General features: G+C 48.6%; 58 protein-coding genes, 3 tRNA genes and 2 riboswitches (2 of these 63 only partly in view). Of the genes, 28 read left to right on the forward strand and 33 right to left on the reverse strand.

What is annotated here, in order from left to right; genetic code table 11:
• From BC792_RS04785 to BC792_RS04805, 5 genes are all read left to right on the forward strand, one after another.
• Positions 1-632: the 3' portion of an RluA family pseudouridine synthase gene (locus BC792_RS04785; RefSeq protein WP_148907849.1), read on the forward strand. 112 nt of this gene lie to the left of the window's left edge; 632 of the gene's 744 nt are visible here — the last part of the coding sequence; its start codon lies off the left edge, out of view; the stop codon is at positions 630-632.
• Positions 622-1,248, forward strand: coding sequence for a TlpA disulfide reductase family protein (locus BC792_RS04790; RefSeq protein ID WP_246154848.1), 627 nt, complete (start codon positions 622-624; stop codon positions 1,246-1,248). The genes BC792_RS04785 and BC792_RS04790 overlap by 11 nt, the downstream gene beginning before the upstream one ends.
• 5 nt (positions 1,249-1,253) lie before the next feature.
• Positions 1,254-2,087, forward strand: a complete 834-nt coding sequence (pyrF, locus tag BC792_RS04795; RefSeq protein ID WP_148907850.1) for an orotidine-5'-phosphate decarboxylase — start codon at positions 1,254-1,256, stop codon at positions 2,085-2,087.
• Between the two features lie 117 nt (positions 2,088-2,204).
• Positions 2,205-2,954 (forward strand): hypothetical protein, encoded by a 750-nt coding sequence (locus tag BC792_RS04800; RefSeq protein ID WP_148907851.1) that lies wholly within the window; start codon positions 2,205-2,207, stop codon positions 2,952-2,954.
• Positions 2,955-3,054: 100 nt separating this feature from the next.
• Positions 3,055-3,657 (forward strand): hypothetical protein, encoded by a 603-nt coding sequence (locus BC792_RS04805; RefSeq protein ID WP_148907852.1) that lies wholly within the window; start codon positions 3,055-3,057, stop codon positions 3,655-3,657.
• A gap of 110 nt (positions 3,658-3,767) precedes the next feature.
• On the opposite strand, the gene BC792_RS04810 is transcribed toward BC792_RS04805, so the two are convergent.
• Entirely contained in the window at positions 3,768-4,904 is a 1,137-nt protein-coding gene (locus tag BC792_RS04810) for an acyloxyacyl hydrolase (protein WP_246154849.1), read from the reverse strand.
• An 81-nt stretch (positions 4,905-4,985) separates the two neighbouring features.
• On the opposite strand from BC792_RS04810, the gene BC792_RS04815 reads away from it, so the two are divergent.
• From BC792_RS04815 to BC792_RS04855, 9 genes are all read left to right on the forward strand, one after another.
• Positions 4,986-5,897, forward strand: a complete 912-nt coding sequence (locus tag BC792_RS04815; protein ID WP_148907853.1) for an AEC family transporter — start codon at positions 4,986-4,988, stop codon at positions 5,895-5,897.
• Between the two features lie 82 nt (positions 5,898-5,979).
• Entirely contained in the window at positions 5,980-6,963 is a 984-nt protein-coding gene (locus BC792_RS04820; protein ID WP_148907854.1) for a formylglycine-generating enzyme family protein, read from the forward strand.
• A gap of 26 nt (positions 6,964-6,989) precedes the next feature.
• Positions 6,990-8,303, forward strand: coding sequence for a Gfo/Idh/MocA family protein (locus BC792_RS04825; protein WP_148907855.1), 1,314 nt, complete (start codon positions 6,990-6,992; stop codon positions 8,301-8,303).
• A 33-nt stretch (positions 8,304-8,336) separates the two neighbouring features.
• The gene (locus BC792_RS04830; protein ID WP_170249958.1) at positions 8,337-9,296 is read left to right on the forward strand and encodes an FAD:protein FMN transferase; all 960 of its coding nucleotides are present in this window, start codon (positions 8,337-8,339) and stop codon (positions 9,294-9,296) included.
• Positions 9,297-9,309: 13 nt separating this feature from the next.
• Positions 9,310-10,221 (forward strand): hydroxypyruvate isomerase family protein, encoded by a 912-nt coding sequence (locus tag BC792_RS04835; RefSeq protein WP_148907857.1) that lies wholly within the window; start codon positions 9,310-9,312, stop codon positions 10,219-10,221.
• 78 nt (positions 10,222-10,299) lie between these two features.
• On the forward strand, positions 10,300-11,541 hold the full coding sequence (locus BC792_RS04840; RefSeq protein ID WP_148907858.1) for an MFS transporter: 1,242 nt from the start codon (positions 10,300-10,302) through the stop codon (positions 11,539-11,541).
• A gap of 27 nt (positions 11,542-11,568) precedes the next feature.
• Positions 11,569-13,251 carry a GMC oxidoreductase gene (locus BC792_RS04845; RefSeq protein WP_148907859.1) on the forward strand — a complete coding sequence of 561 codons (1,683 nt, stop codon included), beginning with the start codon at positions 11,569-11,571 and terminating at the stop codon, positions 13,249-13,251.
• 32 nt (positions 13,252-13,283) lie between these two features.
• Positions 13,284-14,711 carry a Gfo/Idh/MocA family protein gene (locus BC792_RS04850; RefSeq protein ID WP_148907860.1) on the forward strand — a complete coding sequence of 476 codons (1,428 nt, stop codon included), beginning with the start codon at positions 13,284-13,286 and terminating at the stop codon, positions 14,709-14,711.
• A 16-nt stretch (positions 14,712-14,727) separates the two neighbouring features.
• A complete protein-coding gene (locus BC792_RS04855; RefSeq protein WP_148907861.1) occupies positions 14,728-15,357 on the forward strand; it encodes a gluconate 2-dehydrogenase subunit 3 family protein in 630 nt (209 codons plus the stop codon).
• A gap of 215 nt (positions 15,358-15,572) precedes the next feature.
• Here the strand turns inward: BC792_RS04855 and BC792_RS04860 are convergent, their stop codons facing one another.
• Entirely contained in the window at positions 15,573-16,295 is a 723-nt protein-coding gene (locus tag BC792_RS04860) for an acyl-[acyl-carrier-protein] thioesterase (protein ID WP_148907862.1), read from the reverse strand.
• Positions 16,296-16,425: 130 nt separating this feature from the next.
• Between BC792_RS04860 and BC792_RS04865 the strand changes: the two genes are divergently transcribed.
• Positions 16,426-16,692, forward strand: coding sequence for a hypothetical protein (locus BC792_RS04865; RefSeq protein ID WP_148907863.1), 267 nt, complete (start codon positions 16,426-16,428; stop codon positions 16,690-16,692).
• A 253-nt stretch (positions 16,693-16,945) separates the two neighbouring features.
• On the opposite strand, the gene BC792_RS04870 is transcribed toward BC792_RS04865, so the two are convergent.
• The 3 genes from BC792_RS04870 to BC792_RS04880 form a co-directional block, all read right to left on the reverse strand.
• Positions 16,946-17,019, reverse strand: a tRNA-Pro gene (locus BC792_RS04870).
• A 92-nt stretch (positions 17,020-17,111) separates the two neighbouring features.
• A tRNA-Leu gene (locus BC792_RS04875) sits at positions 17,112-17,199 on the reverse strand.
• Between the two features lie 5 nt (positions 17,200-17,204).
• A tRNA-Gly gene (locus tag BC792_RS04880) sits at positions 17,205-17,277 on the reverse strand.
• Between the two features lie 236 nt (positions 17,278-17,513).
• Here BC792_RS04880 and BC792_RS04885 point away from each other — a divergent pair.
• Positions 17,514-19,706, forward strand: a complete 2,193-nt coding sequence (locus BC792_RS04885; RefSeq protein ID WP_148907864.1) for a glucoamylase family protein — start codon at positions 17,514-17,516, stop codon at positions 19,704-19,706.
• Between the two features lie 68 nt (positions 19,707-19,774).
• Positions 19,775-20,290, forward strand: coding sequence for an OmpA family protein (locus tag BC792_RS04890; protein WP_148907865.1), 516 nt, complete (start codon positions 19,775-19,777; stop codon positions 20,288-20,290).
• A 110-nt stretch (positions 20,291-20,400) separates the two neighbouring features.
• On the opposite strand, the gene BC792_RS04895 is transcribed toward BC792_RS04890, so the two are convergent.
• Both BC792_RS04895 and BC792_RS04900 read right to left on the reverse strand, forming a co-directional pair.
• A complete protein-coding gene (locus BC792_RS04895) occupies positions 20,401-20,841 on the reverse strand; it encodes a carboxymuconolactone decarboxylase family protein (RefSeq protein WP_148907866.1) in 441 nt (146 codons plus the stop codon).
• 122 nt (positions 20,842-20,963) lie between these two features.
• Positions 20,964-21,551, reverse strand: a complete 588-nt coding sequence (locus tag BC792_RS04900; RefSeq protein ID WP_148907867.1) for a Crp/Fnr family transcriptional regulator — start codon at positions 21,549-21,551, stop codon at positions 20,964-20,966.
• A 185-nt stretch (positions 21,552-21,736) separates the two neighbouring features.
• Between BC792_RS04900 and BC792_RS04905 the strand changes: the two genes are divergently transcribed.
• Positions 21,737-22,849 (forward strand): lipase family protein, encoded by a 1,113-nt coding sequence (locus BC792_RS04905; RefSeq protein ID WP_148907868.1) that lies wholly within the window; start codon positions 21,737-21,739, stop codon positions 22,847-22,849.
• Between the two features lie 126 nt (positions 22,850-22,975).
• Here BC792_RS04905 and BC792_RS04910 read toward each other — a convergent pair whose 3' ends face one another.
• The 13 genes from BC792_RS04910 to thiS form a co-directional block, all read right to left on the reverse strand.
• Positions 22,976-23,614 carry an HD domain-containing protein gene (locus BC792_RS04910; protein WP_148907869.1) on the reverse strand — a complete coding sequence of 213 codons (639 nt, stop codon included), beginning with the start codon at positions 23,612-23,614 and terminating at the stop codon, positions 22,976-22,978.
• Between the two features lie 18 nt (positions 23,615-23,632).
• Positions 23,633-24,286, reverse strand: a complete 654-nt coding sequence (tenA, locus tag BC792_RS04915) for a thiaminase II (protein ID WP_148907870.1) — start codon at positions 24,284-24,286, stop codon at positions 23,633-23,635.
• The gene (gene thiD, locus BC792_RS04920) at positions 24,270-25,115 is read right to left on the reverse strand and encodes a bifunctional hydroxymethylpyrimidine kinase/phosphomethylpyrimidine kinase (protein ID WP_148907871.1); all 846 of its coding nucleotides are present in this window, start codon (positions 25,113-25,115) and stop codon (positions 24,270-24,272) included. The genes tenA and thiD overlap by 17 nt, the downstream gene beginning before the upstream one ends.
• A complete protein-coding gene (thiE, locus tag BC792_RS04925) occupies positions 25,096-25,743 on the reverse strand; it encodes a thiamine phosphate synthase (RefSeq protein WP_148907872.1) in 648 nt (215 codons plus the stop codon). The genes thiD and thiE overlap by 20 nt, the downstream gene beginning before the upstream one ends.
• Entirely contained in the window at positions 25,733-26,536 is an 804-nt protein-coding gene (thiM, locus tag BC792_RS04930; protein WP_148907873.1) for a hydroxyethylthiazole kinase, read from the reverse strand. The genes thiE and thiM overlap by 11 nt, the downstream gene beginning before the upstream one ends.
• A gap of 63 nt (positions 26,537-26,599) precedes the next feature.
• Positions 26,600-26,692: riboswitch (TPP riboswitch) on the reverse strand.
• A gap of 68 nt (positions 26,693-26,760) precedes the next feature.
• Positions 26,761-27,165 carry a hypothetical protein gene (locus BC792_RS04935; protein ID WP_148907874.1) on the reverse strand — a complete coding sequence of 135 codons (405 nt, stop codon included), beginning with the start codon at positions 27,163-27,165 and terminating at the stop codon, positions 26,761-26,763.
• 112 nt (positions 27,166-27,277) lie between these two features.
• Positions 27,278-27,991 (reverse strand): HesA/MoeB/ThiF family protein, encoded by a 714-nt coding sequence (locus BC792_RS04940; RefSeq protein ID WP_148907875.1) that lies wholly within the window; start codon positions 27,989-27,991, stop codon positions 27,278-27,280.
• 13 nt (positions 27,992-28,004) lie between these two features.
• Positions 28,005-29,126, reverse strand: coding sequence for a 2-iminoacetate synthase ThiH (gene thiH, locus BC792_RS04945; protein WP_148907876.1), 1,122 nt, complete (start codon positions 29,124-29,126; stop codon positions 28,005-28,007).
• The gene (locus BC792_RS04950; protein ID WP_148907877.1) at positions 29,119-29,907 is read right to left on the reverse strand and encodes a thiazole synthase; all 789 of its coding nucleotides are present in this window, start codon (positions 29,905-29,907) and stop codon (positions 29,119-29,121) included. Before BC792_RS04950 ends, thiH begins: the two co-directional genes overlap by 8 nt.
• Positions 29,900-30,526, reverse strand: a complete 627-nt coding sequence (locus BC792_RS04955; protein ID WP_246154852.1) for a thiamine phosphate synthase — start codon at positions 30,524-30,526, stop codon at positions 29,900-29,902. Before BC792_RS04955 ends, BC792_RS04950 begins: the two co-directional genes overlap by 8 nt.
• Positions 30,513-31,115, reverse strand: coding sequence for a thiamine phosphate synthase (locus BC792_RS04960; protein ID WP_148907878.1), 603 nt, complete (start codon positions 31,113-31,115; stop codon positions 30,513-30,515). Before BC792_RS04960 ends, BC792_RS04955 begins: the two co-directional genes overlap by 14 nt.
• Position 31,116: 1 nt before the next feature.
• Positions 31,117-32,934, reverse strand: a complete 1,818-nt coding sequence (gene thiC, locus BC792_RS04965) for a phosphomethylpyrimidine synthase ThiC (protein WP_148907879.1) — start codon at positions 32,932-32,934, stop codon at positions 31,117-31,119.
• Positions 32,935-32,955: 21 nt separating this feature from the next.
• On the reverse strand, positions 32,956-33,168 hold the full coding sequence (thiS, locus tag BC792_RS04970) for a sulfur carrier protein ThiS (RefSeq protein WP_148907880.1): 213 nt from the start codon (positions 33,166-33,168) through the stop codon (positions 32,956-32,958).
• Between the two features lie 65 nt (positions 33,169-33,233).
• Positions 33,234-33,329: riboswitch (TPP riboswitch) on the reverse strand.
• A gap of 208 nt (positions 33,330-33,537) precedes the next feature.
• Between thiS and BC792_RS04975 the strand changes: the two genes are divergently transcribed.
• From BC792_RS04975 to BC792_RS04990, 4 genes are all read left to right on the forward strand, one after another.
• On the forward strand, positions 33,538-33,996 hold the full coding sequence (locus BC792_RS04975) for a hypothetical protein (RefSeq protein ID WP_148907881.1): 459 nt from the start codon (positions 33,538-33,540) through the stop codon (positions 33,994-33,996).
• 130 nt (positions 33,997-34,126) lie between these two features.
• A complete protein-coding gene (locus BC792_RS04980; protein ID WP_148907882.1) occupies positions 34,127-35,116 on the forward strand; it encodes an NAD(P)H-dependent glycerol-3-phosphate dehydrogenase in 990 nt (329 codons plus the stop codon).
• Complete coding sequence (gene ggpS, locus BC792_RS04985) at positions 35,113-37,368, forward strand: glucosylglycerol-phosphate synthase (RefSeq protein WP_246154855.1); 2,256 nt, start codon at positions 35,113-35,115, stop codon at positions 37,366-37,368. Before BC792_RS04980 ends, ggpS begins: the two co-directional genes overlap by 4 nt.
• A 122-nt stretch (positions 37,369-37,490) precedes the next feature.
• Positions 37,491-37,910: a GNAT family N-acetyltransferase gene (locus tag BC792_RS04990; protein ID WP_148907883.1), complete on the forward strand. Its 420-nt coding sequence runs from the start codon at positions 37,491-37,493 to the stop codon at positions 37,908-37,910.
• 278 nt (positions 37,911-38,188) lie between these two features.
• Here BC792_RS04990 and BC792_RS04995 read toward each other — a convergent pair whose 3' ends face one another.
• The 4 genes from BC792_RS04995 to BC792_RS05010 form a co-directional block, all read right to left on the reverse strand.
• On the reverse strand, positions 38,189-38,566 hold the full coding sequence (locus BC792_RS04995) for a MauE/DoxX family redox-associated membrane protein (protein WP_148907884.1): 378 nt from the start codon (positions 38,564-38,566) through the stop codon (positions 38,189-38,191).
• Positions 38,567-38,741: 175 nt separating this feature from the next.
• Entirely contained in the window at positions 38,742-41,222 is a 2,481-nt protein-coding gene (locus BC792_RS05000) for a S9 family peptidase (RefSeq protein ID WP_148907885.1), read from the reverse strand.
• Between the two features lie 128 nt (positions 41,223-41,350).
• The gene (locus BC792_RS05005) at positions 41,351-41,812 is read right to left on the reverse strand and encodes a hypothetical protein (RefSeq protein WP_148907886.1); all 462 of its coding nucleotides are present in this window, start codon (positions 41,810-41,812) and stop codon (positions 41,351-41,353) included.
• Between the two features lie 3 nt (positions 41,813-41,815).
• Positions 41,816-42,862, reverse strand: a complete 1,047-nt coding sequence (locus BC792_RS05010; protein ID WP_148907887.1) for a threonine aldolase family protein — start codon at positions 42,860-42,862, stop codon at positions 41,816-41,818.
• Positions 42,863-43,130: 268 nt separating this feature from the next.
• Between BC792_RS05010 and BC792_RS05015 the strand changes: the two genes are divergently transcribed.
• Positions 43,131-44,120 carry a YihY/virulence factor BrkB family protein gene (locus tag BC792_RS05015; RefSeq protein ID WP_148907888.1) on the forward strand — a complete coding sequence of 330 codons (990 nt, stop codon included), beginning with the start codon at positions 43,131-43,133 and terminating at the stop codon, positions 44,118-44,120.
• Between the two features lie 5 nt (positions 44,121-44,125).
• Here BC792_RS05015 and BC792_RS05020 read toward each other — a convergent pair whose 3' ends face one another.
• The 8 genes from BC792_RS05020 to BC792_RS05055 all read right to left on the reverse strand — a co-directional run bounded on the left by BC792_RS05020 (position 44,126) and on the right by BC792_RS05055 (position 52,599).
• Positions 44,126-45,142: an ATP-grasp domain-containing protein gene (locus BC792_RS05020; RefSeq protein WP_148907889.1), complete on the reverse strand. Its 1,017-nt coding sequence runs from the start codon at positions 45,140-45,142 to the stop codon at positions 44,126-44,128.
• A 150-nt stretch (positions 45,143-45,292) separates the two neighbouring features.
• Positions 45,293-47,140 (reverse strand): peptidase MATCAP family protein, encoded by a 1,848-nt coding sequence (locus BC792_RS05025; RefSeq protein ID WP_148907890.1) that lies wholly within the window; start codon positions 47,138-47,140, stop codon positions 45,293-45,295.
• Positions 47,124-47,912, reverse strand: a complete 789-nt coding sequence (locus BC792_RS05030) for an N-formylglutamate amidohydrolase (protein ID WP_148907891.1) — start codon at positions 47,910-47,912, stop codon at positions 47,124-47,126. The genes BC792_RS05025 and BC792_RS05030 overlap by 17 nt, the downstream gene beginning before the upstream one ends.
• A gap of 136 nt (positions 47,913-48,048) precedes the next feature.
• Complete coding sequence (locus BC792_RS05035) at positions 48,049-48,606, reverse strand: NADPH-dependent FMN reductase (protein WP_148907892.1); 558 nt, start codon at positions 48,604-48,606, stop codon at positions 48,049-48,051.
• A gap of 139 nt (positions 48,607-48,745) precedes the next feature.
• The gene (locus tag BC792_RS05040; RefSeq protein ID WP_148907893.1) at positions 48,746-49,048 is read right to left on the reverse strand and encodes a DUF4342 domain-containing protein; all 303 of its coding nucleotides are present in this window, start codon (positions 49,046-49,048) and stop codon (positions 48,746-48,748) included.
• Between the two features lie 51 nt (positions 49,049-49,099).
• On the reverse strand, positions 49,100-50,053 hold the full coding sequence (locus tag BC792_RS05045) for a DUF4407 domain-containing protein (RefSeq protein WP_148907894.1): 954 nt from the start codon (positions 50,051-50,053) through the stop codon (positions 49,100-49,102).
• A 4-nt stretch (positions 50,054-50,057) separates the two neighbouring features.
• Positions 50,058-50,600, reverse strand: coding sequence for a hypothetical protein (locus tag BC792_RS05050; protein WP_148907895.1), 543 nt, complete (start codon positions 50,598-50,600; stop codon positions 50,058-50,060).
• Between the two features lie 148 nt (positions 50,601-50,748).
• Complete coding sequence (locus tag BC792_RS05055; protein ID WP_211357475.1) at positions 50,749-52,599, reverse strand: TonB-dependent receptor plug domain-containing protein; 1,851 nt, start codon at positions 52,597-52,599, stop codon at positions 50,749-50,751.
• A 64-nt stretch (positions 52,600-52,663) separates the two neighbouring features.
• On the opposite strand from BC792_RS05055, the gene BC792_RS05060 reads away from it, so the two are divergent.
• On the forward strand, positions 52,664-52,867 hold the full coding sequence (locus tag BC792_RS05060) for a hypothetical protein (protein ID WP_148907897.1): 204 nt from the start codon (positions 52,664-52,666) through the stop codon (positions 52,865-52,867).
• Here the strand turns inward: BC792_RS05060 and BC792_RS05065 are convergent.
• Positions 52,833-53,774: a zinc dependent phospholipase C family protein gene (locus BC792_RS05065; RefSeq protein WP_148907898.1), complete on the reverse strand. Its 942-nt coding sequence runs from the start codon at positions 53,772-53,774 to the stop codon at positions 52,833-52,835. The genes BC792_RS05060 and BC792_RS05065 overlap by 35 nt on opposite strands.
• Before the next feature lie 110 nt (positions 53,775-53,884).
• Between BC792_RS05065 and BC792_RS05070 the strand changes: the two genes are divergently transcribed.
• The 4 genes from BC792_RS05070 to BC792_RS05085 form a co-directional block, all read left to right on the forward strand.
• Positions 53,885-54,871, forward strand: a complete 987-nt coding sequence (locus BC792_RS05070; protein WP_148907899.1) for a glycosyltransferase family protein — start codon at positions 53,885-53,887, stop codon at positions 54,869-54,871.
• 2 nt (positions 54,872-54,873) lie between these two features.
• Positions 54,874-55,554: a BamJ family beta-barrel-assembly machinery protein gene (gene bamJ / locus BC792_RS05075; protein WP_170249959.1), complete on the forward strand. Its 681-nt coding sequence runs from the start codon at positions 54,874-54,876 to the stop codon at positions 55,552-55,554.
• Complete coding sequence (locus BC792_RS05080; RefSeq protein WP_148907901.1) at positions 55,541-56,446, forward strand: aldo/keto reductase; 906 nt, start codon at positions 55,541-55,543, stop codon at positions 56,444-56,446. The genes bamJ and BC792_RS05080 overlap by 14 nt, the downstream gene beginning before the upstream one ends.
• 125 nt (positions 56,447-56,571) lie before the next feature.
• Positions 56,572-56,679 carry the start of a pirin family protein gene (locus BC792_RS05085; protein ID WP_148907902.1) on the forward strand. 606 nt of this gene lie beyond the right edge of the window, so the window shows 108 of its 714 coding nt (coding positions 1-108); its start codon is at positions 56,572-56,574; its stop codon lies beyond the right edge, outside the window.

Below are 56,679 nucleotides of genomic sequence, written 5' to 3' on the forward strand. Positions count from 1 at the left end.
ACGACCGCACCGGAGGCGAGGTAAACATACTTCGGCTTGCTAAAAAATATCATGCCGACGCGCAGGTCTGCCATCGGCTCGATAAAGATACCTCGGGGATTTTACTTATCGCAAAAAATCCCGAAACGTATAGATTGGTATCGATCGAATTCGAACGGCGACGCGTGAACAAAGTTTATCACGCCATCATCGGGGGGACGCACACGTTCAACGAACTTATGGTGGACTTACCGATACTGAACCAAGGGAATAAAAATGTGTCGATCGATCGTATCAATGGCAAGGTAGCCCAGACCGTCTTTAATTCTATTCAGTACTTCAAACATTTTACATTGGTGGAATGCAGGCCGATAACCGGCCGTATGCACCAGATCCGTATCCATCTGGCAACACAGCACGCCGCGATTGTTGGCGACACCATGTATCGCGGTAAGCCCGTATATCTTTCGCAGATCAAAAAGAGGGGTTTCACCATGTCAAAAGATCAAGAGGAGCTGCCTATTATGAAACGCTTCGCGTTACACGCAAGGGCCGTGCAATTTACTATCGATGGAACAGTGTACGCATTTGAAGCCCCTTATCCCAAAGACTTTGCTACGCTGTTAAAGTTGCTGGAGAAATTTGATTCATAAAGGACGACGTGGTATGGTTGATGTTGATAAGAAGAAAATAAGACGGATAATAAAAAACCTAGCGGTGGCCGCACTTATTCTTGTGCTCGTACTGCCCGCTGGCCGTATATGGGTGCAAAGAGGGCTGATGAAGATCGGATTGTTCCGGCCGGATTTAGAACAGCCAAAGGAGGGTTCCCAAACACCGTCGGCCGTCGGCCATACCGCACCGGAAGTCACTTTTCTGAACAATGAAGGGAATACCGTCAGGGTGTCGGATCTAAAAGGTAAAGTTGTTTTTCTTAACTTTTGGGCCACCTGGTGCCCCCCATGTAAGGCCGAAATGCCCTCTATCCAGATCTTAAAGGACAAATTTAAGGGGAACGGCAATGTCGTGTTTTTGTTGGTGGAGATAGAAGGTGAGAGACAGAAGGCCCAAATGTTCATGGAACAGGGAAATATGGATTTACCGGTGGTCTATCCCCAAAGTGATATCCCGCCCGAATGGCTGGGACAGTCTATCCCCACGACAGTTATCTTAAATAAAGAGGGACGTGTTGCGGCGCGCCACGAAGGGATGGCTGACTACTCGCGGACAGAAGTCTCCAACTTTATCACAGAGCTACTTAACAAATAACTTATATGACCAGAGCGGAACTAATTCGCCAAATCAAGCTGAAGAGGAGTTTTCTTTGTATCGGATTAGATACAGATTTAACGAAGATCCCGCAACATTTGCTGGATGACGAGGATCCCATTTATTCGTTTAACAAGGCTATTATCGAGGCTACCGAAGATCTTTGTGTCGCCTATAAACCCAATATCGCGTTCTACGAATGCTATGGCGTAAGGGGATGGCAATCCTTACAAAAGACCTGGCAGGCGCTGCCTAAAGACTGTTTGGGAATTGCCGACGCCAAACGTGGCGATATCGGAAATACGTCGAGAATGTACGCGCAGGCGTTTTTTGATGAGAACGTCTCGGGGCTAGGATTTGACGCATTAACCATTGCACCCTATATGGGACATGATTCTGTTACCCCTTTTTTAACTACGGAAGGTAAATGGGCGGTCGTGCTGGCCTTGACCTCAAACCCTGGAAGCATGGACTTCCAGAATTTTAAAAATGCCGAAGGGGTGCAGCTATTCGAATATGTCCTGGATAAGGTCAGCAACTGGGGATCCATAGAAAACACCATGTTTGTTGTTGGAGCCACACGGGGCGACGCCTTTATCAAGGTCAGAGAACATGCGCCCGACCACTTTCTGTTGGTTCCGGGAGTTGGGGCCCAAGGAGGCTCGTTGGCCGACGTATGCCGGTATGGGATGAACCGTGATTGTGGGCTCCTTGTCAATAGTACCAGAGCTGTTATCTATGCTTCTAGCGGCAGAGACTTCGCGGAAAAAGCCAGGGAGGAAGCGCTGAAGCTGCAGCAGGAGATGGAGGCGGAGCTGCAGAAGGCAGGCATTATTTAAGGAGCAGGCATCAACAATTGTCAGGTGCTCACGGCTATTGGCTACCATGCTGTTGCGAAAGTTTTTTCATAGAAGCAATTTGGCACAATAATTATGATATTAGGCTGATAGAAAACTATGGGGATCAGAACACTATATTTTGTCGGCCTGGCTGCTGTTTCGTTTTTTGCTTCTTGCAGCTCTCTGTATATGCCCAACGTGCCGGCGACTCCTATGTTTAGGGAGCAGGGCGAAGCGTATGTGGCAGCACATGTTAATGCAAAAGGAAACCTTAGTGGAAATGCAGGAGTAGCCTTGGGTAGGCATGTCGCGGTCATCGCCAACGGATCCTATATCGACAGGGGAGGTGAAAGTAGCAATCAGCTTTTTAAACAGCACCTTATAGAGGGCGGACTCGGATATTTTACAAAAATAGGTAAGGAAAAGCGACAGGTTTTAGAGGTTTATGCCGGTTATGGTGTCGGTTCGTCGGCTGAGATAGAACGACGGGCAACTACAATAGGAATGGAACCTGTAGAGAGCCGGAACATGGAGTTCGACAAAATTTTTGTCCAGCTGAATTATTCTTCGACGAATAGGAAAAAGATAAACCTATTTGGAAAACGGCGGAATCTAAATTATGGCACAGCCATACGTGCTAGCAGGGTGGCGATGAAAGATTTCACGATCGACGGAATGGCAAGCCAGCCAGAAGAGGCGCTGTTTATAGAACCGCTCTTCTTTACCCGTATGGAATTGAACAGAGGCTTTCAGCTCCAGTATACAAACGGATTCAATTTTAATGTGGTAGATAATACGTATCTCAAAGCGGGAAACGCGGTTTTTACACTCGGAGTCACGTATAACTTTACAAAGAGCAGGAAATGAGATCGAGCGGTCTCGTCTGTGGGCCGCGGAGCTGGACAACCGATCCGCAAGCGAGCGGATATAAAGTAACAATATAGATAACATGGATAAATATTCAAATATGAGACGGATTAAGATAGTGTCGGCCTTCGTGGCTGTACTCGCGGTTTTTATTTTAGGAGGCTGCGCCATTAACAGAAACCAGGTGGAAGCTTTGGCAAAATGCGATTATACGGTGGAATCGCTGCAGGACGTAAGATTAGCAGGACGGGTGATAGACAATTTCGCCGGCCCGGATGGCGTCAACCTGTCTGCTCTTCCGGGTGTCGCCCTCGCTATGTTGCGGAAAGACCTGCCACTTGAAGCCCGCATTAATATGAAGGTGAGTAACCCGACAACCACAAGGGCTGCGATCAACTCGTTCAAATACCTGATAGAAATACAGGGCAAGCCCCTGTTCGAAGGAACCGTTAATCAAAACCTGAACCTAAACACCGGCGAGAGTACAGTCGTTCCGCTGACCTTCAAAGCAAATATCTTCGGTACAGCTCAGGAAAGAGGACTCGAAAACGTGCTTAACGAAATTTTTACGCGGCAGGGCGAAGGTTTCTTAGTCCTCAAAATAAAGCCGTCAATTAGAATCGGGAACAGCAACATTTACTATCCCGGTTATATTACCGTTGACCGGAATCTGGCCAAAGGGATCGGTAAACTGGTTATGTAGTTATGCCCAATTTCAGACCATGCGCCGCCAAGTGGGGGCGTGGTCTGAACCAAGTAGAGATAGCGGACACCTGCATACCGGTCGACCCGCCCGCCCGCCGGCGCCGCCGATTAGTTCCGGTTGAAGGTGTATCCCACCGTCCACTCGATAAAATCAGCCTTTCCTTTATGGGCTTTAATGGATATGCCGGCGTTGAGGTCTTTGTAAACATAATATCGGGCGCCTGCACGTAGAAAGATCCGTTCTATCTCGCCGTTAAAATATTGCTTATGAAGGTAGTAGCCTATATTTCCATTTAGCACGAGATTTCTGTTCAGGACGTGCACGAGATAAAAAGACGGTCCTCCGGAAAGCTTTGCGCTGAGCTTGCCTTTGTCTTCTCCGGCGATCTCATCATTGTTCCCCGACGACGAATAAAAGACGTCGAAGCCACCGCCCATACGCCACTTGTGAGAAACATGTTTGCTGGCGTAGGCACTGACAGTTGTTTTGAAGAAGCGGCGGTCGCGGTCCCGCTCGAGCTGTTTCCAGCCTACACCATAGTTGATATGATATAAGATGTTGTCGGGATACGGGGTTACTTTCGTTTTGTCGGGCAAAACTGAACTGCCGTTAGGCTGGTAAGTTATCGAAGCGGTTACCGGTATAAGATTCACACCCTTGTTTGGCAGCTTTAACGCTCCATTAGAAAAATGATGGAAAGCCAGGCCTATTCCTGCCCGCCAATTGGGGTTAATCTTATATACCGACCGTATACCGAGATCAATGAACACATTATTCCTGGCGCCGATAACCAGGTTGAGCGGGTTGGTGTCTTCGTTGTACGGGTTAAAATTGCCCGATATGCCCAGGCCAATCCGGTAGTCAAACCCCCAGCGCCGATTGCTGAGGTTGCCGAAGGGCGACTGTACGAATCCATACACCGCGTAAGGACTGCCGATAATGTCGGTATTGAATGTGCTTGCATAGAAACCGATGCCGTATACGGGATTGTTGTAGAGTGTGAAATACTGATCGTCGGAGTGTTGGATTTTCCAGCCGACTTTTAGATTCACGCCGTTGTAATAGGCGCTTTGGAAAGTTGTCCGTCTTATTTCTTTGGAAGCCAGAATACCGCCATTTTCCACTTCCACCTCAATAATAAGCGGGTTTTTTGCCGGTCGATCATTTTTCAACGTATCCACCTGTGCCTGGAGCTGCGTCAGCATAAAGAAAATAAAAGAGAATATTAACGTATTTTTTTTCAAAGTTGCTATGGAATATGTATAATTTTGGCCGCAAAGTTATTAAATTTTGGGAAAGGGTGGAGGTATAACCCGATTATTAAGATGGCCAATTTTATTATCATTGTTTTTTGCCTGCTCTCGGGGTATATTCTGCGGATTTCCAAGGTCGTTAAACCGGATGGTTTTAAGGCTATTAATTCCTGGATAATTTATATAGGTTTGCCGGCTACCTCATTTTATTATCTTCCCGACTTAAAATGGGACCACACGTTGTCGCTCTGCGTCATATTGCCCTGCTTTATCTTACTCGGGGCCATCGTTTTTATTAAAGGGGTCGGAAAGCTGCTGCAGTTGTCGAGGCGCACAACGTATACGCTGATGCTGGTCTCCGGCTTTAGCAATACCTCGTTTGTCGGATTTCCTTTAGTTGCGTCTTACTTTGGCGAAGAATATATTAAATGGGCTATTATCAGCGATCAGACAACCTTTTTTTTGCTGGCATCGGTAGGCACGGTAATCGCCCTACAGGGCTCCGGCGGGGCACGTTCATCTGTCCCTGTATCGTATATCCTGCGGCGGGTGCTTACATTCCCACCCTTTGTAGGGTCGGTGTTAGCCCTCTCGTTGTCCTCGGTAGTCGATTTTTCAGGTCTGCAGCCGCTGTTCGCACAGCTATCGGCGACGGTATCGCCGCTGGCACTCTTCTCCATCGGTATGCAGCTGTCGTTTAACTTTTACCGCTCAGAGGTTGCCGTGATGGCGTTGTCACTATTGTACAAACTTTGCCTCGGCCCCGGTACACTGATTCTCGCCACCTATCTTCTCGGCTACAGCGGGCGGATAGCTCAAGTGGCAAATTTTGAGATGGCCATGCCAACGCTGGTGTCGACAAGCCTGCTTTTACAGGAGTTCCGCCTAAATGCCAAACTGGGAAATTCAGTCATAGGCATGAGCATTGTAGTAGGCTTATTTTCAACGTGGTTAGCTTATCAGCTTATTCACGTCCTTTTGTAACTTGATTGTTGTAAAAGATGCTTAGTGTATTTTTTACAATATATTTTCTATATTTAGTACCGATTTATAAAAATCTAGATTGATGACTACAAACTTTGTAAAAAAAGGGGCCGTGGTTTTTTCATTGCTCGTAGCTAACCTTCTTTCCTCTGCACAGACCCGGCATGAGCGCTATGTTCAAAAGCTCGACGGGACCAATCTTGCATTTTCGATGGAAGCAATTCCAGGAGGTGAGTTCATGATGGGAAGTGATAAGGGACAGAAAGACGACGAAAAACCCGTACATAAGGTGAAACTGGATCCATTTTGGATGGGGACATACGAAGTTACGTGGGACATATATGAACCTTTCGTGTATAAAGATCTGGAAGTGACCCAGTCGGTCGACGGAAAGGTGGCGCCTGAGGTAGACGCCGTAACGCGTCCGACCAAGCCGTACCTCGATATGACCTTTGGTATGGGGAAGGAGGGGCATCCGGCATTGGCCATGACGCATTATAATGCTATCCAGTTTTGCAAATGGCTGTACACCCGGACTGGGGTGTTTTATCGTCTTCCGACGGAAGCAGAATGGGAGTATGCCTGCCGTGCCGGTTCAACGACTGAATATTACTTTGGAGACGATGCCTCCCGCGTGGAAGAGTATGCGTGGTTTGCGGATAACAGCGGCGGCGAAACAGCGCCTGTTGGTAAGAAGAAACCCAATGCCTGGGGATTATACGACATGATGGGAAACGTAGCAGAATGGACCTTCGACCAGTATATCCCCGATTTTTATAAACAGTATTCGGGCAAGGTGGCCGACAATCCCGTAGCGGTCCCCACAACCTTGTATCCGCATAGCGTGCGTGGAGGATCCTTCGAAAGCAAAGCCGAAGACCTTCGTTCTGCGGCAAGAATGGCGTCAGATCCTTTTTGGAAGCAGCTAGATCCGCAGATACCCAAGTCGAACTGGTGGTTTCCAGAGGCGCCGTTTGTCGGACTGCGGCTCGTTAGGCCGTTAAACCCGCCGTCCCATGAAGAAATCATGGCGTATTATGACAAGGCACCCATAAAAGACTTCTGATTGATAAATTATAATACCTAAAACTGATGGATAATTTTAAAAGACGAGAATTTATTAAAGCGGGTTCTGCATTGGCAGGAGCTGCTGTATTGTCCAGCACGCCTGTATCAGGGGTGTTCGCCGCCGGAAGCGATGTCATTAAAATCGCTTTAATAGGCTGCGGTGGCCGTGGAACAGGGGCAGCTTTCGATGCTTTTGCTTCGGGGCAGAATATCAAGCTGGTGGCTATGGCCGATGCGTTCCAGGATAACTTGGAATCCACGTATAACACGCTGAAGGAGAAGTTCGGTGATAAGGTGGACGTTCCGGACAGCCGTAAATATGTTGGTTTTGAGGCATACAAGTCTGCTATAAAAGATGCAGATGTTGTCCTGTTGGCAACTCCTCCGGGATTTCGCCCTATTCATTTTGAAGAAGCGGTGAAGGCAGGTAAACACGTGTTTATGGAAAAACCGGTGGCGGTGGACATCCCTGGAGTACGGAAAGTTCTGGCGGCGGCAGAAGAAGCGAAAAGAAAGAAGCTGAATGTTGTCGTCGGTTTACAGCGCCGTTATCAGACCAACTACCGCGAGGCCATCAAAAGGATACAGGATGGGGCGATAGGCGATATCGTCTCTGGTCAGGTGTATTGGAACAGCGGCGGCGTTTGGGTCCGCCCCCGCAAGCCGGAACAGACCGAGATGGAGTATCAAATGAGAAATTGGTATTATTTTAACTGGCTGTGCGGCGATCACATTGTCGAACAGCACGTTCATAATATTGATATAGCAAACTGGATAAAAGGAAAATATCCCGTTTCGATTCAGGGCACGGGAAGTAGGGCACACCGTATCGGCAAAGAGTACGGCGAGATTTATGATAACTTCGCTGTCGAACTGACGTACGACGACGGCGCTGTGGTGTATAGCCAATGCCGCCATTTTGAGGGAATTTCAAACCGGGTTGATGAGACATTCCAGGGGACCAAAGGCCGTGTATATCTCTCGGCCGGCAATCAGGCGATCCTCTGGGATGCTAAAGGAAACGAGATCTACCGCCATGATCCTAAAGGGAATCCGAACGCGTACCAGCAAGAACACAAAGAACTGTTTGAAGCTATCGCCAAGAACGAGTACAAGTTTGATAACGCGGAATATGGGGCCTATAGCACATTGACAGGAATTATCGGACGTATTGCGTGTTACACCGGAAAGGTGATAAAGTGGGACAAGGCGCTGACGTCGGATGTCGATCTATCACCCGAAGTATATGCATGGGATGCAATGCCCAAAATCGTACCCGACCAAAATGGTGACTATATCGCCGCTATACCGGGAAAAAATACGGAATATTATATTTAAGTGGTACTCCGCGGCGTTTATATTTTGTTGTTGTTGTCTTTAAACTGCTTTGCTTTTGCGCAATATCCCCGGTTTTTGATAGAGGGTGCTGCGCAGGGTACAAGCTATCAACTGCAGTATTACGCGCCGCGGGAGCTTATACGTAAGGCTGAAATCGACAGTGTCTTGCGTGTTATCGACCGCTCAATGTCATTGTATGAACCGACGTCACTGATTTCTGCGTTTAATAACCCGGAGACCCTGTCGTGGTTCGAAATGGATGAGCATATGACGAACGTCGTCAAACGTTCTTTTGAGGTGCATAAACGTTCGGGTGGGATGTTTGACATCACCGTGAAACCGCTGGTAAGCCTTTGGGGCTTCGGACCGAAACGTCCAAAGCAGATGCCGGAAAGAGCGGATATCGATAGCGCGTTGCAGTTCGTGGGAATGGACAGGCTCGAATTAAGGAAAAGAAAACTCCGTAAGCGCGATGGCCGGATAAGTATCGATCTCAATGGGATCGCGCAGGGATATTCGGTGGATGTGCTCGCTGGTTTTATGGAACGGAGAGGAATTGAAAACTATATCATTGAGCTCGGAGGAGAGATCAGAACCAGTGGGCATAAAGGTGGCGGAGAGCCGTTTAACGTTGCGATCGAGCGGCCTGAAGGCGTTGCTGCCTCGCCGTTCATCCTGGCGTTGCGCGATAAGGCTGTGACGACCTCAGGAAGTTACCGGAGGGCATTCGATTTTGAGGGAAAAAAGATCCATCACCATATCAATCCGTTTGACGGATATCCATTGCAGAACGATACAGCGAGTGTAACCGTAATAGCGGAGACTGCTATGGACGCCGACGCTTACGACAACGTCTTTATGGCGCTCACTCCTGAAGAAGGAATCCGCCTGGCAGACCGCTTAAAAGGGATAGAAGTATACATCATTCACAGAAAGGACGGAACGTTCAAGGAAGTTTTTTCTAAAGGATTCTTAAAATTCATTAAAAATTAACCAGTTTTGGTATATGAAGAGATCAGATTTTATCAAAAGCGGAGCTGCACTCGTCGGAGGGGCAGTTCTTTTAGGAAACGATACTATGGCAAAAGAAACATATCAACATAAAGATAACGTATTTAAGCTGGATTACGCTCCGCACCAGGGGATGTTTTCTGCCAGTGCCGGCAAAAACTTTGTCGACGAAATCAAGTACATGTACGACCTAGGATTCCGTAGCATTGAAGACAACGGAATGCCGGGCCGCTCCGTCGACGAACAGAATAAAATAGGTGAGACCCTTGCTAAATTAGGCATGCGTATGGGCGTTTTCGTGGTTCCAAAAGGCGGAAACGGCGCCAACACATTAGCGGCCGGCAAACAGGAGCATGTGGATATATTTCTCAAGGGATGCAGGGAGTCGGTGGAAGTCGCCAAACGCGTTAACGCGCGCTGGGTTACCGTGGTTCCCGGAGACTACCAGCGGAATCTGCCGCTGGGCGTGCAGACCGCTAACATTATAGAAGCGTTGAAACGCGGGGCAGAGATCTTTGAGCCACACGGTATTACGATGGTGCTTGAGCCACTGAGTGACACACCAGATCTTTTTTTACGGTATACCGACCAGACGTATGAAATCTGCAAAGCCGTCGGAAGCCCATCATGTAAGATATTGTATGATGCCTACCACCAGCAGAAAAACGAAGGAAATCTAATCAACTTAATGAATATGTGCTGGAGCGAGATTGCCTATGTACAGGTGGGCGATAACCCCGGACGCAAGGAACCGACTACCGGAGAAATCAATTATAAGAACGTGTTCAAGTGGTTGAAGGAAAAAGGATATACCGGCGTTGTCGGGATGGAGCATGGTATGTCTAAGGCTGGCGTGGAGGGTGAAAAGGCACTGGTGAATGCTTATCGGGAAGTGGATAATTTTTAATGCTAAATTAATTTAGCCACAAAATATTTTTGTTATTTAAGGAGAAGTAATATATTTATACTATAAACCTATCATCAGATGTCAACGTCAATACGATTTAAACTTTCTTTTATGATGTTCCTCGAATTCTTCATTTGGGGAGCATGGTTCGTCACTTTGGGGACGTTTTTGATTCAGAACCTAAAGGCTTCGCAGTTCGAAATAGCCAACGTTTTCTCCACCCAATCGTTAGGGGCAATTATCGCGCCTTTTATTATCGGAATGATCGCCGATCGCTATTTTAATGCCGAGCGAATTTTGGGTATCCTGCATCTGATAGGAGCCTTTTTAATGTTTCAGATGTACAACTCGTCGGACGTGGCTGTTTTTTATCCTTACGTGTTAACGTATATGATTCTATACATGCCTACGCTGTCGTTGGTCAACTCGGTTTCGTTTAGACAGCTGACTAATCCGGAAAAGCAGTTTTCCAGTATCCGCGTGTTTGGCACGATCGGGTGGATAGTGGCAGGCCTAACGATCAGTACGCTAGGATGGGATTCCGCGGAAGGGGCAGCCGAAGGAGCCTTGAGAAACACCTTTTTAATGGCCTCCATAGCGTCGTTGGTACTGGGCTTATTTTCGTTTGTATTACCGAAAACACCTCCGGTAAAAGTTACTTCAGACGAGAAACCGTCTTTTGCCTCGGTCATCGGGTTGGATGCCATTACTTTGTTAAAAGATAGAAACTATCTGGTATTTTTTATTTCGTCTATACTGATCTGTATCCCGTTGGCATTCTACTATCAGAACGCTAATCCTTTCCTGGTGGAAATCGGACTGACGAATGCGACAGGAAAGATGGCCATCGGGCAGGTGTCGGAAGCTGTTTTCTTACTCTTGTTGCCGGTTCTGTTTGTGCGTTTCGGATTTAAAAAGACGATTATCATCGGTATGCTTGCCTGGGTTGTACGTTATTTACTGTTTGCTTATGGAAATGCTGGCGATTTATCGTTTATGTTGATTATCGGTATCGCATTGCACGGTATATGCTACGATTTTTTCTTCGTCTCCGGACAGATCTATACCGACAGCAAAGCGGGAGTCAAGTATAAAAGTGCCGCGCAGGGATTGATCACGTTGGCAACTTACGGCGTGGGTCAGTTGATAGGCTTTTGGGTAGCCGGTTTTATTGGCGAGAAATATCAGGGGCTGAAGGCGACAGATGTGTCGGCTTTTTGGCAGCAAACATGGATCGTGCCCGCGGGAATCGCCCTTGTGGTGATGATCATTTTTATGATCCTGTTTAAAAATGAGAAAGTAGAGAACAAAACTATATAAAATATAATCAAACTAAATTGAAGAGATATGGCAGATAATGTTTATGACGCAATCGTCATCGGATCTGGAATAAGTGGTGGTTGGGCAGCAAAAGAGCTGACGGAGAAGGGACTGAAAACCATCATGCTGGAGCGGGGACGGAATGTTGAACATGTAAAGGATTACCATGCAAATAAAAATACGTGGGAGTATCCACACAGGGGAGGGCGTACGAAGCAGATGGAAGCAGACTATCCGGTGTTAAGACGCGATTATCCGTTGAACGAAAAGAACCTCGATTTCTGGGTCAACGAAAAAGAGAGCCCTTATACAGAAGTGAAGCGTTTTGACTGGTACCGCGGCTACCACGTGGGCGGTAGGTCGCTGATGTGGGGACGCCAAAGTTACCGTTTTTCCGATTTAGACTTCGAAGCCAATCTGAAAGATGGACATGGCACTGACTGGCCTATCCGATATGCCGATATAGCGCCGTGGTATAGTTATGCAGAGAAGTGGGCAGGTATATCCGGAAATAGAGACGGACTAGCGGTCCTGCCTGACGGCGATTTCATGCCGGCAATGGAGTTTAATGTTGTAGAAAAGGACCTTGCAGAACGTTTGAAAAAGGAATACGGCGGGAAACGTCACTTCATCATGGGGCGTACCGCAAATATCACGAAACCCCACACGGGCCGCGTGAACTGTCAGTATCAAAATCAATGTTGGCTTGGCTGTAACTTTGGCGCATATTTTAGTACGCAGTCGTCTACGTTACCTCCCGCCATGGCAACTGGTAATCTAACGTTGCGTCCGTTCTCGATTGTGACGAAGATAATCTACGACAAGGACACACAGAAAGCAAAAGGCGTAGAGATCGTTGATGCGGAAACAAATAAAACGTACGAGTTTTTCGCAAAGGTGATCTTCGTCTGTGCGTCGGCTTTTAACTCCACCTGGATATTGATGAATTCGGCTACGGACGTCTGGGAAGGCGGGCTTGGTAGCAGTTCAGGGGAGCTGGGACACAACGCGATGGACCACCACTTCCGCTGTGGCGCTGGTGGACGGATCGAAGGATACGAAGACAAGTATATCTTTGGACGTCGTCCGACAGGCTTATATGTACCAAGGTTTGTCAACGTAGATGGTGATACAAAAAAACGCGACTATGTACGCGGGTTTGGTTATCAGGGCGCTGCAAGCCGCGGCCGTTGGTCGGGAGAGGTCGCTGAAATGAGTGTAGGCGGCGACTGGAAAGACGCTATGCTTGAGCCGGGAGATTGGACAGTCGGGTTTACGGCATTCGGTGAAATCCTGCCTTATCATGAAAATAGAATCTATTTAGATAAGGACAAAAAGGACAAATGGGGGCTTCCGGTCCTGGCCATGGATATGGAAATAAAAGATAACGAGAAGAAAATGCGTGGCGACATGCAAAACGAAATGAAGGAGATGTTGGAGAAGATCGGTGTAAAAGATGTTTATACATATGACAACGAATATGCTTTCGGTATGGGTATCCACGAGATGGGAACAGCCCGTATGGGAACAGATCCGAAAAACTCCGTTCTGAATAAGCACAACCAGGTGTGGGATGCTAAAAACGTTTTTGTTACGGACGGAGCCGCAATGACGTCGGCAGCCTGTGTAAATCCTTCGTTGACCTACATGGCATTGACGGCACGCGCGGTAGACTTCGCAGTGAGTGAATTGAAAAAGGGTAATCTTTAAAATCAACTTTAAAAACGTATAAAAAGCTAACTATGAAGGAAAAAAATAATTCACGTAGAGATTTTATTAAGGGCGCGGCGCTGGCGGCTGCCGGTTTTATGATTGTACCCCGCCATGTGTTAGGCGGTACCGGGTTTGTCGCTCCCAGCGACAAGTTGATGATCGCCGGTATCGGAGTGGGCGGTAAGGGACAAAGTGATATTGCGTCATTTCATGCCAGTGGAAAGGCCGAGATTGCATTTCTGTGCGATGTCGACGACCGCCGTGCAGCGAATTCCGTAAAAGCATTTCCAAAAGCGAAGTACTACAGGGACTACCGCGAAATGCTCGATAAAGAACATAAGCATATCGATGCGGTGTCGATCTCTACTCCTGATCATAACCACGCTATCCAGTCGTTGGCAGCAATGCAACTAGGTAAGCACGTATACGTGCAAAAGCCGTTGACACACGACGTATGGGAAGCACGTGTTTTAACCGATGCTGCAAAGAAATACAAGGTGGTAACCCAGATGGGGAATCAAGGAGCATCAAACGATGGTCCACGTGAGATAAAAGAGTGGTTTGAGGCAGGACTTATTGGCGATGTCCATACCGTTTATTGCTGGACAGATCGGCCGGTATGGCCATCCGGTATTCCATGGCCAACACAGACGGCGCCAGTACCGAAAGAATTGGATTGGGATTTATGGCTAGGTACAGCACCTTACAAAGACTATATTGAAAAGCTCGTTCCATTCAACTGGCGCGGCTGGTGGGATTACGGAACCGGTGCCTTGGGAGATATGGGATGTCACCTGCTCGAAGTGCCATTTAGCACGCTGGGGCTGCGGTATATTCAGGACGTACAGGCTACCGTTGGAACAATCTATGCCGACGAGTTCAAACGAGCCTACTATCCCGAGAGCTGTCCACCATCCAGCCACGTTACGATGACATTTCCTAAGACGCCGAAAACGGCCGGCCCCGTAACCCTACACTGGATGGACGGTGGCATTCAGCCAACTCGTCCGGAGGAACTCGGGCCAAACGAGATCTTCGGCGACGGAGGAAACGGTATCTTGTTAATAGGAACCAAAGGGAAAATTTTGGCGGACACATACGGCGACAACGCGCGTTTGTTACCTACCACAAGAAAAGAAACGGTAGCGCAGAAATATGCACGTGTACCCGGAAAAGCCAACGGACATTACGCCCAGTGGGTTGAAGCCTGTATCGCCGGGTACGGTAAGAAAGAAGTGAGTGCGCCATTTGAGATTTCCGGACCGCTAACCGAAGCATTACTGATGGCAAATCTGGCTATCCGCGGAGCAGACTTACGTATCGACGGAAAGTATCCGGGGAGAAACCTGAAATTGCTTTGGGACAATGATCAGATGAAGGTAACTAACTTCGACGTGGTGAACCAGTTTGTGAAACGTCAATATCGCCAAGGTTGGGAAGTAAACTATAAAATTTAACTAAAGACACTGAACAATGAATAGAAGAGAGGCAATTCAACGGGTGGCAATGTTGATCGGAGGCTCGGTGATCGGTGCAAACCTGTTCCTCGAGGGCTGTACGAGACCAGCCTCAAAAGATGTTGCGACCTTATTCGAAGAAGATAAGACAAACTTCCTGGGGGACCTCGCGGAAGCGATCCTGCCGAAAACATCTACACCCGGCGCTAAAGAAGCCGGTGTAGGTGAGTTTATACCTGTCATGATCCGTGACTGCTACAATGAAGCCGATCAGAAAGCTTTTATGGAAGGACTGGCAGATGTAGACGACCGCGCCAAGAAGGAGTTCGGTAAAAAGTTCCAGGAACTTTCTAAAGAGGAACAACTTCAATTCGTAAACCAGTACGATAAGGAGGCAAAAGCGTTCCAGAAGGATAGAGATGCGAAACAAGGCGAAATCTATGCGAAAGCTAAAGAACAAGGTAAGAAAGAGGAAGAAGCCGAGTACCTTCCTAATCACTTCTTCCATATGCTAAAGCAGTTGACGCTAACAGGCTTTTTCACTTCGGAGGTGGGGATGACAAAAGCCTTACGATATGTTAAAATTCCCGGACGATATGACGGAAACTATCCGTATAAAAAGGGAGATCGTGCTTTTGCATCGTAATCCTTACGTCGAATGATTTAGAGGCTGTCCAAAAAGGCTGACGTCGTCGTCATGGCGACGACGTCAAAAAAGTGCAGGTTATTCATTCGTGTCGATTTTCAAAGACATTCATGAGTTCTCTGCATTCGGTTTCCACGTCGCTTGCTCCTCGCAGTGATGGGGTTTGCCGCCGTTTTGGACAGCCTTCTTTACAGAACTGTTCCGGCCGGGGCAGGTCAATTTGTCAACTGCATTAAAAACACTGCTTTGTCTCCGTGTTTGATAGAAAAGTCAATTTTGTTTCCATCTATTGAATGGTTGATCGTTACAGATTCTCCTAGTTTTAACTCTTTAATATAGTTGATGTCAACGGTCTTAAAATGCCGTTTCAGCACGGTTTCCGGATCGAGTGTGTCCAGGCACCAGTCTGTATATTTTACATTATTGACGTGATTTACAATATCCAGGTCGGATAACTTCGGCGTATAGTGTACCGTTTGCTCACACAGCGTTTTCGCTTCTATCCGCTTGAAAGGCTCGTTTGTTGCCGTGCGGCCTGTCTGAATAATAACGGGATCGACGGCAGCTTTTAGGTCTTCCGACTTCCGCGATCTCACGTTGAACACCGCCCAGAAAGTCGTCGCTCCCGCGATCTTTTCGCCGTTTTGTAAAATTTCGAAATTACGGACAGACCGGTTGCCTAGAAAGTCCTGCACCCAAGTCCGGACGGTTATTTGCTCTAAGAAGCGGGGAAGTCTGTCGATCTCTATACGGACACGGCTAAGTACCCAGGATTGATGGCTTTTCGACATCTCCATATAACCGAACCCGAGAAGTGTCGCGTGATCGGATGCCGTGAGCTGCAGGAGATTGCTCAATTCGCTATACCTTAGATACCCGTTGGAGTAACATTGGGTAAAGTTTATCGTGTAGGAATTCGAATAAATTGTTGGCTGCATAAAATAAATGTCATAAAGTGTGAAATAATGTAAATAATTTGTTGTGCATTATGAAATATATTCTGTGAATATTTATATTTAGTTAATCAATAAGAAGCTTTCGTAGAATTGTTTATTTTCATTTTGTGATATGATTGGAGAAATTATAGAAAAGGAACATATAGGTGATTATAAAATTATTCCGGCGGCGGTAGACAAGACTGATTCTTTACACAGTAAGCTGTTGGCCGCACAACGTTTGGGAAATGAGTTTAAATCGAAAACGACGATGGTGTTCCAGACGGAAGACGGTCCGAAAAGAATAGAAACAACGGTATGGTCGCTGACGGAGCAGTATGTTCAGATAAAGGCCGGTGTGCTGATACCGCTCAAATCGATAATAGAGGTCGACTTCTGATAAGTTCCGTACAGACAGCATGGAGGCCGTTTAATGTTTAAAAGGTAATACGAACACTATCTTCGTGTGAAGCGGGGCATTATTAGGAAGGATCTTACGATAAAAAGGGAGCCTCAGACTCCGGTTTATGGGGGGAACAGTATACACCGCTTCTACTCTACGGACATGTAAAAGACTGCGTAGAACCTAGTATGTTGAAGCGGTACACGCCGAAACAACAAAAGCTCTTGCTTCTGCAAGAGCTTTTTGTTTGTCGGGATGGCCGGATTTGAACCGACGACCTCCAGCACCCCATGCTGGCGCGATACCGGGCTACGCTACATCCCGAGGATGTGTTAAAGATAATAGAAAAAATAAAATTCCGAAAACTTTCGTCTTGTTTCTATTAAAGTGAAGAGCCCATCTTACGACGAGCTCTCTGGTACCTAGGGCGGGAATCGAACCCGCACTCCTTTAACAGGAACAGGATTTTAAGTCCTGCGTGTCTACCAGTTCCACCACCTAGGCAACTGAGCGAAAGACGAGATTCGAACTCGCGACCCCAACCTTGGCAAGGTTGTGCTCTACCAACTGAGCTACTTTCGCTTGCGACGATGCAAATATAGACAGAAAATCTTATTCTTAAAATAATTTTACCGTTTTTTGATGTGGACAAAGCTAACATGCTATAAATGTGTATAATATTTTTTGATATTTAATATGTCCGTAGCCGGCAGTAGACAGCCTATCGCAGTGCTCCGCAGGCAGACCGCGGTCAAAACTTTGTCTTTTTGTTCAAGTGGTTCAATATTTGCTTATTTTTGCTGTAAATCAATATTGCTATGAAGGATTTCTATCGTTTTGTTTTGTCTGTTATAGGTGCGCTGTCTTGTTTATCCGCGTATAGTGATACTTACCCCGAGGTGATTTTTGACAACAGCTTGGTGAAAGGCGTGTATGCAAAGAGCAGAGTGGTCTATCAGGGGCAGTCATGGGTGGAAAACCTTAATCATCACCTGTTGGTGTCGGACACATTATTTTTCACGCCAGGAAACGCGTTGTCGTTAACGTATCGATCGGCTGCCGACGGAAATTGGGCGGTAGATCTGCAATACAGCCGTCAAAAACTGAACTATAAGGTCGAGAACAGCGATTTCCTCGTCATGAAAGTCTTTGTAAAAAGTGAGCATACAAAAGCCGGAGACCTTCCTAAAATACAGATATTGCAAAAAGGATCAGAGACAGATCTCCTTCTATTAGCCGATTTTGCTGAGGACTTTGAGCAGAACACATGGATAAACGTCAAAATTCCGATTACAAAGTTTAGGAATTTAATGGCCAATGAGCCGATTACAGCCATTCGGCTGGTACAAAACCGCGCAGGCAACCGAACACACCAACTGTTTATAGATCAGGTAGAGTTTTTGCCGAAGAACGTGTCGCATGTGAAGCTATCTTCGCCGGCCATACTCTCGTCGGCTGTTGCTTACGACAAACAGGTTCATTTACAATGGCAGCTTCCGCTGACACCCTCCATCCGATATATAAAAATATACCGGTCGGAAGATAACAAAGAGTACGTACCGGTAGGCATCCGCCCCATCTCAATGCAAAGCTGCCTCGACTATGTGCCCGATGTTAACAGAAGCTACTACTATAAAATAGCATGGGTAGACTACAACTATATGGAGTCTCCTTTTTCGGCAGTCAAGGAGGTGAAGACCAAACGCCTGGAGGAGCATGAACTGTTGGACCTCGTACAAAGTGCACATGTTAACTATTTTTCGGAGAACTATGATATCAATAGCGGTATGTATCTGCCGTTCCGTATGAAGGAGCGGGCGCTGGTTTCGATTAAAGAAAGCGGGAACGCGGTACTGAGCATGATCGTAGGCGTAGAGCGGGGACGGATAAATAGACAGACGGCCGTCAGCAGGATCTCCCGGATGGTCTTTTTCCTGTCGAAAGCCCAAAATCGCTATGGTATTTTTCCGGCATATTTCGATGGTCGTACGGGATTGCCCGACTACCGCAGCGATGAGGCAAGCTATGACGTGGTGGCTACCGCGGCGATGGTCGAGGCGCTGCTGGTTGCCAGACAGTATTTTACCAAGGAAGACGAACAGGAGACCGATCTCAGAAACAGAATTACAAAGCTCTGGGAAGGGATTCAATGGGATAAGCTCCTCGCACCGGGATACACTGACGTGCTGGTCGAGAAGATCTCCGGTGTGGATTCGACAAGACAATATCCAACACTCGGCGGGATTAACGAATCGCTTAACGCTTATCTGCTGGCGATGAGCGCGCCTACACACCGCATTCCTCTTTCGGCATATGAAAACGGCGTGAAGTACGTCGATCTTGCTTATTCTTCGTATTACAAAAAGATGGATAGCCTGGTTCGCGACACTGCATCTTTTGTGCGTGAGACATTCCGGCTGGCTTTTAACCCCATCGGAGGAAAAGACCTGCTCGGGCTGGGGGAACGGGTTCCGGTACGGAGAGACACCATGCTCTATGGAGAACGACTGCCCTTCGGTTATACCGGGGGCAGCCTGCTGGAATTTTATAAGCCGTTTTTCACCATACGCCCAGCGCTGCTGAAAGACCCCGACGTTAACTTCGAAGAAGCAATCCGCAGCTATATCAAGGTACGCAAGCGGAGAGACAACGAAATCGGTGTCGGATCGACAAACTCCGATATCTGGGGGTTTTATCAGCTTAACGACACTACGGGGAGCTATCGGATCAACCCCGCGATCGCCCCGTCGTCGATGTTTTTATTAGAGAATGAAGGAAAGAGATCTGTACTCGCACTTTATGACAACTTCGGTGAAAGCTTTTTCACAGAGTACGGCTTTAGGGCCTGGCTGGACCTGCGCAACAACGACGTGTCGGACGAATATTTTTCTACAAATCAGGCAGCTGTGGCCGTCTGTTTGGAAAATGCACGGTCGGGTTTGATCTGGAATCTTTACAAGGATATACCGGAAGTTAAGCAACTCCTGGCGAAGCTGTTTGAACGCCGGTAAAATCGCAATTAAATCAACGTTTACCGACGGAAATTATTATCTTTACGACGTTACTTAAAGCTAATTTCATGAAACATATAAGTACTGTTGCACTGATGGCAGCCGTAGCACTTGGCTTCGGCTCTTGTAAGCAGCAAGCGATTATGGTCAATCCCGGCGCTGTCGTTACGAAAGATGGAACCGACGACGGTTTGAAGAATGTCAAAAGCGAATTTGAAGATGCGACAAGGACAAACGAGGGCATCAAATTCACGATATCATCCGACCTTTTGTTTCCAACGAACTCCTCCTATCTGACAGATAAGGCTAAGGTAGAGCTGAGTAAGCTTGCAAAGCTCCTGAAAGAGGATACATCGAAGAAAATCCGTGTCGATGGCCATACCGATTCTACGGGGGAGGCGGGGTATAACCAATGGCTTTCCGAAAAGCGGGCGGCTTCGGTCAAGAAGTTTCTGGAAGATGCAGGGATCGCTTCATCGCGTATCACGACTAAGGGGGTAGGACAGACGAAGCCTGTTGCCGACAATAAAACCCCGGAAGGACGTCAGAAGAACAGAAGGGTAGAGGTCATTATCTTAAATTAATCCACCTACACTATAGTGAAGTTATTGTTACCTAGAAGTGGTCTGAGGATCTCTTCTAGGTAACTTTTTTAACGGGCATTCCAGTTGCCCTCCGGCGCCGCGGCCGCCCATTAACCTGCTACCGGAAGATTTGTACTTACCGCAATGCGGTTCCAACCATTTATGGTAACGATCGCGATGATGATCTGCGCTATCGTCTGTTCGTCGAACAGTCTGGCGGCACGGCGATAGGTTTCCTCAGATAAGCCCGCCTTCGGCAGTAGCGTGATTTCCTCTGTCATGGCCAACATTACTTTTTCCTCTTCGGTAAATAGGTTTGTCTCCTTCCAGGCGTTTAATAGGAATATACGCTGACTGGTTTCGCCCGCCGCCAGCGCGTCGCTCGTGTGCATATTAATGCAAAAAGCACAGCCGTTGAGCTGGGAAGCACGGATTTTAATAAGCTCTTTTTGAATTGTTGTAAGCTTACTGCCCTGTAGGTATACTTCTAAAGCATACATAGCTTTGTAAGCAGCTGGTTCTACCGCATTGATGTTGATTCGTGTTGTCATATTCTTATTGTTTTCGATACACAAAGGTAGATCCAATAGATCACAAGAAACTTAAACCAGTTTAAGCGTATGCTATATGCTTAAAAAAATAGTTATTCTGTTCTGCAAAAGCCGCGCTCGGCCTAGGCTTGTGAAGTCGCCTGATTCAGTTTACGTTTGATCTCGCTTAAATATTCAGGGGTCATCTGTAAATAGGAAGCCAGCATCTGCTGGGGTATTCGACGTGTGAACTCGGGAAAGCTGTTGTGAAACTTTACGTACGCTTCCTCTTTTGAGTAATCTGTGAGATATTTTATACGGTTTTGAGAGGCCGCGTAGGCCCGTTGATAAAGGAGGCGAAAATAGCGTTCCATGGATGGTACTTCTTTTAATAATGCTTCCTGCGAGGTATAATCTATTGCGAATACTTCGGCCGGTTCAACAGCCTGTATCGTAAAGGCTGACGCTTCGCGCTTTTCAAAAGCCAGATAGTCACTTAGCCACCATCCTTCGATAGCAAATTGCACCGTTTGTTCCACGCCTTTCTCCGTAATGAAGAACATGCGTAGGCAGCCCTTTTTAACAAAAAAATTGTATCGGCAGCGCTCCCCCTCGCCGAGAAGGATCTGCTTTTTCTTAACATGCTGGACATTAAAGAATGGTGCCAGCTTACGGGCTTCTTCGGGCCTTAAAACTATAAACTTATGTATATGCTGTATGAGGTCTTCCATCTTCTGTGCGTTGGACTATCGGACAATAAAGATAGAAAATTGTCGTTTCCCATTGAAGCATCCGACCGGTTAATATTTATTGATTTTCAAAAAACAAGTATCCTCCCATTTTGTTATTTATGCGTATCGGGCTGTTGTTCCAAAACAATGGAAGCCTTACACAGCGAAAAATAATTAATATACAAATGCGACAGACTGTTTTTACCGCACTGCTTATCTTTTTCTCAATCGGTGTTTCGGCGCAGCACCTTCGTCCCGGCTTCGACAAAGAAGAATTCATGGAGCTTCTGCGTATAAATGCACGCTTCTCGGAATCGGCTGCAAAAGCGAAGCTGATACCTTTGCCCAATAGATCTGTGTTTGTTTATAAAAGTCCTGTGATCGGTCTGGCCAACTTATGGCAATTATGGTTAAAAGACGGCAACGTCGGTGTAATAAGTACGCGCGGGACGACCAGAGAGGGAATCAGCTGGCTAGCTAATCTGTACGCCGCTCAGGTACCTGCAAAGGGTACGCTGACGATTGATACTAACTTCGTATTTAATTATGACCTGGCTCAACATCCTCATGCAGCTGTTCATGTGGGTTACCTGCTTAGTTCCGCATTTTTGATAAGGGACATGCTTCCTAAAATTGACTCCTGCTATAAAAGCGGAATTAAAGACTTCATTATTGCAGGGCATAGTCAGGGGGGAGGCCTGAGTTATATACTGACAGCATACTTTTTAGGGCTACAGCGGCTTGGTCAGCTACCTGCTGACATACGGTTCAAGACATACACAAGTGCGAGTCCAAAACCGGGAAATCTATACTTCGCCTATGAATATGAGCATCTAACGCGTGGGGGCTGGGCATTCAATGTTACCAGCACAGAAGACTGGGTGCCTCAGACGCCGTCCACGGTGCAGACACTGGAGGATTTTCCTACAGTTAACCCGTTGCCCTTATTGCAGCAGTCGATCAAGACGCAACCCCTCCTGAAACGTTTGTTCCTCAGGAAGATTGTGAAAAATGTAATGCGGCCCTCGCAGAAAACAGTAAGCGTATATGAAAAATACCTCGGCACCTTCACAGCGAAGAATATCCGGAAAAAGCTTCCACAGTTTAAAGAACCAACGTATAGCAGGGGAAGCAACTATGTTCGCGCCGGCGCACAGATCGTACTTTATCCCGATCGCGAATACTACAGAAAGTTCCCCGTGCCCGAAGACAACAGGGACATTATGTTTCACCATTCGCTACCTCCTTATTACTATCTTGTAGAACAATACGATGTGCCGGCCCCGGCTTATGACTAAATATGTCGGCGCTTTTGGCCGAAAATTTCCGATAGGGGTCGCTGAAAAGAAGGGGATCTATCGACGGGGACAGCTCCGGCCGGAACAGGACGATTGCTGGGAGGCGTACGCAACCTGGCGCAGTCCTTAGGAACACGAAAGGCGATCAAGTTCAGCCTGTATATTTTCCCGGGCGCGTTGTTCGTACCGCCGTTGAAAATCGCTGGTCTGGAATATTGCGGGTCGGGTGGATAGCGCCTTCAATACGTTAATCCGTCCCCGGCGGTAGATAGCATCCGGGTATAGGATGTACTCCTGGCGGACTGCGTGCATATATCGCGTATAGACGTCTCTGGGCTGACCTAAAATCGACAGGTCGGCATCCAGAAAAAGCTGTAGGTCATTGTCGGACGTAGGGCCATGCGTCTTGGTGGCCATGATGTACCGGCAGGTTTGCTGTTGGACCGTTGCATCCCGCCCCAAAAGGCGCAGACGCTTTTCTGCAAGGACTGCACTCGCCTCTTCGTTATCCTTCGCCGCCGGGTTATAGACGATGTCGTGATAGAAGAGGGCCAACAGAAAGACGTCCGGCGCCTCTAGTTGCTGTAAAAACGGCGATGATTCCTTGAGCATATGTTCAAGATGGGCCAGATTATGATAATGACGCGCAGAATCAGAATAGGCCGCCGCGATCTCCGACCAGAGTTCGTCTGTTAAATGCTCGTCAACGTTCAGGCCGGCCATAAGATCGTGGAACGATGATTGGACGGCAAAATAGCTGTTCATAAGTTACCCATTGTTTTTCTACCACACCTTCTGCGTGTAAGCAGCCTCCCAGAACAGATATTCGAGCTGCGACGCCCGGACAAAAGCATCGATCATGTGTTGCTGAATCGCCGGCGACGCCTGCGACGCTAAGGTGTCGGCATAACCTTTTGCAGCTTCCAGGCTTTGGGCGAACTCTTCGCTGCTGTACGTTTCGATCCAAGAGGCATATGGGTTGTCCGACTTCGTCTGCCTCCTGTAAATGAAGTCGCCCACCTCCTTATAAATCCAAAAGCAGGGCAGCACCGCCGCTACGCCAACCTCGATTGGGTCGAAGGCCGCCGTACTCTTTAAAAAATGTACGTAATGGTGACAAACCGGCTCAAGAGCTGTCGACTCGCCATCAGAAAGGCCAAACTGCTTGAAGTACGTACCGTGTAGCGCCCTCTCGACGATGAGCGCATTTTTGCCGAATTCGAAAAACGCCAGCGCCTGTTCGTTATCGGGCAGTTTGCTTCCGAGGTAAGCGAGCACCCGTGCAAAATGTTCGAGATATTTGGCGTCTTGGAGCATATAAAATTGAAATTTAGCCAGTGGGAGCGTGCCTTCCTGCAGCTCTTGTATAAAAGCCATCTTAAGAATATCATCAAATATAGGCTCAATAGATAGCCATGCTTTATCGGTCCATTTCATGTATAACGAGTTTTTGAGGGTTAAAAAAGTGATTTAGTGGTCCGCTGCCCTTGCCTATGCGGAGGTCTTTGCTTCCACGGATAGCGTAGTGGACGTATTCCAGGGCGCTGCCCACGGCAGCCTCAAGCTCGTAGTCAAGCGCGAGGTAGCTGGCTATGGCAGAAGAAAGCGTACACCCCGAACCGTGCGTGTTCCGTGTCTGGATACGGGGCGACTGGAAGGGGATAGGGGGTTCTCCGCGTTGGAGAAGGAGGGTGGTTAAAATTTCCGCGTCCAAATGGCCTCCTTTTACGAGAACCGCTTGGACACCGGTGCTTTGAAGCAGCTGCTCGCCGGCCTTTTCCATTTTTTCCACGTCGTCAACCCGTCGTTGGATGAGCTCACTGATCTCATCCAGATTGGGTGTGATAACGGTAGATAAGGGAAACAGCTCGCTGACACAGGCCTGTATTGTTTCATCCTGAATCAGCTTATGCCCGCTCGTGGAGATCATGACCGGATCAAATACGATCTGCCCGCGGTAGTCCCTTAAAAAGTGGCTGATCGTTTTCACGAGCGCCACACTATGTACCATTCCTATTTTAATGGCGTCCGGATAGATGTCGTCAAAAATCACCTCCAGCTGATCGCTTACAGCTTCCGTAGGTATATCGTATATAGTACGTACACCTTGCGTATTTTGAACGGGCAAAGCGGTCAGTACGTTCATGGCGTAACAGCCCAACGACGAAATCGTTTTCGTGTCGGCTTGTATTCCGGCCCCTCCACTACCGTCAAAGCCAGCGATGCTGAGAACGGTGGGAACGCTATTATCTCGTTTCTCTTTCATGCAATAACAGTTTTTTTAACGTCTGGCTGGCCTGTTGTGGGTTATCCTGCCGGCAGATTGCTGAAACCACGGCAATACTGTTTGCTCCAGCTAGGTAGGCAGACGGCGCAGTGGTTTCGTTCATATTTCCGATGGCAACCAAGGGGAGGTCCGTCTCCTCCCGGATACGGCGGATGCCGGCTAATCCCCATTCGGTAACCGTGTCTGTCTTCGTCGGTGTACTGAAGACAGGGCTTATTCCCAAATAGTCTACAGCCTCCAGCTGATTGCTATGTAGCTGTTCCAAGGCTTCGACCGACCAGCCTATGCGAAGTTTGTCGCCATAAAGCTCACGGATGGCTAAAGGACAGGCGTCGTGCCGGCCTACATGGACACCCCAGGCACCGACTTCCGCGGCCACATCCGCGTAATCGTTTATCACCAGCGGGATATCGTAACGGTCAGTTAGACGCTTCAGGGCCTCGGCTCGGGCAACAAGGTCGACCCGCGACAGGGATTTTTCCCGCAGCTGGATGATATCTACACCGCCTAGGATGGCCTGTTCCGCTACCCATAGCCAAGGCGCACGACAGTCGTTTTCGGAGAGAACCAGATACAGGGGATAGGGAAATCTATGGTCAAAAGGCATGTTGCTCAATGTCTAAGTAGGTAAGGAGTTCATCCGCCGAGAGCCGATATAACGTGTCGTATAGTTTCCATTGCAAAGTTCCCGGACCGATGGCGTCTGCGGCTGCCAGCTGCCCTGCAAGGCTTAAGACCGATACGCCCGCCACAGCTTCTTCAAACGGCGCTTTACGTAAACTTAAAAATGCGCCGATCAGCGCCGTCGCCGTGCACCCTAGGCCCGTTACCTTGGTCATGAGCACACTTCCGTTACGTACTTCCACCCATCGATCCGAAGAAATTATATAGTCTGTGTCGCCTGAAATGCACACCTCTGCACCGTACGCTTTCTGCAGTTCGGTGCCGGCGGCAAAAGCCTTTTCGCTTGGTAACGTGCTATCTACACCTTTGCTGCTGGACAGAGAGAAGTTGTTCAGCGCTATAATTTCCGACGCGTTGCCCCTGATCACTGTGGGACCTAGCTGCACGAGTTCTTTCAAAAGTTCGTTCCGAAAAGGAGATATTCCCGCTCCAACCGGATCTAAGACCCAAGGACAACCAATAGCACGCGCATGTTCGGCAGCGATAAGCATCGCTTCTGCCCACTGCTCGCTGAGGGTGCCCACATTGATGACCAGCGCACCGCTGATATTAACCACGTCGCGGACTTCCTGTTTAGCATGGACCATCACGGGAGAGGCCCCGACCGCAAGCAGTGCATTTGCCGTATTATTCATAACGACAAAGTTTGTTATATTATGTACGAGCGGATTAAGCTCCCGTAGCGCGTGTAGCTGTTGAACAATTTGTGTTTCCATTAATCTATTACTATCATTAATGGCTGCAGGGAGTACCCGGAAAGAATAAGCTAACGTGTCCAGACACAAATTGATGCTTTTCCCTACGCCGGTATGAACCGGATCAGGTGCAAAGGGACTCTCTCAATTCTTTACAGAATACCCCTAAAGCCGTATTTATCAAAAATAGTGAAAATTATGGATATTATATGGATTATCTGATGCTTTTTTTGAGGTCTGCGCATCTATTTATAGGCTTGTTCTATCAGCTCTATGCTTGCCGTAATATAATGGTTTTTGTAACGGACGATGTCGCGGGAGTTCGAAATATAATGTACGGTAGCGTTCTTAAATAGGTACGCTTTCGCACGTTGTTCCATAGCGCGCAGGAAGAATTCGAACTCCTGGTAAAGCAGCTTTCTTTCCGATTTTGAAAATTTGCTGTTTTTTACGATCCAAAGAAATTGGTCGTTGTCAATTTTGAAATTTACTGTGTTAACTCCTTCTTTTGAGAAATAAATTAACGGCGTACCCATGTTGTCCATGAATATAGCAAACCCCACATCGTCGACGTCGATTTTGACAACATATGCGTAAAAATGTACAGTTCCTATTTTCTGGTCATCTATGGCAATTAGTTTTGTAAACATAACGAGCTAGTAGATGTTTAAATATACGAACTTTGAAAAAAAATAACAAGTTGATTTTTCGAAAATATTCGCAGGAACTGTACGCGTGGGCTTGCTCGTACCTAAACCCTGGTCAGAAATTAATCGTTGTTGTAGTCCATCGCAGGGTATCCATGATCAGCCACTGGTTGTACAGGCACGGCAGACCGAGGACAACTTTTAGCACCTCCTGCGCCATCATAAGTCCCAGAATACCGGGCGTTGTGCCCATGACACCGTTCAGATCGCAACTCGGCACATCTTCTGGGTTTGGCGGTTCCGGAAAAATGGCACGTAGATCCTTTGAGCCTTGATAATTGAAGACGGCCATCTGTATTTCGAAGTTCAACACACTTCCATAAACCAGCGGTTTCCGCAGTTTGGCGCAGGCATCATTAACAATATAACGCGTTTCAAAGTTATCACAGCCGTCGACAATCACATCGTAAGAAGAAATATATTGCTCAATATTTTCGCCGCTAACCTTTTCCTCAATAGGCTCAAAGACTATGTCCGAATTCAGTTGCCCGATCTGTTTTTGCAGGCTGTGCACCTTTGCGAGACCAATGGTGTGTTCGGTGTGCGCTACCTGCCGATGAAGATTGTGGACTTCTACCCGGTCGAAATCCATGCAGCCGAGCTTTCCGATGCCCGCACCTGCCAAATAAAGTGCTATTGGCGATCCCAGGCCGCCGGCGCCGATAATCAGCACCTTTGCATTTTTGATTTTCAGCTGTCCATCTAAGCCTATCTGCGGCAACGATATATGTTTTTTATACCGGATGATTTGTTCTTTTGTGAGTCTCATCGTTATTGTCCTGTTAATTTCCTGCGAATTGGGGGTGCCAGTCCTTCCATACCGGTTGATAGCCCAGTTGCCTTATCCTGTCGACGATAGCCGCCACGGGACGTTCATCGCTGATTTCAAACTGTTCCAAAGACGTAGGTTCAACGACGTAGCCGCCCGGGTTGGTTTTTGAAGCCGCACTCATGGAGGTAATACCCAACGGAATGACATGGTCGCGGAAAATAGCATGCTCACGCGTAGATAGGGACAGTTCCAGATCGGGGTTCCAAAGGCGATAAGCACAGATCAGCTGCAGCAGGTCGGCGTCGTCCATACTAAAATTCGGTGGCGCAACACCTTCGGCAGGCCGAAGGCGCGGAAAGGACACGGCATATTTCGTTTTCCAGTAAGTACGTTGCAGATAGTCAATGTGCAAAGCATTGAAAAAGCTGTCCACCCGCCAGTCTTCGAGACCAAGAAGTACGCCCAGGCCTATTTTGTGTATACCTGCGCGGCCAATCCGGTCCGGCGTATCCAACCGGTAGTGAAAGTTCGACTTCTTGCCTTTTGGGTGGTAGTTTTTGTAAACCTCCCGGTGGTAGGTTTCCTGATATACAAGGACGGCATTTACCTTGGCTTCGTGCAGGGCCTTATAATCGTCGGTTTCCAATGGCTGTACCTCAATAGACAGCTGTGGGAAAATCGGGGCAATCAGCTGTAGTGCATTTAAAAAATAAGGCGTATTGACCGTATGATTCGCCTCTCCCGACACGAGTAGCACGTGCTGAAACCCCATTGTCCGTAACGCCTGCGCCTCCAACAGGATCTCCGCATCGCTCAGTGTCCGTCTCCGGATCTTGTTATCCATACTGAACCCACAGTAGGTGCAGATATTCTGACATTCATTGCTTAGGTAAAGCGGGGCGTACAGCTGTATATTTTTCCCGAACCGTTGCTGCGTGAGGTTTTGGGAAAGGTAAGCCATCTGTTCGAGAAATGGCTTTGCGGCAGGAGATAACAAAGCCAGGAAGTCGGTCAGCTGCCGCTTTTTTTTTGTCAGGGCGCTTAATACGTCTGTCGATGTCGTCTCCGCTATCCGGCGCTGTATCTGATCCCAGTCGTATTGCTCGAAAATATCCCGAAATGATCTACTCATGTCCGTAAGGTTGGTTTAAAAAGTGTGTCAAGGGGCTGCTGGGCGTTGCCTGCGCCATACTTTTCCGTAGTCCCGATTCGTAGGCTATCCGCCCGGCAATGACGGAGAGCGCGAATGCGCGGGCTGCCTCGGCGGGATAGACTGCCGTGGCTATCGCAGTGTTGACCAACACCGCATCGGCGCCGAGCTCCATGGCCTTTGCTGCATCCGAAGGTGCCCCGATGCCAGCGTCTATAATCACGGGAACTGAACTCTGTTCGATAATGATTTCCAGAAAGTCGATGGTTTTTAATCCTTGGTTGCTGCCTATTGGCGATCCCAGCGGCATGACGGCAGCCGTGCCGGCATCTTCGAGCCGTTTACAAAGCACAGGATCGGCATGGATGTAGGGAAGGACGACAAATCCTTCTTTGGCCAGCTCCTCACAAGCGCGGAGCGTTTCGATAGGGTCCGGCAGCAGATATTTGGGGTCAGGGTGTATCTCGAGTTTAATCCAGTTGGTTTCCATTGCCTCCCGGGCTAGTTTCGCGGCAAGAACGGCTTCGTTGGCCGTCCGTGCGCCCGAGGTATTTGGAAGCAACTGGATGCGGCCGGCCGGTATCCGGTCGAGGATTTCGTCTGTATTTGTTTCCATGTCTATCCTTTTCAGTGCCACGGTTACCATTTGTGTTTCCGAGACTTTGATAGCCTCTTCCATATCTTCGGGCGAGCCGAACTTTCCGGTGCCGAGAAAAAGCCGGGAGTCGAATGTGCGGTCCGCAATTTTCAGTTTGTTAATCATACAAGAGTGTCTTTAAATGTTCTAAATGGTTTTCATCAGCAAAATGCTGCTGCAGATGTTTTGAAAGGGCGACCCCATAAATCCCCAGCTTTCGTAAGGGCTCGATGTCGGAGGCTTCCACGCCTCCGATGGCAAACAGGGGGGGCGGCAATAGCGGCTTTAGCTCATCCATAATGGCAGCGTACCCTTCCAATCCCAGTATGGGGCTTAGCTGTCGTTTGGTGGCTGTATACCGGAGTGGCCCCAAGCCGATATAGTCGCACCCTTCGGCGATGCGCTGACGGACATCGGTAATGGTGTTCGCTGTGCCGCCAACTATTTTATTCTCCCCAAGCATACGTTTTGCTTCCGCTATGGGCATGTCGGTCAGGCCTAAATGTACGCCGTCTGCACCGACCTCTTCCGCCACTTCGGCGGAATCGTTGATAATAAAGGTAAAGCTGTGGTTTTCCTTCAGCTGTAATATCCGGCGGGCAAGCGTGCGCGTTTCGGCGGGGGAAGCATCCTTCAGTCGAAGTTGTATCCAGTCTATTCCGCAGGCGAGGGCCTGCCGGATATGTTGGTAATGCTCTTCTGCCGTGCTTCCGGATGAAATGTATTGTATTTTACTGTATATCATGTTTAGAAGATCTGTGGTTTACCTGTAGCAGCTGATAGCATCGTGCGGCTTCCTGCAGAGGATCCCGGGCTTGCCAGATAGCGCCACATAATGCAACGTCGTCGAAGTGGGCACCAGATAATGCCCCTATATTTTCAGCGCTGATTCCGCCCAGGGCGATAGCCTGCATCGCAAAGTTGGTACGCCCCGTAAACGCCAGCTGTTGGTGCGTACCGTATCCCGGTTTGGAGATGCTGGGAAAAACCGGCCCTATGAATGCGCTCCGAAAAGCCGTCCCAAGTTGATTAAACTCATCCCAACCATGCGTAGATGTACTGGCGTACACCCCTGGAGACGCCGCAGGCAGGCCAGCCCTCGCGTGCGCCGGCAGATGCATATGTGCGACACCGTTGTCCAGCGCAATGGCATAGTGCTGGTGTGTAATCAACCGGGGGCGATCCGCTTCGGAAAATTGCGAAAGATACCGCCCGAACGCCACTTCTGTGATCAGCGGCTTGCGGATATGAACATATATCCCGGGCCACTCCAACAGTTTGCGCAGCGTCCGGACTTCCTCCTTTGACGACTCGTTCAGCGTTATCACCCGCATGTTATAAATACAGTTCCTTTCCCGATTTCACGAACTCACTGGCTTTTTCCTGCAGACCTGATTCTACGCTGTCGCGGATCTCCTGAGTAATTTTCATCGAGCAAAATTTAGGGCCGCACATGGAGCAGAAGTGTGCTATTTTCGCGCCGTCTGCCGGAAGCGTTTCGTCATGAAACTCGCGTGCTGTGTCCGGATCCAGGGAGAGGTTAAACTGATCTTGCCACCTGAACTCAAACCGCGCCTTGCTTAAAGCGTTGTCCCGATATTGTGCACCGGGATGGCCTTTCGCCAGATCGGCAGCATGCGCTGCGATCTTGTAGGCGATGACGCCATCTTTGACGTCCTTTTTGTTAGGCAGCCCAAGGTGCTCCTTAGGTGTCACATAGCATAACATTGCGCACCCGTACCATCCGATCATGGCTGCTCCAATGGCCGAGGTAATGTGGTCATACCCGGGAGCGATATCGGTCGTTAGGGGGCCTAATGTGTAGAATGGCGCTTCGCTGCACGTCTCCAGTTGCTTATCCATATTCTCCTTGATGAGGTGCATTGGAACGTGTCCCGGCCCTTCAATCATTACCTGTACATCGTGTTTCCATGCGATCTTCGTCAGTTCGCCCAGCGTTTCCAGTTCCGCAAATTGCGCGGCATCGTTGGCGTCGGCTATCGAGCCGGGGCGCAGCCCGTCGCCAAGGGAGAAAGCCACATCATATTGCTTCATGATCTGACAGATCTCTTCGAAGTGGGTATAGAGGAAATTTTCCTGATGGTGAAAAAGGCACCACTTTGCCATAATAGAACCGCCCCGCGACACGATGCCGGTCACCCGTTTCGCCGTGAGGTGTATATAGCGTAGCAGTACGCCCGCATGGATGGTGAAATACGAAACGCCTTGTTCAGCCTGTTCGATCAGCGTATCGCGGAAAATCTCCCAGGTAAGATTTTCAGCTATCCCGTTCACCTTTTCCAACGCCTGGTAGATCGGAACAGTGCCGATGGGCACCGGAGAGTTGCGCAAAATCCATTCCCGCGTCTCATGTATATTTTTGCCCGTGGACAGGTCCATAATTGTATCAGCCCCCCACCGGCAGGCCCAGACAGCCTTTTCAACCTCTTCCTCAATACTGGAAGTAACTGCGCTATTGCCGATATTCGCATTGATTTTCACCAGAAAGTTCCTTCCGATGATCATGGGTTCGCTTTCCGGATGATTGATATTATTCGGAATAATCGCCCGTCCCGCAGCGATCTCCTGCCGTACAAACTCCGGGGTGATCTTGCCTTTAGGGGTGTTCGCTCCAAAGCTAAATCCCGGGTGCTGCTGGTAAAGATCCTGTTGTTCATTCCACTCGGCTATACGTTGGTTTTCACGGATAGCGACATATTCCATCTCTGCCGTAATGATGCCCTTCTTCGCATAGTGAAGCTGCGTCACGTTGGCTCCTTCCCGCGCGCGCTTAGGCCGATGCTGGTAATGGAAGCGAAGCTCATCTAAGCTCGTGTCATGGAGGCGTTGTCTCCCGTAGGAGGAGGTTATTTCCGGGAGTTCGTCGACGTCTCCCCGTTGTTTAATCCATTCCTCGCGTATACGTGGAATACCTTTTCGTACGTCAATAGCCTGCTCCGTGTCGGTGTAAGGGCCCGACGTATCGTAAACCGTTACTGGCGGATTTTCTTCGACGCCGCCATTGCTAAGCCGCGTAGGGTGTAAAGCGATCTCCCGCATGGCAACTTTAATCGGAAATAGCTGTCCGGGAATGTATATTTTTCTGGAGTTTGGAAGAGGGTCTCTGCTGATGGTGTGTGTTGTATGTTGCATGGGATCTTAATTTAGATGTTTTTATCCGCCTTGTGTGGCGGTAATGATTAACAATTCCGCCGGCTGGGGAAGCGGGGTCTCCGACCAGCGTTCGCGCGGTATAACCTGCTGATTGAGTGCGACGGCGACTCCTTTATCCTTTAAATCCGGGACAAGCAGGGCCAAGGCCTCCTGCAAATGAACAGGGTAAGGCTCCGTTAATTGATGAAGTTGATTGTTGATTTTTATCTGCATACCTAAAAAGTTTATTAAAATTCTACTTTAGGTATGCCTAACGACGGGCCCGTATCCGTGCCCAAAAGAAAGCGCTTACTTTTCCCTCCGCTAGTATGAACTAGATCAGGTTCCAAGGGTAAAATCTCAGCCCGCCGAAGCAGACACCCCTAAAGTATTATGTTACAAGTATAGAGATATATTTTTAAAAATAAAAAAATGTTTTGGTATGTCGCTGGTGCGGGTCGATTTCTGTTGTCGGTAATATGTTGTATATGAGTGTGTTTTGGTGCTTTGACGCAGGGGGTGTCGGTTTCAGTCGGCCTCCGGCTTCTGGGCAGCGTACCACGGCGGGTATTATTTTTGTATCTTCCGGAAAACTATCGTCGGATGCATATACGAAGCTTATTAGTCGTGGGCGTGATCCTGTTAGGCATTGGCGCCTGTACGGGGAAAAGAATGGCTGGCCAGCGGCCGGTAAAACACGGAGCGGATACCGTAGCGTTAGCACTTCCTATCGGCGAAACTGTGTTTTTAGAACGGGAAGGATTGCATGTAACCTTTTCTAAAGTGTTGGAAGACAGCCGCTGTCCACAAGGTGTAGCCTGCGTCTGGGCCGGCGTGGCTGCGGTGGAGATTACTGTTATGGGAACTTACACGCGTCCGCAGACCTTCGTACTGGCCACAACAGCGCTCCCGGCAAAGGGGTACGGTACAAAGCAGACTTTTAATGATCTTCAACTCGCTATGGCCGGACTGGAACCGCGCCCCATGGCAGACGATAGTGCGTCCATACATCGGAAATACGTGTTGAGACTTTTAGTATCCGGCGGACACCGCTCTCGCTAAGTCTTTACTGTCCTTCATGGGTTAAAGCGTATTTTATTTTGCTTATTAGTTTATTTTTGTTATCTTTGTGTCGTATTAGATAACTATTATAGAACGGAAAGCCTACCGTTTTCAAAATAACTAGAGCGTTTTGACAGAAATTAGTGTGATTGGTGGTGGTAGCTGGGCTACCGCTTTAGTAAAAATATTAACAGAGAACAAAGTACGTGTGTCGTGGTACCTGCGCCGTCAGTTACAGGTTGAAGCTATAAACGAGGAGGGGATAAATCCCGACTATCTCGATTTTGTAAAACTGGACACGCGATACCTCGAAGCGTCAACTGATCTCCAACATGTCCTCCGACAAACCTCCACTGCTCTCTTTGTTGTTCCTAGCGCCCATTTTCCCGCTCTTTGCGAAGAGATCCGGCCGGAGTGGCTTCGTGGCAAATCTGTACTGACATCGATCAAGGGTACGGTTGGCAAAGAAAATAACCTGCCATCGGCCTATGTATCGCAAAAATTTGCCATCGAGGAAATGCAGCAGGCCATATTGGCCGGCCCGTGCCACGCAGAGGAAATAGCCATGGGAAAGAAAACCTATATGACGATCTGCTCGCCCAACGACCGCTTACTCCAGTTGCTGGAACCCTGTTTTTCCAATCGATATGTGCACGTAAACCTCGATCACGATATCTGCGGGATTGAATATGCGGCAATATTTAAGAACGTGATAGGACTTGTCTGTGGCATGGCAAAAGGGCTAAACTACGGCGATAACTTCCTCGCCGTACTCGTTTCCAATGCTATTCACGAACTGCAGATACTGCTCGAAGGGTTATATGTGCCGAAGGCGCAGATTGGCCGTTCAAGTTATCTCGGCGACTTACTCGTCACGGCATATTCGCCGCATAGCCGGAACCGCACATTTGGCGAGCTTATCGGTCGGGGGTACAGCGTGGAGCAGACCCAGACCTTAATGTCTATGGTAGCCGAAGGATATGCCGCGACGCAGGGGCTTTTTCAAACAGCAAAAGAACTGGGACTTAACCTCCCGATTGTCAATACCGCCTACCGGGTGCTTTATAATCACATGCCGGTGGCCGCGGAATTTAAACTATTAGAAAGGAATATAACATGATGCTATTAGCAACAGATTTAGACGGAACATTTTTAGGCGGAAGTATGGAAAACAGGCTCCGCCTGTACCGCCTGATTAAACAACATCCGGATATTCAATTGGTGTTCGTAACGGGGAGGGGGCTGGAATCTGTCATTCCCCTACTAAACGACCCGCTTATTCCGACACCCAACTACATCATAGCTGATGTCGGCGCAACCGTGGTCAACGGTTTAACACTGGAATCTGTGGAGCCTATACAGGGCGAAATTGAGAGCCGCTGGCCTTCTACATATGCTATCCGCTCGAAAGTACTCGAGATCGCCGACGTTACGTTTCAGGAGGTGCCACAGCAGCGGCGCTGCTCGTTTTATTATAACGGCGATGTCGACCTGGAGCATATACGTCAGGTGGCCGCAGATTTCGACTGCGATATGATTACATCCGTAGACATGTATTTAGATGTGTTGCCACGGGGCGTGAACAAAGGAAGTACGCTGAAAGCATTGGTAGAATTGCTACATATCGAAGAAGACAGCGTCCTGGTTGCGGGCGACACACTGAACGACCTGTCGCTTTACGAGACGGGTTATAAAGGAGTTGTGGTCGGAAAAGCCGAGCAAGGATTGTTGGATAGGACCGCCGGTATAGACAGCGTCTTTCAGGCAGCAGAATCGGGCGCCGGCGGCATCATCGAGTCGTTGTCATATTTCGAGCGCTTTAGGAAATATGGCGATCTCGTCGGGAAACGTAACGTGGCTCAGGCAAAGAAAGGATCTAATCAGCTCGTGGTGGTTTATCACCGTCTGCCGTTCGAGCAGGAGGTAGTCAACGGCAAGACGATACGCGTAGCACCTAAGAGTCCAAATGGTATCATTCCTTCGTTGCTTGGACTTTTTGAGAAAGGACGCTCGGGGATCTGGATAGGAGAAGAGGTGTTACGAAAGGATAAACAAGAGGTGAAAAACGAGCTGATTGATGAAGACAAATATCCGAACCTCGTTGCCGCAACGATCAGTTTAGCGAAAGAGGACATTGATAAGTTCTATCGCGTGTTTTCCAAAGAAGCTTTTTGGCCAACGATTTTCTCTTTTGTCGATAAGGCCAAATTTAACCACGACGACTGGGAGCACTATCTGAAGATCAATCGGATCTTTGCCGAACGTATCGCAAAAGAGGCCGACGAGGATGCACTCGTGTGGATACACGAGTATAATCTGTGGATGGTTCCCGCCTATCTTAAACCGCTCCGCCCTGATCTGAAAATTGGCTTTTTTCATCATACGTCTTTTCCGGCAGCGGACATCTTTAACATCATCCCGTGGCGTAAGGATATTATCGGAAGCCTTTTGCTGTGTGATTTCATCAGCTTCCATATCCCCCGTTACGTGGAAAATTTTATCGATGTATTGCGCAGCCATACGCCCTTCAAAGTGGTGAAAAGGATCAACGCGGCGAAACAATTCCTCACCTACAGCTGTGCCCTGGGCGTGGACCAGATGACCAAAATTATCGAGATCGACGGCCGGCAGATACGGCTCGGGGCGCAGCCGGTCGGTGTGAATATGGAGAAAGTGGAGCGGATATTGAAAAGGGCAGATGTCCGGCAGCGGATAGGCTCGTCAATCGCCAGGAAAAAAGGTAAGGAGATGAATACCATCTTGTCTGTGGAACGCTTGGATTATGTAAAAGGCCCTTTGGAGAAGATACAGGCGTTTGGAGAATTTCTCGAAGAATATCCCGAATACCGCGGTAAAGTGGAGCTAATAAATATCTGTACGCCGCCGTCTCAGGGTATGACGATCTACGACGATATCCGCGATGAGGTTAACAGAGCGGTCGGAGAAATCAACGGCCGGTTTGCGACGATGGACTGGATGCCCATCCAGTACTTTTATCGATCGTTGCCTTTCGAAGAGGTTGTAGGCCTCTATGCTACCAGCGATATCGCCTGGATTACACCGTTGCGTGATGGACTAAATCTGGTGGCCAAAGAATATGTCGCCGTACAGGGCATAATGGAAGGCGCGGGGGCGTTGGTGTTATCCGAGTTTGCCGGCGCCTCGGTGGAACTTCCGTACGCCATCTTGACGAACCCGTACGACATGAAGAGCATGAAAGAGAGCTTGTTGAAAGCATTGCTTATGCCCGAAGATGAGCGTGCCGCCCGTATACAGCGCCTCTACGATCAGGTCAGGTATTTCGATATACACTACTGGGGAAAGGATTTTGTACGCGAACTTGAGAAGACGAGAAAGAAGATGACGGACTAGGAGCGCTGCACGAGCAGCTGCTGCCGTCGGCGGTATCGTATAAAAAATAAAATAGTACTTTTGTTGACAACAGCCTTCGCGTGCACCCGGCAGGAAGGGCTTTTTGGATACAAAACGAACAGATGACTTTTGATCTTCAGATTGAGCAGGTAGTAGCATCTTGCACGTGGCATATACGCCAGCGCGTGCTATATCCGCATGGAAGCCTGAAAGACGTCCTGCCGGATGGAGATTTTGATGCAACGCATTTCGGTGCCTACCACAGAAACCAGCTTGTGGGTGTGATATCCCTGTTCGCGGAAGGAACAGAATACCAGTTTCGAAAATTCGCTGTTTTACCAGATTACCAGCGGTGTGGCATAGGTTCGGAGCTCATGCGGGAGACGATACAGTTTGTTAAACAATGGCATGGCCGTCTCCTGTGGTGCAACGCCCGTATCGACGCAGTTCCTTTCTATGGGCGCTTTGGCTTAGCGGCCGTCGGGACGCCATATGACAAAGACGGTATCACCTATATACGTCTGGAAAAACAACTGATCTGACGATAAGCTCTAGCGACTATACTGTACTGCCTGCCTAAAGAATATAATTTAAAGGGTTTGCGGAATGCAAAAAATGCGTCATTGCGGAGACTGCAACAGATAGCTGCGAAGCAAGCCAATCCGAGCATTTGACGCCACGGGATTATTCATTGACGTTTATCCAATGGTCTCCCGTAGCTCACCATGTTCGGCTGCTTTTTAAGGTAGTTTTCCTCTGCAAAAACGACGACAACGGCTTACTAATAAGCGCCACGTCCGTCACCTCTGGGTCTGTATATTCACTCTTTTTGGAGAAGCACGCTATACTTCGCGCTATTATCCCATATTATCCAGAGGTTTATAAGCAGTAGGGGAAGTGCCACGACCAGCCCTCCGGGCTCAAACGTGAGGTTATGTGCGACAATTCCAACCATCACCGGAAGAATGACAATTGCCCCCAGGGCGCGCGTCCGTGGAAAAATAAAAAGCAGGCCGCCCACGATTTCGATAACGCCCGTGAGCGGTGTGATCCACTTTAGTTTAGCCATTGCCTCGTACAGCTCCAACTGCTCCGCGGATAATTCAGGCATAGGCATATACTGAAGGAATTTGTTCAGTCCGGCATTAATAAACATCAGTCCGAACAGTACGCACAGGATAAATTTTACGATCTTCATAGTTTTAAAGGGTAGTGTTAATAACATACACGTAAAAACCATGATTGTTTTAAATCCGGGCAAATTTTATTCCGCTCTTACCTCGGACTGCTATAAAAAAAATGCTGTCGGGAAATGGGGCGCTCTGCTGTAAAGCGATGCCATTTCCTGACAGCATCCCTAGGGGGCGGGCCGCTTACTTTTTAAGCGGTGTTTCCCTGTTTATTTCAGTTATGTCAACCTCGTTCGTTTTGGAGGAGTTCAACAGATGCTCCGAAAAGTAATCGGCCATTTTCCAGAAGAAGTACTCGGTCATGTTTCCGAAGGCATGGCGCTGTCCGGGAAGCAGAAGGAAATCGAAGCGTTTGTTTGCTTTGATTAATGCCTCTACCATGCGGATGGAGTTGGCTGGGTGTACGTTGTTGTCGATGTCGCCTGTGGCAATAAGAAGCTTGCCCTTCAGGTTTTTCGCAAGTTCCGTGTTACGTTCTATCTGATAGGAGAACGTGGTGTCGCCTTTGCTGTTTACCTTTTCCAGCACGCCGTGATGGCGTTCGCTCCACCAGCGATTGTAGATATTATTTTCGTGGTTACCTGCGCCGGAAACGGCTACTTTAAAGAAATCCGGATAGACGAGCATGGCAGCAGTAGACATAAATCCTCCTCCCGAATGTCCGGTTATGCCCACGCGGTTGACATCAATAAACGGATGCTTGCTCGCCAGCTGTTCTGCAGCAACTTTTTTATCTTCGAGGCCATAGTCGCGCAGGTTTCCATAGCCATAGGTGTGATACCATTTGGATCGGGCCGGGTGTCCACCACGGTTGCCGACGGTAATAACAATGAATCCCATCTGCGCGAGGCGGTCGATGCGGTCCATACTGCGGCCGAACGATTTGTTCACAGCCTCTGTCTGCGGGCCGGGGTACACGTATTCTATAAGCGGATAGACACGCGTGGAGTCGAAGTCGAATGGCTTATACATGACTCCATACAGATCGGTGATCCCGTCTCCGGCTTTTACTTTGAATGGCTCTGGAAACTTATATCCTGCCGCGAGCAGTTGCGACAGATCAGCATCTTCAAGTTTCATGATCAGCTGACCGCTTGTCGAGTATAGCGCCGATGCAGGTGCGGTGTTCACTCTGGAATAGTTGTCTACAAAATAATCTCCGCTCTCGCTGACTTCTATCTGGTGATCGAAGTTTCCTTTGTTTAGAAGCCTTGGCTCGCCTCCCGAAACAGAAAGGGAGTAATGATGTACATAATACGGGTCTTCGTCGCGCTCTTTGCCGTTCGCCGTGAAAGTGAACCGCTGCGTTGCCTGGTTGTAGCCCGTGATGTCGTTGCAGTTGTATTCACCCTGCGTAAGCTGGCGTACGAGCGTTCCGTCCTTGTCGTAAAGATAGAAGTGACCCCAGCCGTCGCGTTGAGACCAATGGATAAACTGATTGCCGTTGTTTATGAAGTACGGCTTCTTCACATCGAGGTATACGTTGGAGCGCTCCTCAACGAGTGTTTTTGTCTCGCCGTTGACGCGGACAGCCACCAGGTCGATGCGCTTTAGGTCGCGGCTCGACCGGCTGATGTAAAACTCATCGTTGTTGCCTAGCCAGTAGCTGATAAAGCGTTTTCCTTTGTAACTTGACTTATCGACGTCTTTGCCGTAGATGCCTACCGTCTGGTTTTTGAACGCGGCGACCGGAAGTTGCCTTGAGGTCAGGCTCTTTGTTTCAAATATATGAAGCTCTACCTCGGTGGAGTCGGTCTCTCCGGGCATGAGGTATTTGTAGGTCTCTAGTGTTGGGCGTTTTAACCCTACATGATTGATTACCCATAGTGGGCTAAGATGGCGGTTGTCCTTTCTGGTTAAAACAAAGTGCTGACCGTCGGGCGACCATAACAAGCGAACCGGGTGTCTTTTTTTTCGTTCATCGTCGTCCTCGCCGCCCGTAGTTGTGCTGTATTGGTCGCCTCCCCAGGCATAATATTGAACGCCGTCGGTGGTTATCTGGTGTTCTACAATCGTGGAATCGTTCTCATCTTTACGTGCTTTTTCCAGATTTTCGCGGTCCATCCAGAAGAGGTTGTAGTTCTTTGCGAAGAAGACGCGCGTCGTATCCGGAGAGAAGCCGGCCCAGTTGGGTAATTTTTTTTCTTTGGCGTCCTCCTTCAGTTCCTTCAGCTCCCGTGTGCCCAAATCATACTCCAGGTAGTATACCTTTTTCTTGAGCGAGTCGGATTTGTTTTTGAGTTTTTCGCGTTCTTCCTTGCTCTTCAGTGTATCTTTCGTGCTGCGTACCTCAAAACGGATTTTCTTCTCGTCGTCCGTAAATTCCAGATTCTCCAGGGGGAGGTGTTGCGCATCAAACGGATTTTTGACGATCTTCGTGACTTTCGCCGCTAAATCTGCGTTATCGAAAAGTAATTTTTTTGTTTTGGTCCGCGGATCTACAAGATACCAGTTTTTTCCGGCTGATGTGCGATATTCGTACCAGAATCTGTCCGAGTGGTTAATCCAGGATGGTTTTACATCCGTCGAAAAAATCATGGTTTGCAGTTTTGCCGGAGAAAATTTTGCGGCGAGATCGTAGTTTGCTTTGATTTTTTTGCCGGATTCCTGAGCAGAGGCTATAAAACACAGCCCCGTCAGTAAAAAAGTGCATAGTTTGCGCATATATGGAGTTAGTAATGTTGTTAGATGCGCTAAAGTAACGAAAAGTAGACGACGGGAGCCGGTTCAAATTGTAAAAATTTAAGGACAAACGTGCTAAAAATGTGTTTTTAGGACTCGCCGGAAGGTTGTTACCGTAAATTCGGACGGCTGGTTAGGGGAGAGAACGACCACGGTATCGAACTCAAGATCATCAGGAATATCCAGATGTACCGCCTCCAGAGAAAGGGGAAGCCTTCCGCCGTACCTATCCGCCGCCTCGACTGTATCGTAATGATGTTGGAGAAGAACAGGGCGAGCGTCATCATCGTGATATGTTCCAGTCCGAAGAACCGGAGCTGCCTGTTCTTTAGACCTGCTGTCCAATCGTTTAAAAAAGCTTTCACTAACGGGCTATGCATGTACAACAACACCCCGATCACCAGTTGAATGTTATAGACTATCGCGCAGGCGAAGAGTATATTAAAATGCTTTTTCTGAAACACGCTTCCCATGTATCGGTGATACAGAAGCCAGGAAAACTGAAAAAGCATTACGGCAAGGACGATCCAACGGTAATAGGAATGTAAGATCAGCAACGTCGACGGTTCCATGGTTTAGCTTCTAGTAATTTCCTCATGGATCTTCTTAAAATCCCGGCAGAACTGTTCGACGACCGCTTCTTGTGTGGCCCAGGATGTGATGATCCGGATGGCGTCGTGCTGATTGTCGATCGTTTTCCATATATAAAAAGAGTATAGGGCAGCGAGCTTGTCGATCACGGTCCTGGGCAAGATAGGAAAGAGCTGGTTGGTAACCGGCGTAGTCAGAAACGGATAACCGCACTGCTCTATAGCTGTAGCCATACGGTAGGCCATCTGGTTCGCATCATGTGCCAGACGGAAATAGAGCCGGTCCGCAAAAAGCTGGTCGAACTGTATGCCAAGTAGGCGTCCTTTAGCCAGAAGAGCCCCCTTCTGTTTGAGATTGTAGTCGAATTCAGGCGCTAACGTGGCCGACTGGAACACGATTGCCTCTCCAAGTAACGCTCCATTCTTGGTGCCGCCGACGTAAAAAACGTGGGTGTAAGCCGCTACATCTGCCAAAGTGAGATCGTTCGTATCGGCCGTAAGGGCATGTCCAAGACGGGCACCGTCGAGGAACAGCAATAAACCGTTTTCGTTGCATAGCTGAAAGAGGGCACTAAGTTCCGCTTTCGTATAAACCGTTCCTATCTCAGTCGAGTTGGATATGTACAGCATTCTCGGTTTGACCACATGCGGACGTAAATGGTATGCCTTTAGTACCTCTAACAAAGCCGCCGGTGCGACCTTGCCGTCATCTGTCTCCACAGTGATTATCCGGTGTCCGGTAGATTCAATGGCTCCGGTTTCATTGGCATAAATATGTCCCGTACGGGCGCTAATGACAGCTTCGTGCGGACGAAGGAGATACGAGATCACGAGAAGGTTGGCCTGCGTACCGCCCGAAACGAAATAAATGGCGGCATTGTCGTTTTGCATTTCCTCACGTAGCCGCGATCTCGCCGATACGGAAAATGAGTCTTCTCCGTATCCCGGTTGTTGCTCTTCATTGGTAGCCGCCAGCTTTTGCAGTATTAAGGGATGCGCCCCCTCTGAATAGTCGTTTTTGAAGCTATACATGTTTTGCGTATTGTTGACGCAAAAATACAAAAAACAGGGGCGTTTCCATGCGTTGATTTCCCGCGTCGTGCCTACCATCTGTCGTTCCGGTGCGATTGGACATCTGGCATAATGGCTTCCTACGGCTCAACGGTTTGAACGGTAACGGCCACCCTGGGGCACGTCTATCGACGGGATCGGTAGGCAAGAGGCATACAAAGAAGAGTTTTTCTAAACTTTATAACGCTATCAAGGTTTATTGATTACAAGCAAATAAAATATCTTACGTATGATCAAAAAAAAGTGGAACGTGGTGAAATCTCATTTTGCTATCCTTAAGAACGCGATACTGGGATTTATGAACGAAGACAGTTTGAAGTATAGCGCATCCCTGGCGTACTACACGGTATTCTCTTTGGGGCCGATCCTCGTATTGATGATCTCTTTAGCCGGTATTTTTCTCGGGGAAGAAGCTATCAGAGGTAAGGTGTTTTCGGAGCTGCAGGGGCTGATCGGTGCCAGCGCGGCAAGACAGATACAAGAGGTTATTAAGAACCTGTCTCTTTCAGGTAAGTCTAATCTTGCACTTATCACTAGTGCCGTGACACTGCTGATCGGAGCAACAACGGTTTTCGGAGATATACAGAACTCGATAAATAAAATCTGGCATGTTCGCCCGAAGGTGAAGAAAGGCTGGCTAAAGGTCGTTAAGGACCGTCTGCTTTCGTCCTCATTGGTCATCGGTCTTGGCTTTTTACTGGTCGTCACACTGATTATTAACGGCGTTATTTTAGCGTTTACGGAACGGCTGCAGCGGATATTTCCCGACATCACCGTCTTTTTCATGAACGCTATTAATTTCCTGCTTTCTTTCGGCATTATATACCTCTTGTTCTGCGTCATATTCAAAGTTCTGCCCGACGTGAATATTCGGTGGCGCACCGTACGGTCCGGCGCCCTGTTTACTGCGCTGCTGTTTGTTGTGGGGCGGTTTTTGATTGGCTTCTATATCGAAAGCTCCAGTACAGAATCCACCTATGGGGCAGCGAGCTCCATTGTTTTGATCTTGCTATGGGTATATTACACAGCAGCCATCCTCTATTTGGGAGCGATATATACACGCGAATACGCTACGTACAAGGGCGTGCCGATAGAACCGTCAGAGTTTGCCGTACATGTGGAGTTAAAGGAAACGGAGCGTGAAGTTGAACAGGTGCCCCCAGCGCCGCTGACGCCCGAAGAGAAAGCCGAAGGCAAAGGCCGTGAAGACCTGAGATAGGTCTTTCACGGTGTTACTTTAGCTTTTCTTTGTGCCAGTTTCTTTTCCAGATCGGTGAGGATGGCCGTAGCGTAATCCACATCATTGAGCTGGCTGGCGTGAAGCAGTGCTCCGGGGCTGAACACGTTAATTTCCATGATCTTATCCCCGACGATATCTAGGCCGACGAAGTACATGCCATCCTCTCTCAATTTTGCAGTAACCTGATTTACTGTGGCCAGGATATCTTCATCAATGTGGGCAGCCTGGGCTGTACCCCCTTGGTGGATGTTGCTTCGGATGTCGCCCTTTTGCTGCACGCGGTTCACGCTCGCGTATTTTCCATCGACGACCAATGGCTCGCCATCCAACAGGAAAAACCGGATATCGCCCTCTGCGGCTGCAGGCAGATACTCCTGCGCAAGAACGTATCCGTCGCGCGCTATAACTTCGACGGTCTGCTTCAGATTGTGCCTTTCATCCTTTTTCAACAAAAACACATTTTTACCGCCTGATCCTTTTAGGGGCTTCAATATAATCTGGTCCGGCTGTTGTTCGAGGAAGCGGACGACATCCTCGTGGTTTCGGGTGATCAATGTCTGTGCCCGGACACTTTTGGGGAAGTACTCCAGGTAAAGCTTGTTGGTGGCTTCTACCAGTTTGTCCGGATCGTTGATAACCCACGTTCCCTGTCTTTTCATCAGTTGTGCGAATTGTAGCGCCGTCGGCGAAGCCCAGGGGCGGCTTATCATGTCGAGGACCGGATCGTAGCGTATCCACAGGATATCAATACCAAGGGCATCTACAAACTGTTTCTCTTTCTTTCGTAGCGTTTCCAGAAGGTGCTTTGGATCCGTAACACGTTCGTCGGCATCGACAATCCGGCAATGCGCACCTACCGTCTGGTCCGTACTGTACGCGAAATCGGCCAGGCCGATATATAGAATGCGATGGCCGCGAAGATGCGCCTTAAAAGCCAATAATGTAGTCGTGAAGCTGGCTTCTTCTTTATGAGTTTGATTGATTAAAAATGCGATATTCATATATATAGTGTCTATTTATTTGTATTTTTCATTGGAACAGGCGACGCTGTCGCCCCGTTTCACTTTGAACGGTAACCCCCGGGTAACTACATCGCACACGGGTTCCGTGCCTTTCCTGTCCCGCACTCGTGGAAACTTTGTTCATCGGGCTCAATAGTTAATCATCTTAAAAATGCTGGCAAACTGGTTAACATCTTTTAATTTTTTAATATACGGAGGCTGCAGGTAACGCGGCTTTATTAATGGCTGTTTCAATATACCTCGTTGCATAAGATCTTCCACGATAGGTAGGTAGTCCTCCCGTATTTTGCCTATCGTTAGCAGGTCCAAACTTTTTCCTTCCTGGATATAATGTATCAATTCCATAAAACCCTGGAGATAAACTGCGTCTTTTGTCAATCCTCCTGACCTATAGACGCGCATCGTCGTGAAAAAGGAGGCTTCCTGGTCGAACCCGTATTGTTCCGTCAGCAGGTCGAAGGTGTCGACGAACGAGTGGCCCATCAGCATGGATCGGACGGCTATGACACGTCCGGCAAGTGTGCGCAGCCGCTCGTTGGTGAGGCCTCCAACCAGAAATTCCGCAAGCACGGCTAACCCTTCCTGTAGTTGCTCATAACCCGGTACCCCTTGTCGGAAAAGGCTGAAGGTTTGTTCTTTACCATTAAAATAGGTGATGATATGTGTACCCACTTCGTGCTGAATGAGGGCCTGTGCCCTTGTCCGGGATACTTTATACTGCTTGCTGATATTGAGCACGCCATGGTTCACCATGACACCGGAGATATCGTCGCGGATACGTACGCTGGTATGAAATGCGGGCGCCTGCTGTTGAAGGAATGAAATTTCTTCTTTTGCCAGCTGCGCAAAATCCTGCGCGTCGAGGTAAGCATCCGGATGCGCGTCTGCCGGCGGAGCAGGAATACTGTCAATGGCTATCAGTAAAGCTTTTGCTATGTCGTACAAGTGATCACTGACATTGCCATACACCATCAGGCTGCCATATTTGAAGTCGGGCGTCCCCCGGGCAGCCAGCATGGTCATCATGTCGTCTAGCTCCCGGCGTTTATCGCGGAAAAGATAGGCGATCGTAGGATCGTAGATATCCTCGATGCGTAAGTTGTACAGATTCCGCTTAACGAGGTCAGGGTCTATTGGTATAGGTCGGTAATGAAATATGGGCGTTTTCCGGTATTTCTCCTTTTGGAACTGGAGCCACGCCTCATGGGTGTTGATGGGCGTGGTGAGCAACAGGAAATCGAACTTTTGGCTTTCCTTCGCCAGAATGTTATCAATCTCGTAAATCTGGGCGTTTAACTGTTCGTGCACCTTCATTTTAAAATGTGCGGCGCGAACCGTGGTATAGAGCCTTACAAATTCAAAGAAGAGCCTCGATAGGCTCTTCGCCAGCGCTTCGCGGATGGTACGGGCCACGATAGGCAAGTGCCTACCTTCAAGGTCCTGATAGCCCTTTTTTATGGACAGGCCGATTGCCAATACAAGGTTCTCTTTTCCGTCCTTCGCGAATAATAAGGGCGGCTGTCCGGGGGCGGAGGGGAGTTTGGTATCTTTTTTTAGTTCGACAGCAAGGTCCACAGCCTCCGTCTGGATGTTTTTCCGCAGGTATTCAGCTAGTACGAGTGCATTTTTCTGAGAAAGATGTATAGCGATGTCCGACTGCTGTTCGTCGGGAGCGTTCCAGACTTCGATGAGCAGCGCGGTGCCGAATTCATCTGCTAGAGACTTCGCCAGCGTTGGGATTAACCCGTTTGTTTCGTCGTTTGGCCCGCTGGGCATGAAGATCGCACTGCCCAGCTCCGATTTCGCCAGGTTGGACAACATCCGATCCTTTCCTGAAGGGGGAATACGGTATATAAACAGATAGGGAACAATCTTGTTGAAGACGATTTTTCCTTTGTTGGCAATTTGCTGATGTATCGGCTTCTTTTCCTTAACTGCCTGTAAGAGCTGCGACAGTAGTTTATCGTGTGTTTCCATGGACACTGTTCTCCTGCAAATCCTTAAGCGCGTGTAGCATTAGCTGCTTATATTCCTGTATGGTCGGCATGTAGGGCAAGCCGGTCCACTCATCCATAAAGTCCTTCCGGAATTCCACGGAGAGAACACAGCCGTAGTCTCCGAATTTCTTCGTTAGATGCTGCGCCAAATTTCCTCCCTTGAACTTAACGTTCTCCCGTATATCAATGGGACTTTCCAGCAGCTGCTGTTTGGAGACGCTTTTTATAAATTCCTCAATTAAGGGGCGCCACAAGGGCTTATTGTAATGCGTGCCAAGGTTAACCTGTGGATTCGCAGCTGCGTCGATCACCTCATCCCGACTTTCCCTCTTGGCATTATAACTGTGCACATCAAAAACCACGAAAAAACCGTGCGTGTCGATCGTCTCCTGTATCCATTGGTCTATCTGTGTATATATCTGTTCATGCTCCTGATAGAGCTGCTGGAGGATGTGCTCGGGAAGCTTCTCCTTCCAAACCTGAAGTCCCCACGCTTGATCAGGGCGTAGATATACGGCCCCGTCTATGGCACGGTTGATATCCAGCTGGAAACGGGAGGTGCCTACAAAAAGCTGGTTGACGGGAAGCTCCGCCATGCAAGCGGTATAAGGGTCTTCCTCACGCAGCCGTTGTTCGTCGTCTAAAAGAAGGTAAGGGGCGAGCGGCGGACTGATCTGGTGGCCATCGTGTAGAGCGACGGCCCAAAACGGACTATCCGCACGCGTCAACCGGAATTCAAATAATGATGGCATACTATTCTGGCGCTTTACTGAATAACAGGTGATGAAGAAAATAGTTTGTATTCTCCCGGCGGGGTTACCCCAGGCCGGGCCGATAAACAGAACGCCGCTGCGGCAGCGCAAGCGTTTCTCCCCGGTTTAACCGGGGTTATGCGGAGAGTTTCTCCATAAAATCAACAAACGACCGAAGGGCGTTACGAAGAAAATCTGCTGTATCGGCATTATTTAGCTTCCCTTGGTCATCGAATAGTTCTTGACAGTTTGGAATATACACCTCCGGCTGTTGGAGGGTGGGCATGTTTAGAAACACCAAGGACTGCCGCAGGTGGTGGTTGGCTCCAAAACCGCTGATGTTACCAATAGAAGAGGAGATGACCAGTGCGGGTTTACCGTCCCAGCTGTTTTTGCCGTAAGGTCTGGATCCTACGTCGATAGCATTTTTAAGAACGCCCGGTACGGATCGGTTGTACTCCGGAGTGACAAAGATAACTCCGTCTACCGACTTAATCTGCTCGCGGAAAGGGTGATAACTTGCGGGACTATCTCCCTCATCGTAGTCCTGATTGTAAAGGGCTAAGTGGCCTATCTCTATCAGCTCCAGGTTATAGCCATCGGGCGCGTTTTCGATCAGAAAATTTGCGATTTTTTTATTGAAAGACTCCTTGCGTAAAGAGCCGACAACAACTCCTATTTTTTTGTTAGCCATAATGATGATCTTTTTATCTATATAAAAGAACAACGGCCTGGGAATTTGGTTTTGCCGGGAGAGGAGATGTGAAAAAGTTTAAGGTTGTTCCCTCCGGAATGGCGTTATACAACAAGCCGTAGTGAACAACCTTTTGTGTCTATTTTACTTCGATTGTCGTGCTGTCGCCGGTGGGTGGCTCGTCCGAGGGGGGCGTATCGTCTCCCTTTTGTTTTTCGACGGTAATCTTACATTCGGTCAATAGGGCGGCCAAGGCGCCAACAGCTGCAAATATAGGGGCGAATACAACACCTACTACACCTAAGGTAACCGGAAACGTCATGATCTCTTTTCCGTGCTTATCTGAAATACTGATTTTAGTCACATTGCCTTCTGCAATGATCTCCTTGATTTTCTTTAGTAGATTCTCGCCGGTGACGAAAAATGTTTCTTTGATTGACATGATGATATTTATTTGATGTACATACAATAACAATGATACGTGCGCGTTTGTTTATGGAACACGTAGTTTCTCCAACATCTTCACACGGACGTCGGTTTGGTGCTGGATGAGCTTGTCGTAGTCGGACTCTTTGTCCGTGAGCTTGATGACAAGCACGAACAGTTCGATCGCCAGAAAGAAAAACAGAAACAGGAGATAAACGAATAGCCCGATGCGCGACGAGGTGACAACATCGTGCAACAAATTGAGCTCGTCCAGGAAGCCCGTCGCCGCTTTGAGTTCTTTCTCCTTGCGCTCTTTGATCGTTGTGATGGACGCCGCCAGTTCAAACTTTTTGTTTTGTAACGCCTCAATCTGCCTGTGAAGCTGTTCCATCTCCAGCTTTTTAGGGTTCTCCATGACCGATTTGTTCGTAGATTGTGTTGTGTTTATCTCTTTTCCTTTTTCGTCCCGTGTTACACTCCGGTTGGTGTAGCTGGTGACAATCACCGGATTTTTCTTTAAGTCGGCACTTACGGCGTCGTATTTGTGATTGGCTTTTGCAATCATAACATCCAAATCGTGCAGCTGCTTCTGGATGTCGTTCTCCGACTGCTGTACCGCTGCTTTGACGCGTTGATCCATGACTTCGGCCTTTCGCAGCTCGATGTCGTCTTTGAACGTAATCTGATCCATTATAAAAGCTCCGAGGATCGACATAACCAAGGCTAGAAGTATGCGGAATAGGCTCGACCACGGGCTTATCTTCGTAGAAAGGATAATGATACGTTCAATCTGGATGATGACAAAGCCCATGAGCAGGCCGCCCACGATTCCGCCCCACGGCGCCAGATGGAGATACCGGGTAGCAAAGCTGTAGCCAATAAAAAACCAGATCAGCACGATCAGCAGCATGGCTGACGTATATTTCTTTACGTTTTTAGAAGACTGTTCACTTGAATTTTTGACAAGGCTGTAATTGAATCCCGTTAAGAAACAGCCGAATTTTAACCACCAATCCTTCATGCTCTTAAAATTTCTTTGTTAACAGATGGGCATGCGTTATAGAAGCCATTCCCTTCATAAAGCCTCTTTTATACGCCAAAATAGCTCTTTCGCAGAGGCCGCTATTGGTTTGAAGGGAGTCTTCAAGCTCGCGTACCTTATCGATGTGGGCCAGGAGGTCGGTCTGTTTAATTTTCAGTTCATCGACGAGGTCAATCAGTCCGGCACGGCTGCGGGAATGAATGTGGAACTCGAGGTCTTTCATCAACGAAGCATGATAGGTTTTTACCTGATGGATCAAGATCTCCAAGTCGTATCGGATAAGGCGTATGTTGTCGTTTTTATAGCCTTCATCCGGACTTGTTAACGCATCGTGGTAGCCCTTTTCTTCAAAGTCCTGCTGCAGGTAGTTATAGATCAGGAAGATGCCCTGACCATCGTGTACGGAGGCTCCGTTGAGCCGCTTCGTATCTACCTTCGTATCCGCCGTGTCTGCCGCCTGCTGCACTGCCGCTGCCGTTGGCAGAACAGCGTCCTTTTTTCTTTTAAAAACAGTAAACCATCCCATTGATTTTCTCGCGTTTATTTGTTCAAAATAAGCAGGGAACAGCGAGATAAGACATGGTTATTAGGTAAATTGGGAAAAAAAATAGGTGAACGCCCGCATCTTGCCGGTGAAACCGGCAAAATGCGGGCGTGCTGAACGGATGACACTTTTAGTTTTTAGACCATTCATACCGCACGCCCAGCGTATACCATCTCCCCGGCATCGGAATTGCTGCGGTTTCTATATATGTTACGTCGAAAATATTTTGTGCGTCAGCATAGATCGAGAAATTGGGTAGCGTGTATCCGATCCGTACATCAGACAGGAAATAAGACTTGTTGCTGATACGCTGATTGAAGCGGTTCGCAACAGACACGTTCCATTGTGGCCGCTGCATTGTCAGCAGGAGCTTGGCCTGATGTTTCAGGGTTTCGACGTTATACTTGGAAGTGAAGCCGCTAGGCTGTAGGATGGTCGGGTCGAGAAAGTTGTACCCCATATTAATCTGATAGACAGCGTGGTGTCCTTGAATGCTGTAGAGAACATTGGCGTTGAAGCCATTTACCCGGTTTTTTCCCATGTTAAAAGGCTGATAGGGGACATCGGCTGATGCTCTGATCCAATCAATGAAGTTTTTGATATCGCGGTAGAAAAATCCGGCATGTCCGATCAGATGGCGGTCTGTAAATTTTATCGCCCCTTCGATCTGCCAGGCGTCTTCTGAAAAGAGGGCCGGGTTGCCGATGTTTCCCTGTTGATTCAGATACAAGTCGGTGAAGGTCGGGATCCGTTGGCTGGACCCGGCGTTGAGCACCAATTTCCACTTTTGTGTCAGCGCATAGCCAAGATCGAAGCCTGGATAAATCTGCCATCCGTATTGTGTGTTGTAGTTGAGATAAGCGCCAACATTTACCGACAGCTTTTCAATCTGTTCGGTACGGAACTCCGTATAGATACCGTGGTTGCTACGGTCGTGGTTTCCCATATTGGAGCTGTTGATCCGGTCAAAGCGGGATTCCAGACCAAAACCGAAATCGCCGAACGAGGTCTCGTAGCGACTGTTCAGCTCGGCGGAGAACGCGTTGTTGTAATGCAGTGAGCGTGCCCGGGACAGGTCGTCACGAAAATAGCGGTAGTCGTCTTCGGTGTAGCGGTTGCTGATACGCGGACTTAAGAAGAAGCGGTCTGTCAGGCGGTGTTTCGACGCCACCGAAGCAAATACGGTCTCGACAATTTCATGCGCCTCCCTGTCGCCCGGCGCGGCATAAAAGCCGTTAGCGCCAAAACTGTTATATATATAGCTGCCCAGCCACTCCATCGTATGGCCGTTGTCGATGGCTAAGCCACCCTGATAAAAGACCCTATCGGCGTTTGACGCGGTGTTATACCGCTGGCCATTCGATCTGTCTTTGTTATAAAACAGCTGGTGCTGATGTTTTTCGCTGTACCAGCTTGCTCCTACCTGTGTGCCGGCATGATAGTAGATGCCATCTTTTTCTTCTTCGGCTCTGTTTTTTAGCGAGCTTCCTGTATATACGTTTGCCTGAACGGCGGAGTGCCGGATAGCCTTCGTGATGATATTGATCGCTCCTGTCAGTGCGTTGGCGCCATATATACGTGCGGCAGGTCCGCGGAGTACCTCTATACGGTCGATGGCGTCGAGAGGAATCGGTAAGTTCAAGGTGTGGTGGCCCGTCTGCGGGTCCGAAACTTTGGCTCCGTTCACTAACACGAGGGTCTGATCAAAGCTGCCGCCGTCGATGCTTACGTCTGCCTGCGTACCAAATGGGCCGCGTTGGCGTAGATCTACGCCATTGAGATAGCTTAGCGCCTCGTTAAGGTTCCGTACCGGAAGCTGCCTCACCTGCTCTCCGGTGAGTATCTCCACATTCCGGTTGTCCTTATTAAAAGGTATGTGAAGCCGGTTTTGGTTAATGATCACCTCGCGGATATTTGTTGTGTCCTGCCCCCAAGTAGCCAGAGGGAAGAGTATGAGTAATGTTGCTGTTCTTTTTAACATAGTCTTCATTTTGGCACAAATGTAGTTTTTGGCCGGCAGGTTCAAATGTGCCAGTTTTTATATTATGCCTAGTCCGGTTGAAGTCCCGTTTCGAAACGCGCACCTGATCGGGGCGGAACGGCAGCAGATGGTGCCGGCCGCCCCTCATGAGAGCAAGGGGCGACGTCCGCCGGATCTATACAGTGGCGGATTGGCCAATCCGCCTGTCGCGGCCGCTGCCCTGCGGGGGCCGGTCAATGCCATTCTTCCCGACCGAGGATTGTCTTGAGCAGCAGCGTGGTGTCTGCCGCCGGCCCCGGCAGCTCCGCTTTCAGGTTTAGGACCGGCTGGCCGGCGTCGATCCAAGCAGAGGTCCAATAAGAACCGATATGAAAGATGGCTTGGCGCATACGCCGCTCCACCATTCCCTGTAGCCGTCGGTGATATTCTTTTGCATAGGCGTCCGAGTAGGAGGCAATAAGCACATTATTGCGCGTCATGTACGTGCGTTGCAGATGTTTTGGAAATTGTCGGGAGAGCGCTTTCTCCACTTTTAAGACCGAATCGACCAGCTCGTGGCTCTCACGGATAATGTCCCATGCTAGCTGCAGGGGGTCGGAAATATATTGGGCCTTTCCGACAAACAGGTTGTAATCTTCGGCAAACATCTCGGGGAGGCGGCTCTCCCAGAACGCATGTATTCCCAGCTGCCCCGTGAGCTGTCCGTTATAGTTGCTTGTCGTATGCAGAGGAACGTGGGCATCCGCCACGTAGTGTCCCAGGTCTGCCGAATGCCGCACGATGGCTTCGACGTCCTTGCGCCTAAAGGCTGTCGTCAGCTTTTGATAAGTAAAATGTATCTGCCACGGCACAATTCCGTGGGCGAGGAGGCGCCGCTCGCTATACTTTTCCTTCGCCTTGCTCCAATGTATGGGAACCGAGTCAGGCGTTTCTTCTTCATAGTCGTCGAGGTCGATAAAGTGACGGGGCGATTCCAGGGTGTCTACATAACAGCGTTTGTCGGCATCGACTGCCTTCTCGGTTATATAATCAATGTGCTGTTTGTAAAACGCGGCCAGTTCGGCAGGAAGCGTAAAGACTGCTGCGTTATTGATACGCTTGTGTGCATAAAATCCCCAGGAGCAAAGCAAGATAAGCGCCAGTATTCCCAGGACGGTGGTTTGTCTGTATTGCATGGCGAGTTTATATTGGTTTCACTAAAATCAGAAATTTCTTCGAAACTTGGATGCCGATGTCGCAATTCACAGGAAATTTAGTACTTTGGACATACTAATTGCAGCAGTAGATGAAAATATTATATGCCGTTCAGGGAACAGGAAACGGGCACCTGTCCCGCGCTTTAGATATTGTTCCTGTATTACAGGGGCTGGGTGAAGTTGATATATTAGTCAGCGGTATTCAAGCAGACATTGTTCTTCCGTTTCCGGTAAAATATCGGTTGCACGGGCTGAGTTTCATCTTTGGAAAATCAGGCGGGGTTGATCTCTGGCGTACGTTTATGAGCTCTACCGTACGGAAATTTATACAGGAGATTAAAGATCTCCCCGTGGAAAACTATGATCTCGTCATCAACGACTTCGAGCCTATATCGGCGTGGGCGTGCCAAACGCGGGATATCCCCTGCATTGGCTTAAGCCATCAGATAGGAGCCCTGGACCCGGCGAGCCCTAAACCCGATGAGACGGACATGTTGGGCAAATTCATCATGAAGAACTACGCGCCGTCCAGCATTTCCTACGGCTTCCATTTCAAATCGTACAACAAGCATATCTTTACGCCCGTCATCCGGCAGTCTATACGGGCGCTCGAGCCCAACGATAAGGGACACTACACCGTTTACCTTCCTTCGTATGACGATGCGCATCTGCTGAAGAATCTGTCTAAGTTCAGTGATATTCAATGGGACGTGTACTCCAAGCATAACAAAAAGAAGTTTACCGTAAAGAACGTGACCATTAACCCGATTCAGAGCGACACTTTCGTACAGAGCATGGCAAACGCGTCGGGTGTCTTGTGTGGCGCAGGTTTTGAAACGCCTGCCGAAGCGTTGTTCTTAGGCAAAAAGCTGCTGGTTATACCGATGAAGAACCAATATGAGCAGCATCTGAACGCCGCAGCTTTAGAACAGATGGGCGTACCGGTTATCAACAGCTTGAAGAAAAAATACGATTTTGCCATTGAAGCATGGCTAAACAGCAAGAACAGGGTGCCGGTAGACTATCCGGATATAACAAAAGAAATTATTACGAACATTGTAGAAAAACATAAATGAAAATGACGAAGTTAGGATATTGTATAATAGCACTGGTTGCTGCACAAACATATGGGGCGAAGGCACAGGTTTTAAAATCAAACACTGATTCTGTTTCCTATTCCCTGGGTATGGATGTCGCATCATCGCTCAGTAGCACCGGTGTTGCTATCAATATGGATAGTTTTTTGAAGGGGATGACCGATGGTACAGCGGGTAACACGCGTCTGATCGCGCAGGAAGAAGGTATACGGCTGATCAAAAATGCCTTTTCGCAGGCCGCCGAACGGAAGGTGGCGGCTTTAAAGCAGGAGGAAACGACGTTTTTCGAAACCATAAAAAATAAAGATGGTGTCCGCCACCTGCAGGATGGTTTGTACTACGAAGTGCTGCAGGAGGGGACCGGTGCAAAGCCGGCCGACACGTCGGAGGTCACCGTACATTATAAAGGATCGCTGGCCAACGGAAAGGTGTTCGACAGCTCCTACGACCGGGGCCAGCCGCTGGAACTTGATTTGGACAACGTTATCCGGGGATGGCAGCTCGGCATCCCACAGATGTCGGTAGGTTCGAAATATAGGTTTTATATACCTTCCTCTCTTGGCTATGGAGAACGTGGGGCGGGCGGGGAAATCCCCCCATATAGTGCCCTTATTTTTGAGATCGAATTGATTGGGATAAAGGAGGGGGATGCAACGAATTAAAATCGGTAAATCTGCGTTGGAAGTCGCGCCCATCGGACTTGGTACGATGTCGTTGAAAGGAGGAGCGACCAAGCTGAACGTTGATATTCTGCAGCAGGCCTATGAATCGGGAATCAATTATTTCGATACGGCCGATCTATACGAACGGGGAATGAACGAGGACCTGCTAGGGCAGGCGCTGTCCGCCGTCCGGGACAGCGTGATCCTTGCAACCAAGGTAGGCAATCAATGGCGTTCCGATGGAAGTACCTGGGACTGGAAAGCTTCTAAGCCTTATATCATCAAGACCGTAGAAGCATCGCTTTCTCGCTTAAATACGAGCTATATCGATCTATACCAACTTCACGGCGGAACGATCGACGATCCGATCGACGAAATTATAGAAGCATTTGAGCAGCTCGTGAAAGAAGGAAAAATCCGCTACTATGGAATTTCCTCGATACGTCCCAATGTGATACGTGCTTATGCCGAGCGGTCAAATATTGTGAGCGTGATGATGCAGTACAGCCTGCTGGACAGAAGGCCGGAAATGGTGTTCCCGCTGTTGGCAGACAAAGGGATCTCCGTGATCAGCAGGGGCGCGATGACGCAGGGAATATTGGTGGATAAGCCGGTAGACAAGTATTTACAACTTACGTCCGGAGAAGTAGGTCACGCCAACCGGAATGTAGAAAAGTTGGCTGAACGGCTGGGAATCAGCAAGGCGCATGTGTTGCTGGCCTATGTGCTGGGCAGGTCCGAAGTGGCTGTCGCGGCAGTAGGTGTGCGGACCTTGGCTCAACTTCGCGACTTACAGCGGATCGCCGGAATGTTGCATGATATGACTCACGACGAACGGGAAGTACTGGAAAAGGGTATACGGAAACTGGAATATGTAGATCATCTCCTCTAGCTTTTCGGCGCAAGTTGGACGGTTTGAGCCAGCCATAAGGAGGCGGCTATTTCTTATCCTAGATCAATGCGTGGAGAACAAAGTTGTCGCAGTTTTGTATAAACAAATAAGAAAGGAAATGAATTATGGCGAATTACATTTTTCACGCGGCAGGTTCAAGAGGGGATGCGAACCACGGTTGGCTCCACTCCAAACATACATTTAGCTTTGCGAACTATTTTGATCCCGAACGT

It is taken from the genome of Sphingobacterium allocomposti, assembly GCF_008124885.1.
Classification (GTDB): Bacteria; Bacteroidota; Bacteroidia; order Sphingobacteriales; family Sphingobacteriaceae; genus Sphingobacterium; species Sphingobacterium allocomposti.

What these genes read in the sequence shown, in the direction of transcription:
- pyrF (WP_148907850.1), top strand. Translation starts at nt 1,254, where the DNA reads ATGACCAGAGCGGAACTAATTCGCCAAATCAAGCTGAAGAGGAGTTTT.
- BC792_RS04800 (WP_148907851.1), top strand. Translation starts at nt 2,205, where the DNA reads ATGGGGATCAGAACACTATATTTTGTCGGCCTGGCTGCTGTTTCGTTT.
- BC792_RS04805 (WP_148907852.1), top strand. Translation starts at nt 3,055, where the DNA reads ATGAGACGGATTAAGATAGTGTCGGCCTTCGTGGCTGTACTCGCGGTT.
- BC792_RS04815 (WP_148907853.1), top strand. Translation starts at nt 4,986, where the DNA reads ATGGCCAATTTTATTATCATTGTTTTTTGCCTGCTCTCGGGGTATATT.
- BC792_RS04820 (WP_148907854.1), top strand. Translation starts at nt 5,980, where the DNA reads ATGACTACAAACTTTGTAAAAAAAGGGGCCGTGGTTTTTTCATTGCTC.
- BC792_RS04825 (WP_148907855.1), top strand. Translation starts at nt 6,990, where the DNA reads ATGGATAATTTTAAAAGACGAGAATTTATTAAAGCGGGTTCTGCATTG.
- BC792_RS04835 (WP_148907857.1), top strand. Translation starts at nt 9,310, where the DNA reads ATGAAGAGATCAGATTTTATCAAAAGCGGAGCTGCACTCGTCGGAGGG.
- BC792_RS04840 (WP_148907858.1), top strand. Translation starts at nt 10,300, where the DNA reads ATGTCAACGTCAATACGATTTAAACTTTCTTTTATGATGTTCCTCGAA.
- BC792_RS04845 (WP_148907859.1), top strand. Translation starts at nt 11,569, where the DNA reads ATGGCAGATAATGTTTATGACGCAATCGTCATCGGATCTGGAATAAGT.
- BC792_RS04850 (WP_148907860.1), top strand. Translation starts at nt 13,284, where the DNA reads ATGAAGGAAAAAAATAATTCACGTAGAGATTTTATTAAGGGCGCGGCG.
- BC792_RS04855 (WP_148907861.1), top strand. Translation starts at nt 14,728, where the DNA reads ATGAATAGAAGAGAGGCAATTCAACGGGTGGCAATGTTGATCGGAGGC.
- BC792_RS04860 (WP_148907862.1), bottom strand. Translation starts at nt 16,295, where the DNA reads ATGCAGCCAACAATTTATTCGAATTCCTACACGATAAACTTTACCCAA.
- BC792_RS04865 (WP_148907863.1), top strand. Translation starts at nt 16,426, where the DNA reads ATGATTGGAGAAATTATAGAAAAGGAACATATAGGTGATTATAAAATT.
- BC792_RS04885 (WP_148907864.1), top strand. Translation starts at nt 17,514, where the DNA reads ATGAAGGATTTCTATCGTTTTGTTTTGTCTGTTATAGGTGCGCTGTCT.
- BC792_RS04890 (WP_148907865.1), top strand. Translation starts at nt 19,775, where the DNA reads ATGAAACATATAAGTACTGTTGCACTGATGGCAGCCGTAGCACTTGGC.
- BC792_RS04895 (WP_148907866.1), bottom strand. Translation starts at nt 20,841, where the DNA reads ATGACAACACGAATCAACATCAATGCGGTAGAACCAGCTGCTTACAAA.
- BC792_RS04900 (WP_148907867.1), bottom strand. Translation starts at nt 21,551, where the DNA reads ATGGAAGACCTCATACAGCATATACATAAGTTTATAGTTTTAAGGCCC.
- BC792_RS04905 (WP_148907868.1), top strand. Translation starts at nt 21,737, where the DNA reads ATGCGACAGACTGTTTTTACCGCACTGCTTATCTTTTTCTCAATCGGT.
- BC792_RS04910 (WP_148907869.1), bottom strand. Translation starts at nt 23,614, where the DNA reads ATGAACAGCTATTTTGCCGTCCAATCATCGTTCCACGATCTTATGGCC.
- tenA (WP_148907870.1), bottom strand. Translation starts at nt 24,286, where the DNA reads ATGAAATGGACCGATAAAGCATGGCTATCTATTGAGCCTATATTTGAT.
- thiD (WP_148907871.1), bottom strand. Translation starts at nt 25,115, where the DNA reads ATGAAAGAGAAACGAGATAATAGCGTTCCCACCGTTCTCAGCATCGCT.
- thiE (WP_148907872.1), bottom strand. Translation starts at nt 25,743, where the DNA reads ATGCCTTTTGACCATAGATTTCCCTATCCCCTGTATCTGGTTCTCTCC.
- thiM (WP_148907873.1), bottom strand. Translation starts at nt 26,536, where the DNA reads ATGGAAACACAAATTGTTCAACAGCTACACGCGCTACGGGAGCTTAAT.
- BC792_RS04935 (WP_148907874.1), bottom strand. Translation starts at nt 27,165, where the DNA reads ATGTTTACAAAACTAATTGCCATAGATGACCAGAAAATAGGAACTGTA.
- BC792_RS04940 (WP_148907875.1), bottom strand. Translation starts at nt 27,991, where the DNA reads ATGAGACTCACAAAAGAACAAATCATCCGGTATAAAAAACATATATCG.
- thiH (WP_148907876.1), bottom strand. Translation starts at nt 29,126, where the DNA reads ATGAGTAGATCATTTCGGGATATTTTCGAGCAATACGACTGGGATCAG.
- BC792_RS04950 (WP_148907877.1), bottom strand. Translation starts at nt 29,907, where the DNA reads ATGATTAACAAACTGAAAATTGCGGACCGCACATTCGACTCCCGGCTT.
- BC792_RS04955 (WP_246154852.1), bottom strand. Translation starts at nt 30,526, where the DNA reads ATGATATACAGTAAAATACAATACATTTCATCCGGAAGCACGGCAGAA.
- BC792_RS04960 (WP_148907878.1), bottom strand. Translation starts at nt 31,115, where the DNA reads ATGCGGGTGATAACGCTGAACGAGTCGTCAAAGGAGGAAGTCCGGACG.
- thiC (WP_148907879.1), bottom strand. Translation starts at nt 32,934, where the DNA reads ATGCAACATACAACACACACCATCAGCAGAGACCCTCTTCCAAACTCC.
- thiS (WP_148907880.1), bottom strand. Translation starts at nt 33,168, where the DNA reads ATGCAGATAAAAATCAACAATCAACTTCATCAATTAACGGAGCCTTAC.
- BC792_RS04975 (WP_148907881.1), top strand. Translation starts at nt 33,538, where the DNA reads ATGCATATACGAAGCTTATTAGTCGTGGGCGTGATCCTGTTAGGCATT.
- ggpS (WP_246154855.1), top strand. Translation starts at nt 35,113, where the DNA reads ATGATGCTATTAGCAACAGATTTAGACGGAACATTTTTAGGCGGAAGT.
- BC792_RS04990 (WP_148907883.1), top strand. Translation starts at nt 37,491, where the DNA reads ATGACTTTTGATCTTCAGATTGAGCAGGTAGTAGCATCTTGCACGTGG.
- BC792_RS04995 (WP_148907884.1), bottom strand. Translation starts at nt 38,566, where the DNA reads ATGAAGATCGTAAAATTTATCCTGTGCGTACTGTTCGGACTGATGTTT.
- BC792_RS05000 (WP_148907885.1), bottom strand. Translation starts at nt 41,222, where the DNA reads ATGCGCAAACTATGCACTTTTTTACTGACGGGGCTGTGTTTTATAGCC.
- BC792_RS05005 (WP_148907886.1), bottom strand. Translation starts at nt 41,812, where the DNA reads ATGGAACCGTCGACGTTGCTGATCTTACATTCCTATTACCGTTGGATC.
- BC792_RS05010 (WP_148907887.1), bottom strand. Translation starts at nt 42,862, where the DNA reads ATGTATAGCTTCAAAAACGACTATTCAGAGGGGGCGCATCCCTTAATA.
- BC792_RS05015 (WP_148907888.1), top strand. Translation starts at nt 43,131, where the DNA reads ATGATCAAAAAAAAGTGGAACGTGGTGAAATCTCATTTTGCTATCCTT.
- BC792_RS05020 (WP_148907889.1), bottom strand. Translation starts at nt 45,142, where the DNA reads ATGAATATCGCATTTTTAATCAATCAAACTCATAAAGAAGAAGCCAGC.
- BC792_RS05025 (WP_148907890.1), bottom strand. Translation starts at nt 47,140, where the DNA reads ATGGAAACACACGATAAACTACTGTCGCAGCTCTTACAGGCAGTTAAG.
- BC792_RS05030 (WP_148907891.1), bottom strand. Translation starts at nt 47,912, where the DNA reads ATGCCATCATTATTTGAATTCCGGTTGACGCGTGCGGATAGTCCGTTT.
- BC792_RS05035 (WP_148907892.1), bottom strand. Translation starts at nt 48,606, where the DNA reads ATGGCTAACAAAAAAATAGGAGTTGTTGTCGGCTCTTTACGCAAGGAG.
- BC792_RS05040 (WP_148907893.1), bottom strand. Translation starts at nt 49,048, where the DNA reads ATGTCAATCAAAGAAACATTTTTCGTCACCGGCGAGAATCTACTAAAG.
- BC792_RS05045 (WP_148907894.1), bottom strand. Translation starts at nt 50,053, where the DNA reads ATGAAGGATTGGTGGTTAAAATTCGGCTGTTTCTTAACGGGATTCAAT.
- BC792_RS05050 (WP_148907895.1), bottom strand. Translation starts at nt 50,600, where the DNA reads ATGGGATGGTTTACTGTTTTTAAAAGAAAAAAGGACGCTGTTCTGCCA.
- BC792_RS05055 (WP_211357475.1), bottom strand. Translation starts at nt 52,599, where the DNA reads ATGTTAAAAAGAACAGCAACATTACTCATACTCTTCCCTCTGGCTACT.
- BC792_RS05060 (WP_148907897.1), top strand. Translation starts at nt 52,664, where the DNA reads ATGCCTAGTCCGGTTGAAGTCCCGTTTCGAAACGCGCACCTGATCGGG.
- BC792_RS05065 (WP_148907898.1), bottom strand. Translation starts at nt 53,774, where the DNA reads ATGCAATACAGACAAACCACCGTCCTGGGAATACTGGCGCTTATCTTG.
- BC792_RS05070 (WP_148907899.1), top strand. Translation starts at nt 53,885, where the DNA reads ATGAAAATATTATATGCCGTTCAGGGAACAGGAAACGGGCACCTGTCC.
- bamJ (WP_170249959.1), top strand. Translation starts at nt 54,874, where the DNA reads ATGACGAAGTTAGGATATTGTATAATAGCACTGGTTGCTGCACAAACA.
- BC792_RS05080 (WP_148907901.1), top strand. Translation starts at nt 55,541, where the DNA reads ATGCAACGAATTAAAATCGGTAAATCTGCGTTGGAAGTCGCGCCCATC.